Source organism: Pandoraea pnomenusa (genome assembly GCF_040391475.1).
Taxonomy (GTDB): Bacteria; Pseudomonadota; Gammaproteobacteria; order Burkholderiales; family Burkholderiaceae; genus Pandoraea; species Pandoraea pnomenusa_C.
Window position 1 is genome coordinate 1 of sequence record NZ_JBEBXS010000009.1, and the last position, 54,743, is coordinate 54,743.

A 54,743-nucleotide genomic window follows, 5' to 3' on the forward strand; every position below is an offset into this window, starting at 1 on the left:
GACGTAACGGCGCACGAATTCCGGTGCGTTCGGGTCTTGCGGGGCGAGGGCCATGTTGCGGTTGACTCCGGATGAAGATGCCGACGTCTGTCGTCGGCAAAGAGGGGGGCGGGTGCCTTTGGCGGCACCCGCTTTCGGTTTAGCGTGTCAGGGCCGCGTTGGCGGGGGCGGCTTCGGTGTCTTCGATGGACGCTGCGATCGGCTCGTAGGGCAGGGCGCCATCGAGCACTTTGTGCGCTCTGGCAAAGTCGACGTCTTTTTCCCATGCCGCGACGACGAGCGTCGCCACGCAGTTGCCCAGCAGGTTGGTGATGGCGCGGGCAATGCCCACGAACCAGTCGACCGGCAGGATCAGGACCAGTCCGATGACGGGGATGGCCGGAATGGCCGCCAGCGTCGCCGCCAGGATCACGATGGCCGAACCCGGAATACCGTGCGCACCCTTGGAGGTCAGCAGCGAGACGAGCACGACGAGTATCAGGTCGTGCATCGACAACGGTGTGTTGGTGGCCTGCGCAATGAAGATGACCGCCAGCGTCAGGTAGATGGAGAAGCCATCGAGGTTGAAGGAGTAGCCGGTCGGCACGACAAGGCCCACGGTGGACTTCTTGATGCCCATCCATTCGAGCTTGCGCATGATGGTCGGCAACACGGCATCGGACGACGCAGTGCCCAGCACGATGGACAACTCTTCACGGAAGTACTTGATGAACTTGAAGATGTTGAACCCGGCCAGTCGCAAGACGCCGCCCAGCACCACGGTGACGAAGACGAAGCAGCTCGCGTAGAACACGAGCACGAGCATGCCCAGTTGCTTGAGCGACGCGGCACCGTATTTGCCAGTGGTGAAAGCCACGGCACCCAGCACGCCCAGCGGTGCAAGGCGGATGATGAACGCCATCACGCGGAAGAAGACATGGCTGAGGTCTTCGATGAACCGGGCCACCGGACGCCCGCGCTCACCTAGGGCCGCCAGCGCGCACCCGAACATGACGGAGAAGACAAGGATCTGCAGGATGTCGCCCTTGGCAAAAGCGTCGGTGATGGTGTTGGGAATGATCTTCAGGAGAAAGCCCGCAGTGTCCTTGAGGCTCTTGGCGTTCTCGGTGTACGCCGCCATGGCGCTGGGATCGAGGCTGCGAATGTCGATGTTCATGCCTTCGCCCGGACGCGTCACCCACGCCAGCACGGCGCCGATGACGAGCGCGAAGGTGGTGATGATCTCGAAGTACACGACGGCCTTGACGCCCACGCGGCCGACTTTGCGCAGATCCCCCGCGCTCGCCATGCCACTGACCACGACGCAGAAGACGATCGGTCCGATCACCATCTTGATCAACTTCAGGAAACCGTCTCCCAACGGACGCAACGACTCTCCGAACTGCGGAAACCAGATGCCAAGTGCCACACCTACGATCAACGCAATGACAACTCGGCCAAACAACGAACGAAACACCTTGGGCATGGCTTGTCTCCTCTGCCTGCGCAATTGGCTTCGCACAACTGCGCGTGATTTCTACGTCTGACGGACTGCTCTCGGGGGCTGAATCTCTGTACGGCAACATCCACCCATCAGTGTATTCAAACAAGTCATACCGGTCTGACCAGTGGTGTTATGGCGAATATTAGAAATTCAATATAGTGAGGTCAAGGTGCGTCTTGTGAGGGGATTCCCTAGGGCGGGGGATACGGCCGGGGTGGGCGTCGCGCAGGGTAGTGATCCCCTCGAAATCTTCGGTTTTGGGGACGAATCCGGCCCCGATCGGGGTGAACTTCGCTTTCGCGCCAGCAGTCGCACGGTTATCTGGTGGGCTGTTCGGGCGTGGAATGCGACCCCCGGCAGCGTGCGCAGACCCCCAAACCTGCGAAGAAGGGAGGCGCCATGCGGATGAAGGACACGGTGGTTATGGTGACGGGCAGCGGGCAGGGCATCGGACGCGCGATCGCGATCCGGCTTGCCCAGGAGGGCGCCCGCATCGTGGTGGAAGACCGGCTGGACAATGCCATGGCCGAGCAGACGCTCGACTTCGTGCGCAACGCGGGCAGCGACGGCTGTGTGATCGCAGGCGACGTGGGCAAGGTGGACGACGATCAGGACGTGATCGCCCGCGCCGTGGCCCAAATGGGACGCATCGACGTGCTGGTCAACAACGCCGGGGTGGAGCGTCGCGCACCGTTCCTCGAGGTGACCGAGGCGGACTACGATCTGGTGATGAACGTGAACCTGAAGGGCGCGTTCTTCCTGACACAGGCATTTGTGCGTCACTTGCAGGCGACGAAACGCGGCGGGCGCATCGTCAATGTCAGCTCGGTACACGAGGAACTGCCGTTTCCGCACTTCACGAGCTACTGCGCCAGCAAGGGCGGCATGAAGATGATGATGCGCAATCTGGCCATCGAACTCGCCCCGCTCGGCATTACGGTGAATAACGTGGCGCCCGGCGCCGTCGCCACCCCGATCAACCGGCAACTGCTCGCCAACAAGGCGCAACTGGACGCGCTGGTCGCAAGTATTCCGCTCGGACGCCTCGCCGATCCGAGCGAAGTCGCCAACGCTGTCCTGTTCCTCGCTTCGCCCGACGCCAGCTATGTGACGGGCACTACGCTCTTCATCGACGGCGGTCTGCTCTGGAATTACTCGGAGCAATGACGATGACCGATACCGCACAACGCACGTTGGCCAAAGGCGGCATGACGCCGGACGTCGAACACTCGGCACCGGCCGACGTGCTGACCCCTGCCGACCGCTATCAGGAGCTGTTTGTCGCCGTTCAGACGCAACGCGTGTTTACGGACAGCAAGACGTTCGTCGACTGCGTGCCGACGCTGGCGCCGGAAGCCGTGATGCGCCGCTATCGCGAAGCGGCGCCCCAGCCGGGCTTCGACCTGTCTCGTTTCGTGGCGTCGCACTTCACCCTGGAGCGCACGCCGCCCAGCCACTATGTGTCGGACCCGGGGCAGGGACTCGTCGACCATATCGACGGGCTTTGGGAGGTGCTCACGCGGTTACCGGAGGCGCATCCGGCGTGCAGTTCGCTGTTGCCGCTGCCGCGTCCGTATGTCGTGCCCGGCGGTCGCTTTCACGAACTCTATTACTGGGACTCCTATTTCACGATGCTCGGGCTCGCCCGGAGCGGGCGTCAGGACCTGCTCGTGAGCATGGCCGACAATTTCTCGTTTCTCATCGACACCTACGGCCATATTCCGAACGGTAACCGCACGTACTATCTCAGCCGTTCGCAGCCGCCGATGTACGGCCTGATGGTCGAGCTCTTCGAGTCGCATGGCGTGGCGCACGCCCTGCGGTATCTGCCTCACCTGCGTCGCGAATATGAATACTGGATGGACGGCGAAGCGACGCTCGCGCCGGGCGACGCGCACCGTCACGTCGTGCGCCTGCCCGACGGTGCGCTCCTGAATCGCTATTGGGACGAGCGCGATACGCCCCGCGAGGAGGGCTATCTGGAGGATCTGGGCACCGCGCTGCATGCCCCGCGTCGTCCGGCGGGGGAGGTGTATCGCGATCTTCGTGCCGGCGCAGCCTCGGGCTGGGACTTCAGCTCGCGCTGGCTCGATGACGTCAACGATCTCTCGTCGATTCGCACGACCGCCATCCTGCCCGTCGACCTGAACAGTTTCCTTTTCGCCACGGAGCGCCACATCGCGCGGCTGTGCGATGCCGCCGGCGATACGCAGGCCGCCCAGGCTTTCGTCCAGCGCGCACAGGCCCGGCGCGATGCGATGACACGCTATCTGTGGAGCGACGCGCAGGGCGCGTTTCTCGATTACGACTGGCAACGTGGCGAGCAGCGCCCTTGTTTGTCGGCAGCGCTTGCCACGCCGCTCTTCGTGGGGCTGGCGACGCCCGATCAGGCGCATCGGAGCGCAAAGACGATGCTCGACCGGCTGGTGGCTGCGGGCGGGCTGCGCACGACGGAGACGTCGAGCCTCCAGCAATGGGACCCGCCGAATGGCTGGGCACCGCTGCAATGGATCGGTATCCACGGGCTTCGCAAGTACGGTGAGAACGGGCTGGCGAACGATATCGCCCGTCGCTGGCTCTCGACGGTCAGCGCGCTCTACGCGCGCGAGAGCAAGCTCGTCGAAAAGTATTCGCTGCATACGAGCGACGCGATGTGTGCCTGTGGCGGCGGCGGCGGGGAGTACCCGCTGCAGGACGGCTTCGGCTGGACGAATGGCGTGGTGCGCCGCCTGCTCGGCGATCATCCGGACCATCATGCCCACGAGGTGACGGCACAGGGTCGCCCGCCGCGGCAAATCTCCCGGTAGCGCCCGGCGGGGGGGCGGACGTTTCAATGGGCTGGCGGTTGCGGCTGTCATGCCGACGTCCGACGCAAGGTGTTGCTTCGCCGACGCGTCGGGGGCGCCGGCGGGTGAGGGGAGATTTGGCGTCGTACAATGCGCCATACGAATCCCCGCATTCCCAGTGAGGCCTCATGAAGCATTCGGCGCATGCCGTTACCGACGCCGCCGTCGCCACCATCCGAGAGCGTATCGAACGCCAGGTCTATCCCGCCGGCGCGATGCTTCCTTCGCAACGCCAACTCGCCGAGGAACTGGCCATCAGCCGCGCCTCGCTGCGCGAAGCCCTCTCCACGCTCGAAGCGCTCGGCATGGTCGCCATCCGTCCCGGAAAAGGGGTGTACGTGAACGACGCTTCCGCGCGGGTGGGCGTCGCCTGGCGATTCGCCGACCAGATCTCGCTGGCCGACACGTACCAGTTGCGCTACGCGCTGGAAGGCTTCTCGACCCGGCTCGCCGCCCACGCCGCCAGCGCCGACGAGATCGACTGGCTCACGGATAACGTCGAGACGATGAAGTCCGCGCTGATCGAGGGCGACGTGGATACGGCCGCCCAACTGGACTTCGCGTTTCACCTCCGGATCGTCGGGCTGGCCGGGAACGGCGCGATCGCCGACATTCTTCGCGGCAGCACCGAAATCGTGATGGAAAGCCAGCGCCTGCCGTTCTATCAGCGCGAACTGGTGCTTTCCACCTATCATGAACATCTGGAGATCCTCGACGCGCTGCGACGCCGCGACGGCGCCGCCGCAGGGGCCGCGATGGAGCGCCATATCGTGCTGGCGGCCCAGCGGGCGGGCATTCATTTCCCTATCCCCTCTGCGTATTCGTCCTCCGGCAGCGCAACCCCCAGGGAGAACGCAGAGCGTACTGGTGCGCCACACGTTCAGCTTTGAGAAGATTGGGATTTGCGCTATACTTTGAAGGTTTTAGTCATTTAACCCTCACCCTAGCGCCTACCCGCCTGACATCTCGTCCGCAGCCCGAGCATCCGCTGTGCGCATATTCCGCGCAATTCCGGTGCCCGCGCTGATGTCATCGCGAGCGGACGATGGGGCTGGCAGCCGGGGTGAACCCTTCAGGAGTTTCCCGTGCTGCCGTCATTCCCACCCGCCATTCTCGCGCTCGCTGACGGCACGGTCTTTCGTGGGTACGCCATCGGCGCTGCCGGTCACACCATCGGTGAAGTGGTCTTCAATACGGCCATTACCGGCTACCAGGAAATCCTCACCGACCCGAGCTATGCGCGCCAGATCGTCACGCTGACGTATCCGCACATCGGCAACACGGGCGTCAACGGTGAAGACGTCGAAGCCACGAAAGTCCATGCCGCCGGCCTGATCATCAAGGATCTGCCGATCCTCGACTCGAATTTCCGCGCCGACAAGACGCTGTCGCAATACCTGAAGGACGAAGGCGTCGTTGCCATCGCCGGCATCGACACGCGCCGTCTGACCCGAATCCTGCGTGACAAGGGCGCCCAGAACGGCTGCATCCTCGCCGGCGAAGAAGCCGACGAAGCCAAGGCCATCGCACTCGCCCAATCCTTCCCGGGCCTGGCCGGCATGGACCTCGCCAAGGTAGTCTCGACCACGGAGCAATACGCGTGGACGCAGACGGAGTGGACGCTCGGCGAAGGCTATGGTGAGCAGAAGGATCCGAAATTCCACGTGGTCGCGCTCGACTACGGCGTGAAGCGCAACATTCTGCGCATGCTCGCCGAGCGTGGCTGCAAGGTCACGGTACTGCCCGCCCAAAGCTCGGCCGACGACGTGTTCGCGCTGAACCCGGATGGCGTCTTCCTCTCGAACGGCCCCGGCGATCCCGAGCCGTGCGACTACGCCATTGCGGCCACGAAGACGTTCCTCGAGCGACGCATCCCGACCTTCGGCATCTGCCTCGGCCACCAGATCATGGGCCTGGCCGTCGGCGCCAAGACGCTCAAGATGAAGACCGGTCACCACGGTGCCAACCACCCGGTGAAGGATCTCGCGACCGGCCGCGTCGTCATCACGTCGCAAAACCACGGTTTCGCGGTGGACGCGAACAGCCTGCCCGCCAACGCACGCGTGTCGCACGTGTCGCTGTTCGACGGCACGCTGCAAGGCTTCGAGCTGACGGACCGCCCGGCATTCTGCTTCCAGGGTCACCCGGAAGCCTCGCCCGGCCCGCACGACATCGGCTATCTGTTCGACCGCTTCGTGCAGTCGATGGCCGACGCCAAGCAGCCGGCGTAAGCACAGGCGCGACGAGAAACGGATAAGGAAACACGCACCATGCTCGGAAACTCGATCGGCATCGTCAATCTCTGGACCTATCTGGCCGGAGTGGTGGTGATCATCCTGCTGCCGGGGCCGAACTCGCTTTATGTGCTGTCGGTGGCGGCGCAACGCGGCGTACGGCAGGGCTACGCGGGCGCGTGCGGCGTGTTTCTGGGCGACACGATCCTGATGACGCTGTCGGCCGCAGGCGTGGCCTCGCTGTTGCACGCCCAGCCGGCACTCTTCTTCGTGGTGAAGTACCTCGGCGCAGCCTATCTTTGCTGGATGGGCCTGAACATGCTTCGCGGCGCGCTTGCCAATGCGCGGGCCATCCGGGCCAATGCCGGGGCGGCCGTGGTTGCCGCGACGAAGCATGTCGACGCCGATCACCCGTTCAAGCGTGCGCTGTTCATCAGCCTGCTGAACCCGAAGGCGATCCTGTTCTGCGTGTCGTTTTTCATCCAGTTCGTCGATCCGGGCTACGCCCACCCCGCCGTGTCGTTTGCGGTGCTGGGCGTGATCGTGCAGACCTGCAGTTTCCTGTACCTGAGCACGCTGATCCTGGCCGGTTACCGCCTGGCCGAGCACTTCCGGCAACGTCGCCGGTTGAGCGCCGGGGCAACCGGCGGCGTGGGCGCGCTGTTCGTCAGCTTCGGTGTGAAGCTCGCGACCGCGACGCTGAGTTAAATTTTTGTTGAGAACGTTATGCCAAAGCGCACAGACATCAAGAGCATCCTCATCATCGGCGCCGGCCCGATCATCATCGGTCAGGCATGCGAATTCGATTATTCCGGCGCACAGGCCTGCAAGGCCCTGCGTGAGGAAGGCTACAAGGTCATCCTGATCAACAGCAACCCTGCGACGATCATGACCGACCCGGATACGGCCGATGTGACCTACATCGAGCCGATCACGTGGGAAGTCGTCGAGCGCATCATCGCCAAGGAGCGTCCGGACGCGATCCTGCCGACGATGGGCGGCCAGACCGCGCTGAACTGCGCGCTCGACCTGCATCGTCACGGCGTGCTCGACAAGTACAAGGTGGAGCTGATCGGCGCCTCGCCGGAAGCCATCGACAAGGCCGAAGACCGCCAGAAGTTCAAGGACGCGATGACCAAGATCGGTCTCGGTTCGGCCAAGTCGGGCATCGCGCACTCGATGGAAGAAGCGCTCACCGTGCAGGCCCAGATCATGGCCGAAATCGGCGGCAGCGGTTACCCGATGGTGATCCGCCCGTCGTTCACGCTCGGCGGCTCGGGCGGCGGTATCGCCTACAACCGCGAAGAATTCGAAGAGATCTGCAAGCGCGGTCTCGACCTCTCGCCCACGCGCGAACTGCTCATCGAAGAGTCGCTGCTCGGCTGGAAGGAATTCGAGATGGAAGTCGTGCGCGACCGCGCCGACAACTGCATCATCGTCTGCTCGATCGAAAACCTCGACCCGATGGGCGTGCACACCGGTGACTCGATCACCGTTGCCCCGGCCCAGACGCTCACGGACAAGGAATACCAGCTGCTGCGTAACGCGTCGCTGGCCGTGCTGCGCGAAATCGGCGTGGAGACGGGCGGCTCGAACGTCCAGTTCTCGATCAACCCGAAGGACGGCCGTATGGTCGTCATCGAAATGAACCCGCGCGTGTCGCGCTCGTCGGCACTCGCCTCGAAGGCTACCGGCTTCCCGATCGCCAAGGTCGCTGCCAAGCTGGCCGTGGGCTACACGCTCGACGAACTGCGCAACGAAATTACCGGCGGCGCCACGCCGGCATCGTTCGAGCCGACCATCGACTATGTCGTGACCAAGGTGCCGCGTTTCGCGTTCGAGAAGTTCCGCGAAGCCGATCCCCGCCTGACCACGCAGATGAAATCGGTCGGTGAAGTGATGGCGATGGGTCGCACGTTCCAGGAATCGTTCCAGAAGGCCATGCGTGGTCTGGAAGTCGGTGTGGACGGTCTGGACGAAAAGTCGACCGATCGCGACGAAATCGTGGCCGAGATCGGCGAACCGGGCCCGGACCGTATCTGGTACGTGGGCGACGCGTTCCGTCTGGGCATGAGCCTCGAAGAGGTCTACGCCGAGACGGCGATCGACCCGTGGTTCCTCGCCCAGCTCGAAGCCATCGTCAAGAAGGAAAAGGCGCTCGCCGGCCGCACGCTCGAAAGCCTGACGACCGAAGAACTGCGCTTCCTGAAGCAAAGCGGCTTCTCGGATCGCCGTCTGGCCAAGCTGCTCGGTACCGACCAGACCGCCGTGCGTCGTGCGCGTATCGCCCAGAAGGTGCGCCCGGTCTATAAGCGCGTCGACACCTGCGCTGCCGAATTCTCGACCAACACCGCCTACATGTACTCGACCTACGAGGAAGAGTGCGAAGCCCAACCGACCAACAAGAAGAAGGTCATGGTGCTCGGCGGCGGCCCGAACCGTATCGGCCAGGGTATCGAGTTCGACTACTGCTGCGTACACGCCGCGCTCGCCCTGCGAGAAGACGGTTACGAAACCATCATGGTCAACTGCAACCCGGAAACGGTGTCGACGGACTATGACACGTCGGATCGTCTGTACTTCGAGCCGGTGACGCTGGAAGACGTGCTGGAAATCGTCGACCTCGAAAAGCCGGTCGGTGTGATCGTCCAGTACGGCGGTCAGACCCCGCTGAAGCTCGCGCTCGATCTCGAGGCGAACGGCGTGCCGATCGTCGGCACCAGCCCGGACATGATCGACGCCGCCGAAGACCGCGAGCGCTTCCAGAAGCTGTTGCATGACCTGGGCCTGCGTCAGCCGCCGAACCGCACGGCGCGCGCCGAAGACGAAGCCCTGAAGCTGGCTTCGGAAATCGGCTATCCGCTGGTGGTGCGCCCGTCGTACGTGCTGGGTGGCCGCGCGATGGAAATCGTGCACGAGCCGCGTGACCTCGAGCGCTACATGCGTGAGGCCGTCAAGGTGAGCCACGACAGCCCGGTGCTGCTCGACCGCTTCCTCGACGACGCGATCGAGTGCGACGTCGATTGCATCTCGGACGGCACGGACGTCTACATCGGTGGCGTGATGGAACACATCGAACAGGCGGGCGTTCACTCGGGTGACTCGGCTTGCTCGCTGCCCCCGTACTCGCTGTCCGCACAGACGGTCGCCGAACTCAAGCGTCAGACGGCTGCGATGGCCAAGGCGCTCAACGTGGTCGGCCTGATGAACGTGCAGTTCGCGATTCAGCAGGGCAACGGTGTCGACACGATCTACGTGCTCGAAGTGAACCCGCGCGCCTCGCGTACGGTGCCGTACGTTTCGAAGGCAACGGGCCGCCAGTTGGCCAAGATCGCCGCTCGCGCAATGGTCGGTCAGTCGCTCAAGTCGCAAAAGGTGACGAGCGAAGTGGTGCCGCCGTACTTCAGCGTCAAGGAAGCCGTGTTCCCGTTCGTGAAGTTCCCGGGCGTCGACCCGGTGCTCGGACCGGAAATGCGCTCGACGGGCGAGGTGATGGGCGTGGGCCGTACGTTTGGCGAGGCGCTCTTCAAGTCGCAACTGGCAGCAGGCTCGCGCCTGCCGGCCTCGGGCACGGTGCTGCTCACGGTCAAGGACGCCGACAAGCCGCGCGCGGTCGAAGTCGCCCGCATGCTGCACGCGCTCGGCTACCCGATCGTGGCAACGCGCGGCACGGCGGCCGCCATCGAAGCCGCCGGTATTCCGGTGCGTGTGGTCAACAAGGTGAAGGACGGCCGTCCGCACATCGTCGACATGATCAAGAACGGCGAGATCGCGCTGGTGTTCACCACGGTGGACGAAACCCGCACGGCGATTGCCGATTCGCGCTCGATCCGTATGTCGGCGCAGGCGCACAAGGTTACGTATTACACGACGATCTCCGGCGCTCGCGCGGCCGTGGAAGGCCTGAAGTACCTGCAAAACCTCGAGGTCTACGATCTCCAGGGGCTGCACGCAACGCTGCCGGCCTGATCGACCAGGCGTCCGTAGTCTGAGGCAACATTGCCCGGTGGCGGTCTGCCGTACCGGGCAATGTCGCCAATAAGGGGCATTCGTCGGGAACCGATCCCGGTCGGATGCGCCAAACGATGTATTGGCAGTGCGACGCCGCGTGGCCGACCCTCGGGTTGGCAGCGTTGGCAAGTCTGCTACACTAGCATCACATAGGTGTCACAGCCGCGGTTGAGCGGCGTTCGCAACAAGTGCGAATGCGGCTTTGCTGCGGCAATTTTTTTGTCTTTCGGAACAACGCGCATGAGTACCATTCCTCTGACCAAGCGGGGCGCCGCGCTGCTCAAGGACGAGCTGCACCGCCTGAAGACCGTCGAACGTCCGAACGTGATCACTGCGATTGCTGAAGCCCGTGCGCAGGGTGACCTGTCGGAAAACGCGGAATACGACGCCGCAAAAGAAAAGCAAGGCTTCATCGAAGGTCGTATCGCCGATCTGGAGTCGAAACTCTCGGCTGCGCAGATCATCGATCCGTCCGCACTCGACGCCGAAGGCCGCGTGGTGTTTGCCGCGACGGTCGAACTCGAAGACCTCGAGAACGGCGGTACGGTGCTGTATCAGATTGTCGGCGACGATGAAGCCGACCTGGAGCACGGCAAGATTTCGGTGAGTTCGCCGATCGCCCGTGCGTTGATTGGCAAGTACGCAGGCGATGTGGCCGAAGTGCAGGCCCCGAGCGGCGTGCGTGAGTACGAGATCATCGATGTCCGCTACGTCTGAAGTGACGTCTGCCGGCGGCGCGCCGAAGCTGGAACGTCTGTTCCGTCTGATCGCGACCGTCTGGTGCGGTAGTCAGTGGGCGATTGGCTATATCGTCGCCCCCACGCTGTTTGCGGTGCTCGAATCACGCACCGTAGCCGGCACGGTCGCCGGCCGCCTGTTCCACACGCAAGCCTGGCTGAGCCTGGTGTGCGGTGTATTGCTGGTATGGCTTGCGACGGCACTCGTTGCCCGTACCGGTAGCGCCCAGGCGGCTCGGGCCTATCGCGCGCTGCGCTGGCTCGCGGTGGCCATGATGGTGTGTGTGCTGATTTCGTCGTTCGGCCTGCAGCCGTACATGGCGGATCTGCGAGCCCAGGCCGAGGCCTCGGGTGTCGAGATCGGTCAATCGGTCCTGGCTGCCAAGTTCGGCATGCTGCACGGCATTTCGAGCGGTATCTACCTGCTGCAGAGCTTGCTTGGCATTGTGCTGATCTGGCGTCAGCCGGTGCGCGGCTAAATGCCGCAGGGGTGTGTGAGGCGTTGTTGATCGGCGCCTTTCGCGCCCCATAAAAAAACGCGCCCGACAATGTCTGGGCGCGTTCTCTTGAGTGCTGGCGGATTGTGTGATCCGCCCGACTCGCAGGCGAATCAGTCGTTACGCTGGCGCTTGACGCTGGTTTGGCGCTTCTTGGCCTTTTTGACGATGCCACCGGCCGTCATGCGCTCGTTGCCGCGAACGGTCACTTTCTTGACCATCGGACGACGTCCCGCATTGGTGCTGTTCTTGACGACGGTGACGGTGCGCGGGGCACGGCCCTTGACGGTGGCGCCGGTGCCGCCGGATTTGGCGCGAACCGGGGCTTCCACCTCGTCGGCCGCCGGGCGGTACAGGACGAGCAGCTTGCCGATGTGTTGCACGGGCGCTGCACTCAACTGGTCGCAGATGGATTCGTAGATGGCCACGCGCGTATCGCGTTCGTCGCCGAACACACGCACCTTGATCAGTTCGTGGGCCTTCAGGGCGCCGTCGATTTCCTTGAGCACCGCCGGCGTCAAGCCGTCGGCGCCGATCAGAACGACGGGATTCAGCGCATGGGCGGCGGAGCGCAAGTCGGCGCGTTGCGCCGGGGTCAGGGTCAAAGCGGGCATAGAAGACAGACGAGACAAACAAGTTAGGATGCGCCCGCCAACGGCGACCGGGGCGTCTGCGCAGGCAGACCGGCTCGCGTATTTTGGGCGCGCAAGGGCGTATTATCCTGCAAATTGCAGCGTTTTCGAAGAATCATGGCAAAAAACCGTTTCAGCCACGCATGGCTGCACGATCACATCAACGATCCCTACGTCAAAATGGCGCAGCGCGAGGGCTATCGCGCCCGTGCTGCCTACAAACTCAAGGAAATCGACGAGCAGGACCGGCTGATCAAGCCCGGTCAGGTCATTGTCGACCTGGGTTCCACGCCCGGTAGCTGGAGCCAGTACGCGCGCAACAAGCTCGCCAAGGGCTCGCGCGTCGAGGGTGGCATCGACGGCACGATCATCGCGCTGGATATCCTGCCGATGGATCCGATCGCCGACGTTCACTTCCTCCAGGGGGATTTCCGCGAAGACAGTGTGCTCGCGCAGCTCGAAGAAATCGTTGCCGGACGCAAAGTCGACCTTGTAGTTTCGGATATGGCCCCCAACTTGTCCGGCGTGGCATCGGCCGATGCCGCGCGAATCGAGCATTTATGCGACCTGGCGCTCGATTTTGCGCAAAGGCACCTGAAACCGGAGGGAGCATTGCTGGTCAAATGTTTTCACGGTAGCGGGTATAGCCAGATCGTCGAGAAATTCAAGCAACAGTTCAAAACGGTGGCGCCGCGCAAGCCGAAGGCGTCTCGAGACAAATCTTCCGAAACGTTTATTCTCGGACGGGGTTTGAAAAAACCGGCTTGATGCCCGTCAAACCGGCGCATTGGCGCTATGGTGGCGGTAAAGAATCACTATGGCGGTGCGCCTGCGAGTGGATTAGAATGAATTCCTGGCGCGAAGCGATTTCATGAAGGAGCAACGCTTTGAACAATAATATGTTTTCCAAAGCGGCGGTGTGGTTGGTCATCGCGCTGGTCTTGTTTACTGTTTTCAAACAGTTCGACAAGCCGCACGTCCAGGAGGGCGTGACGTACTCCCAGTTCATGGACGATGCCAAGAACGGCAAGATCAAGAACGTGGTGGTGCAAGGGCGCAGCCTTCAGGTCACCCCTAGCGACGGCCAGAAGTACACCATCGTGTCGCCGGGCGACATCTGGATGGTGGGCGACCTCATGAAGTACGGTGTTCAGGTCTCGGGTAAGGCCGACGACGAACCGAACGTGCTCATGTCCGCGCTGTACTACCTCGGACCCACGCTGCTGATCATCGGCTTCTGGTTCTACATGATGCGACAGATGCAGGGCGGGGGTAAGGGCGGTGCCTTCTCCTTCGGCAAATCCCGTGCGCGCCTCATTGACGAGAATGCCAATCCGGTTACCTTTGCCGACGTCGCCGGCTGCGACGAAGCGAAGTACGAAGTGGGCGAACTCGTCGACTTCCTGAAAGATCCTCAGAAATTCCAGAAGCTGGGCGGACGTATTCCGCGCGGCGTGCTGCTGGTCGGCCCGCCGGGAACCGGTAAGACGTTGCTGGCCCGCGCTATCGCTGGCGAAGCCAAGGTGCCGTTCTTCAGCATCTCGGGTTCGGACTTCGTGGAAATGTTCGTTGGCGTGGGTGCTGCCCGCGTGCGCGACATGTTCGAAAACGCGAAGAAGCAGTCGCCGTGTATCGTGTTCATCGACGAAATCGACGCAGTCGGCCGTCATCGTGGCGCGGGCATGGGCGGCGGTAACGACGAACGCGAGCAGACGCTGAACCAGATGCTGGTCGAAATGGACGGCTTCGAGGCCAACTCGGGCGTGATCGTGATTGCCGCGACCAACCGTTCGGACGTGCTGGACAAGGCGCTGCTGCGTCCGGGCCGCTTCGACCGTCAGGTCTACGTCGGTCTGCCGGACATCCGTGGCCGCGAACAGATTCTGAAGGTCCACCTGCGCAAGGTGCCGATTGCGAACGACGTTGATGCGTCGGTCATCGCGCGCGGTACGCCGGGCATGTCGGGCGCCGATCTGGCCAACCTCGTGAACGAAGCGGCACTGTTTGCGGCGCGCCGTAACAAGCGCATCGTGGAAATGCTCGACTTCGAAGACGCGAAGGACAAGATCTTCATGGGTCCGGAGCGCAAGTCGGCGGTCATGCGCGACGAAGAGCGCCGCGCCACCGCTTATCACGAGTCGGGTCACGCGGTCGTCGCCATGCTGTTGCCGGGTGCCGATCCGGTGCACAAGGTCACGATCATTCCGCGTGGCTGGGCGCTGGGTCTGACGATGCAACTGCCGGAGCACGACAAGTATTCGGAGTACCGCGACACGATGCTCACGCAGATCGCCATTCTGTTCGGCGGTCGTGCAGCGGAAGAGGTCTTCATCAACAAGATGTCGACGGGTGCCTCGAACGACTTCGAACGTGCCACCAAGCTGGCTCGCGACATGGTGACCCGCTACGGTATGTCGGACGCCCTGGGCCCGATGGTCTACGTGGACACGGAGCAGGATTCGGTGTTTGGCCGGATGTCGGCCAAGTCGGTGTCGGAAGCCACGCAGCAGAAGGTCGATGGGGAAGTTCGCCGCATTCTGGACGAACAGTACGCACTGGCGAAGAAGCTGCTGGAAGACAACCGCGAGAAGGTCGAGTCGATGACCCAGGCCCTGATGGAATGGGAAACGATCGACGGCGAGCAGATCAACGACATCATGGATGGCCGTCCGCCGCGTCCGCCGAAGAACGGTCCGACGAATGGCGGCGCTTCGGGTGGCAACCCGCCGCTCAAGCCCAGCAATACCCCGGCAACCGTCTGATCGGTTGCCACCGACGGGAGCTTTCGTCCCGTTAATCGCAAAAAGGCCGGCATCTTGCCGGCCTTTTTGCGTTGTGGCGATACCGCCTGTGATGAGGCGAGCGCAGGCGACCGTGAAATTCGGTGTTACCGAGTGTTTCCGTAGTCGATACAAGAGGCGAATCCGGTAACATTACGGCCATAAACTGGCGTGCCGGGCACCCCGGGACGTACTTCTGTCCGCCTTGACGGCGCGGGCCGCCATACCGGTCTTACTGAGCTACGAGCGTCCGAATGTCCACTGAGCAGTCCCAATTTCCTCCTTCCGTACCGTCGGCCGCCGACGACATCGTGCTGGGCGCCGAGAGCGCAGAGGCACAGGCCAAGCCTGCCAATCTGGCATTTGGCCCGCGTTTCCGGTTGGATGCCGGGCGAGTCCACGTCATGGGCATTCTGAACGTCACGCCCGATTCGTTTTCCGACGGCGGCAAGTTTGTCGCGCGCGATGCCGCGTTGCGCCACGCCGAGCAATTGATTGCGGAGGGTGTCGATATTCTGGATATCGGCGGCGAGTCGACCCGTCCGGGGGCCGAAGCGCTGGCCGAAGACGCCGAACTCGAACGGGTGGTGCCGATCGTCGAAGCGTTGCGCGATTGCGGGGTGCCACTGTCCATCGACACCTACAAGCCGGGTGTGATGCGGGCCGTGCTGGCCGCGGGCGCCGACATGATCAACGACATCTGGGGTTTTCAGCAGCCCGGCGCCATCGAGGCCGTGCGCGACAGCGAAGCGGCGCTTTGCATCATGCACATGCTGCACGACCCGAAAACGATGCAGGATGCCCCGATTTACACCGATGTGGTGACGGAAGTCGCCGCCTTCCTGGATGGTCGTGTCGATAAGCTGCTGTCGTCAGGTGTTGCGCCGACGCGTCTATATCTGGATCCGGGGTTCGGCTTTGGCAAGAATCTCGCCCATAATCTCGCCTTGCTCAAGCACCTGCGGGTGCTCTCGCGCGACGGCCTGCCGTTGCTGGTGGGCATGTCGCGCAAGCGCATGCTCGGTGAGATCACCGGCCGCCAGACGCCCACGGAGCGTCGCGTGGCCAGCGTGGCCGCCGCGTTGTGTGCGGCGCAGCAGGGCGCTGCGATCGTGCGAGTGCACGACGTTGCCGAGACGGTCGATGCGCTCAAGGTCTGGCAGGCCGTGCGCGACGCCGAGTAAGCGGCACGGAACAGCGACGCAAACCCGTGCAATGGCAGCGCTTGAGCCTCACTGCCGGTGATCTCCGACGGGGACCGAGCGGGGACGCAGATCATGGAAAATGGCGGCGGCCACGCTGCACCGGCGAACGACAGCAATACCAAAAACGAAAGATGCGCATGCCTGGCACGTCAACGGGCACAGCGCAGCACCTGGGAACGAAGCAATGATGAAACGACGCTATTTTGGGACCGATGGAGTTCGCGGCACGGTAGGCGAGAGCCCCATCACACCGGAGTTTGTGCTGCGCCTCGGCTACGCTGCCGGTCGCGTGCTGGCCGGGAATCAGACATTGGGGCGCCCGACAGTGCTGATCGGCAAGGACACGCGCGTTTCGGGCTACATGCTCGAAGCCGCACTGGAGGCCGGCTTTGCGGCCGCTGGCGTTGACACCATGATGGCCGGCCCGATGCCCACGCCTGCCGTGGCATACCTCACCCGGGCGCTGCGCCTGGCGGCGGGCGTCGTCATCAGCGCGTCGCACAATCCGTACCACGACAACGGCATCAAGTTCTTCTCGGCAGACGGTAACAAGCTGCCGGACCAGACCGAACTGGCCATCGAGGCTGAGCTCGACAACCCGATGACCTGCGTGCGTTCCGAGCAACTCGGCAAGGCGCGCCGCCTGGAGGATGCCGCCGGGCGCTACATCGAGTTCTGCAAGAGCACGTTCCCGAACGACTTCGACCTGCGCGGCATGAAGATCGTGGTCGACTGCGCCAATGGCGCGGCCTACCACATCGCCCCGCACGTCTTCCACGAACTGGGTGCGGAAGTCATCGCCATCGGGAATCAGCCGAATGGCTTCAACATCAACGAAGACTGTGGCGCCACGTCGCCGGACGCGCTCATGCGCGCTGTCAGGGCGAACCATGCGGATATCGGCATAGCGCTCGACGGCGACGCCGACCGCCTGCAGATCGTGGACTCCGCCGGTCGTCTCTATAACGGCGACGAACTGCTGTATCTGCTCGTCAAGGACCGTCTGGACAATGGTGGCGTGGCGGGGGCCGTGGGCACCCTGATGACCAACATGGCTGTGGAAGTCGCACTAAAGGCGATGGGCGTGCCTTTCGTGCGTGCCAAGGTCGGCGATCGCTACGTGCTGGAGCAGCTCTACAAGCATGGCTGGCAGATCGGTGCCGAAGGCTCGGGCCATATCCTGTGTCTGGACAAGCACACCACCGGCGACGGCATCATCTCCGCGCTGCAGGTGCTGGCGGCCATTCGCCGGGCGGACAACAAGCCGCTCGCCAAGCTGCTCGACGGCGTGCGTCTGTTCCCGCAACACATGATCAACGTTCGCACCGCGGCTGGTTACGACTGGCAAAGCGACACGAAGCTGGCCGCCGAGCGCGAGGCCGTCGAGGCCACGCTGGGCGATACGGGCCGCGTGCTGATTCGCGCGTCGGGCACCGAGCCCGTGCTGCGGGTGATGGTCGAAGCCCGTGATGAGTCGCAAGCCACGTCATTTGCGCAACAGTTGGCCAACGTCGTCAAGGCAGCCGCCTGAGGCGATTCAAAATGAACCGGTCGCCGGTTCATCGCAGTAAAGCAGGGCCGTCACCCGTCGTGACGGCCCTTTTCATTTCCCTCCGCCCAATCCGGAGTCTGCGCCGCCACCGCATCGCAATGCGCTGACATTCACGTTCCAGCGATGGTAATTGCTGCGTTGAGGCAACCGCATTTGTGACAACTTTCGTGACGACTGTCGGCGTCTTTCCGACATCGATCCGTCACTGTCACAACCCTGACATCCCCCGGAAACACGCGGTATGGCGGCGAAAATGCGGCTAGGAATCGTCCGAAACCCGCGCCGCACAAGGGTTTTGCCAAAACCGTCCGAGGGCCGCTGAAACGCATGCAATGTGACGTTTCGATGGCGACTTCGTGACAGTCCGATGGTGAGGTTTCGAAAATGACACATTACTGTCACATTCAGAATCTATTCTTCGAGCCATCCACACGCTGTACCACACCAACTCGGAGAGATCCATGAAGCTGATGAAGACTGCGATTGCCGGCCTGGCTGGCGTTCTGTTCGCCGCGGGCGCGATTGCGGGCGAGATTACGGGTGCCGGCAGCACGTTTGCCGCGCCGATTTATTCGAAGTGGGCCGCCGCCTACCAGCAGTCGACCCAGAACAAGGTCAACTACCAGGGTATCGGTTCCTCGGGCGGCATCAAGCAGATCCAGGCCAAGACCGTGGATTTCGCCGGTTCGGACGCCCCGCTGACCGATGAAGACCTCGCCAAGCAAGGCCTGTTCCAGTTCCCGACGGTTGTCGGCGGCATTGTGCCGGTCGTCAATGTGCCGGGCGTGAAGCCGGGCGAGCTGGTCCTGTCGGGTGAAGTGCTGGGCGACATCTACCTGGGCAAGATCAAGAAGTGGAACGATCCGGCCATCGCCAAGCTGAACCCGAAGGTCAAGCTGCCGGACACCGACATCGCCGTGGTTCGCCGCGCCGACGGTTCGGGCACGAGCTTCGTGTTCACGAACTACCTGTCGAAGGTCAATCCGGAATGGAAGAGCAAGGTTGGCGAAGGCAGCACGGTCAACTGGCCGACGGGTACGGGCGGCAAGGGTAACGACGGTGTCGCCGCTTTCGTGCAGCGTCTGCCGGGCGCGATCGGCTACGTTGAGTCGGCCTACGCCAAGCAGAACAAGCTGACGCACACGGCCCTCGTGAATGCCGACGGCAAGACGGTCGAGCCGGATGCCAAGACGTTCGCCGCTGCTGCAGGCAAGGCCGAATGGACGAAGACGTATTACCAGATCCTGACGAACGAGAAGGGTGCTGATTCGTGGCCGATCGTGGCTGCCACGTTCGTGCTCGTGCATCAGAAGGCCGATGCCGGCAAGGAAGCCCAAGGCGCCGAGGTGCTCAAGTTCTTCGACTGGTCGTTCAAGAACGGCGTGGCTACGGCCAAGGAACTGGACTACATCCCGCTGCCGGAAAGTGTTGTGAAGCAGATCCGCGCTGACTGGAAGGCGAAGGTTGCCGAGTCGGCCAGCAAGGCCGGCATCTAAGCGCCTTGAAGGTATCGGGCAATGCGCCATCGCGTTGCCCGTGACCGAAAAAACGGCAATATCCGCGCCGCCTGTTCCGAAGCCCGAGCTCTGATCTGGCAACGGCTGGCGGCGCGCTCACGCTGAGACGACATCATGGCAGAAGCCACCAGCCCCCTCGCAACATCGGGCGCCCAACGCGCTCCGTCTTCCGTTGGCGACTTTCTCTTCGCGCTGCTCACCCGCGCCGCCGCACTCATTACGCTGCTCCTGCTCGGTGGCATTATCGTGTCGCTGATCGTCAGCGCGCTGCCGTCGATCGAGAAATTTGGCTTTGCCTTCCTGTGGACGAAGGACTGGGATCCTCCCGCAGATCAATTCGGCGCGCTCGTGCCGATCTACGGCACGATCGTCACCTCCGTGATCGCGCTCATCATCGCCGTGCCGGTCAGCTTCGGCATTGCCCTGTTTTTGACGGAACTCTCGCCCGTATGGCTGCGACGCCCGCTCGGCACGGCCATCGAGCTGCTTGCCGCCATCCCGAGTATCGTCTACGGGATGTGGGGCTTGCTGGTCTTCGCCCCGATCTTCAGCCAGTACTTCCAGAAGCCCCTGCAAATGCTGCTTGGCAACGTGCCGATCATTGGCGCGCTGTTCCAGGGCCCGCCGCTGGGCATCGGCATTCTGTCGGCCGGCGTGATCCTCGCGATCATGATCATTCCGTACATCGCCTCGGTCATGCGCGACGTGTTCGAAGTCACGCCGGTGCTGCTCAAGGAGTCGGCTTACGGCATTGGCTGCACGACCTGGGAAGTGATGTGGCGCGTCGTGCTGCCCTTCACGAAGACGGGTGTCATCGGCGGCGTCATGCTTGGCCTGGGCCGCGCGCTCGGCGAGACGATGGCGGTCACGTTCGTGATCGGCAACACGAACCTGCTCGACAACGTATCGCTGTTCTCGCCGGGTAACAGCATTACCTCGGCACTGGCCAACGAATTCGCCGAAGCCGGCCCGGGACTGCACACCGCAGCGCTCATGGAACTCGGCCTGATCCTCTTCTTCATCACCTTTGTGGTGCTGGCGCTGTCCAAGCTCATGCTGCTGCGCCTCGAGAAAAGCGAAGGTAAATAATGACCCAACAAGCGTTCGAACTGGAAACGCCTGCCGTGAAGCCCACCGACGCCTTTACCCGCGTGCGGCTGCAAGCCTACCGCCGCCGCAAGAACGTGTTCGCGATCGCCATGTCGCTCGCGGCGATGGCATTTGGCCTGACCTGGTTGCTGTGGATTCTCTACACCACGCTCTCGCTGGGCATCGGCGGCCTGTCGCTGTCGCTGTTCACCGAGATGACGCCGCCGCCGGGCACGGCAGGGGGCGGTCTGGCGAACGCCATCGTGGGCAGCGTCGTGATGGTGGGCGTCGCTACCTTCCTCGGTACGCCGCTGGGGATTCTGGCAGGTGTGTACCTGGCCGAGTACGGTCAGAAGTCGTGGCTTGCCAGCCTCACGCGCTTCATCAACGACATTCTGCTCTCGGCGCCGTCGATCGTGATCGGTCTGTTCGTGTATGCGCTGGTGGTGGCCCGCATGGGGCACTTCTCGGCCTGGGCCGGTATCGTGGCGCTCGCGCTGCTGCAGATTCCGATCGTGATCCGCACGACCGAGAACATGCTCCGGCTGGTGCCGAACAACCTGCGTGAAGCGGCCTTCGCGCTGGGCACGCCGAAGTGGCGCATCATCGTCAAGATCACGTTGAAGGCGTCGATTGCGGGCATCGTGACGGGCGTGCTGCTGGCTGTCGCACGTATCGCCGGCGAAACGGCGCCGCTGCTCTTCACTGCGCTGTCGAACCAGTTCTGGTCGCTGAACCTGAACCAGCCGATGGCCAACCTGCCGGTCACGATCTTCAAATTTGCGATGAGCCCGTTTGCGGAGTGGCAGGCCCTTGCCTGGGCGGGTGTGTTCATCATCACCCTCGGGGTGCTGTTCCTGAACATTCTGGCGCGCATGCTGTTTGCCAAGAAGTGATTGGCAAACAGACACGCGAAACGACACCACCCGACGACACCACGCACACATGACGGTTGAGACGAACATGACGAACCCGACCCAAGAAATCAAGTTGCCCTCGAAGATCGAAGTCAAGAACCTGAACTTCTTCTACGACAAGTATCACGCGCTCAAGAACATCAACCTGCGCATTCCCGACCGCAAGGTGACGGCCTTCATCGGCCCGTCGGGCTGCGGCAAGTCGACGCTGCTGCGCACGTTCAACAAGATGTACGCCCTGTATCCGGAGCAACGCGCCGAGGGCGAAATCAACATGGACGGCGAGAACCTGCTCACCAGCAAGCAGGACATCGCGCTGCTGCGCGCGAAGGTCGGCATGGTGTTCCAGAAGCCCACGCCGTTCCCGATGTCGATCTACGACAACATCGCGTTCGGTGTGCGCCTGTTCGAAAAGCTCTCGCGCTCGGAAATGGACGACCGCGTGGAGTGGGCACTGACCAAGGCCGCGCTGTGGAGCGAAGTCAAGGACAAGCTCCAGCAGTCGGGCTACGGCCTGTCGGGCGGTCAGCAACAGCGTCTGTGCATTGCTCGCGGCATTGCGATTCGTCCGGAAGTGCTGCTGCTCGACGAGCCGTGCTCGGCACTCGACCCGATCTCGACGGGGCGCATCGAAGAGCTGATCGCGGAATTGAAGGACGACTACACGGTCGTGATCGTGACGCACAACATGCAGCAGGCGGCACGTTGCTCGGACTTCACGGCTTACATGTATCTGGGCGAGCTGATCGAGTTCGGCGAGACCGAGAAGATCTTCATCAAGCCGGACCGTAAAGAGACCGAAGACTACATCACCGGCCGTTTCGGTTGATGCCCACGAGGAAATCAGCGACATGAACGACAAACACCTTTCCAGCCAGTTCGACTCCGACCTGAATCAGGTTAGCTCGCGCGTCCTCGAAATGGGCGGCCTGGTCGAATCGCAGATCGTCACGGCCATGCAGGCGCTCAACAACTTCGACCGTGCGCTGGTGGACGAAGTGATTGCCAACGAGCATCGCCTGAACACGATGGAAGTCGAGATCGACGAAGAGTGCAGCAAGATCATCGCTCGCCGCCAGCCGACCGCGCGCGACCTGCGCCTGCTGATCTCGATCTCCAAGACGATCACGAACCTCGAGCGCGCCGGCGACGAGGCCGAGAAGATCGCCAAGCGCACCCGTCACCTGCTCGAAGACGGTGCCGCACAGAGTGTCAATTTCGCCGAAATCAAGCTCTCGGGCGAGATGGCTGCACAACTGCTGCGCCGCACGCTCGACGCCTTCGCCCGCCTGGATGCGGTGGCTGCGGCGGAAATCGTGCGTGACGACAAGGCGATCGACAATGAATTCCGCGGCTTCGTGCGAAAATTGGTCACGTACATGATGGAAGACCCGCGTACCATTTCGGCCGGGCTGGATTTCCTGTTCATCGCGAAGGCGGTCGAGCGTATCGGCGACCATGCGAAGAACATTGCCGAGTTCATCATTTACATCGTCAAGGGCACCGACGTCCGGCACATTTCGCGCGAAGATCTGCAGCGCAAAGTGCAAGGCGAATGAAAGGCCAGACATTACTGAAGGTTTGAGAGGGAACCGATGCCCAGCAGCATTCTGATCGTGGAAGACGAGCCGGCGATTTCCGAGCTGATCTCCGTCAATCTTCAACACGCGGGTCATTATCCGATCCGGGCGTATAACGCCGAGCAGGCGCTGACGTTGATCAGTGACGTCCTGCCGGACCTCGTGCTGCTCGACTGGATGCTCCCCGGCAAGTCGGGCGTGACGTTCGCGCGTGAGCTGCGCGCGAACGAGCGCACCAAGCACGTGCCGATCATCATGCTCACCGCGCGCAGCGAAGAGCAGGACAAGGTGATGGGCCTCGAGATCGGTGCGGACGACTACGTCACCAAGCCTTTCTCGCCCAAGGAGCTGATGGCGCGTATCAAGGCCGTGCTGCGCCGTCGTGCGCCGCAGCTGACCGAAGACGTGGTGAGCGTGAACGGCCTGAAACTCGACCCGGCCACGCACCGTGTCACGAGCCACCAGAACAGCGGCGACAGCATCAAGCTGGATCTGGGGCCGACGGAGTTCCGTCTGCTGCACTTCTTCATGACGCATCCGGAGCGCGTGCACAGCCGCTCGCAGTTGCTCGATCAGGTGTGGGGCGATCACGTTTTCGTGGAAGAGCGCACCGTGGACGTCCACATCAAGCGGCTTCGCGCCGCGCTCAAGCCGGCAGGTCACGATGCTATGATCGAGACCGTACGCGGCAGCGGCTACCGTCTGACGAAGTCGGTCTGACGGCGCAAGGCGCCGCACCCAGCGCCCGGCGGCCAACGCCTGCCGGGCCAAGGCCGTGCTCGCCCGGTGGGCGGCGGGCGGCAAAATTCCTGTGCATCGTCTATGAATATCATCTGGGCCCGTGCGCTGGCGTTCCTGATCCTGCAAGCGGCCATCTCGGTGGCCGTGGGCTGGATTTTCGGCGCGAGTGCGGGGTATGTCACCGCCATTGTTCTGCTGGTGGTGCAGCTCCTGTTCAACGTCTACCACGCCCAGCGCCTCTGGCGCTTGCTCGACGCGCCGGTCTATGGCGAAGTCCCGAGCGCCATCGGACTCTGGGGCGAAATCTATTACCGTCTGCACAAGCTGGCCAAGCGCTGGCATAACCAGGTCAAGCAGGTGGAACAACAGCACGCACGCTTCATCCAGGCGATCCAGGCATCGCCCAACGGCGTGATCATGCTCGACGAACAGAATCAGATCGAGTGGTGCAACGCGATTGCCGAGGCGCATTTCGGTATCGACGCGAAGCGGGATCTTCGTCAGCAGATCACCCATCTTCTGCGCACGCCGGCGTTCGTTCACTACCTGTCGTCCGAGCGCTACGACGAGGCCCTGATCATGCAGCACATGGGCCAGAAGCGTAACAACGTGCTCTCGATGCAGGTGTTCCCGTACGGCGACAATCGCAAGCTCATCATCTCGCTCGACGTCACCGATCTGGAGCGCACCGACGCGATGCGGCGCGACTTCGTGGCCAACGTATCCCACGAACTCAAGACGCCGCTCACCGTGCTTTCGGGCTTCCTGGAGACGGTCGGCGAGTTGCCGCTCTCTGCCGAGGAGATTCAGCGCTACGTCGAGATCATGCGTCAGCAGGCCTCGCGCATGCAGAACATCGTGAACGATCTGCTCACGCTCGCGAAGCTCGAAGGTAGCGGCAAACCCCCGTCGGACGATCGCATCGACATGGGCGTGCAGATGCGTTCGTTACGCAGCGACGCGGAAGGGCTCTCGCAAGGCAGGCACGTGATCGAGGTCTCGGGCGTCGAAGGACTGGATCTGCGCGGTGCGGAAGGCGAGTTGCACAGTGCCTTCAGCAACCTCGTGAGCAATGCGGTGCGTTATACGCCGCAGGGCGGCAAGATCCGGATCGAATGGGGCGCAACGCCCGACGGCGGCGCTCGCTTCGCGGTGATCGACTCAGGGCTAGGAATTCCGGCCGAGCACATTCCGCGACTCACGGAGCGCTTCTATCGCATCGATCGCAGCCGTTCTCGCGACACCGGCGGTACCGGCCTCGGACTGGCGATCGTCAAGCACGTGCTCACGCGCCATCAGGCCGATCTGAAGGTGACGAGCGAGGAGGGGCATGGCAGCACGTTTGCCATTCACTTCCCGCCCACGCGTGTGGTGCATCGCGCACCGGTGGATGCCTCCGCCGCGTGACTGCCGGCGATGAGTGCGGTTTGCCTTTGATGAAAGGGCGTTCGACTTGCGGGTCGGACGCCTTTTTTTTGTGCCCGACGGCCGGCCGCTGAATGCAAAAAAGGGGGCGCTTGCCCCCTGAATTGCCTTTCCATCCGTTGAATGACGCTCGACGCGACGCCTGTCGCTCAGTTGCCGGTCTGCGGATGCTGAGCGATTTCCTGCATCAGCATCATCTGGCTGTTGAACGGTGTCTTGCCCGGCTTGCGTCGCACGTAATTGCCATCCGGACGCATGACCCACGAGGCCGTATTGTCGCGCAGATGCACCATCAGGCCCTCGCGAATCACGCGAGCCTTCAGGCGCTTCTCGCGCACCGGGAAGGCGACTTCCACACGCCGGAAGAAGTTGCGCTCCATCCAGTCGGCGCTCGAGAGCATGACCTGCTCATCACCGTTCGCATAGAAGTAGTAGATGCGATGATGTTCGAGGAAACGGCCGACGATCGAGCGTACGGTAATGTTCTCCGAGAGTCCCGGCACGCCCGCGCGCAGCGAGCATACGCCGCGCACGATCAGGTCGATCTTCACGCCCGCACGCGACGCCTTGTACAACTCGGCGATGATGGTCGGCTCCAGCAAGGCGTTCATCTTCGCGATGATGCGAGCCTTCTTGCCCGCCGCGGCGGCCTCTGTTTCCCGACGAATCGCTTCGAGCAGATGCGTGTGCATGGTGAAGGGCGATTGCCAAAGGCCATTCAACTGCGTCTGGCGGCCGATGCCCGTCAGTTGCTGGAAGACGACGTGGACGTCGGCGCAGAGCGCCTCGTCGGCCGTCATCAGCCCGAAGTCCGTGTACAGACGTGCCGTGCGCGGGTGGTAGTTGCCGGTGCCGAGGTGGACGTAGCGTTTGAGGAACGTCTTCTTGCCGTGACGCGTGCGGCGCACCACGAGCAGCATCTTGGCGTGACACTTGTGGCCGACGACACCGTAGACCACGTGCGCCCCCACGGCTTCGAGCCGGGCGGCCCAGTTGATGTTGGTCTCTTCGTCGAAGCGCGCCAGCAGCTCCACCACCACGGTGACTTCCTTGCCGTTGCGTGCGGCTTCCATGAGGGCGTCCATCAGCGCCGACTCGTTGCCGGTGCGGTAGATGGTCTGCTTGATGGCCACGACATCGGGGTCGCGGGCGGCTTGCAGCAGCAGTTCCAGCACCGGCTGGAAGCTGTCGTAGGGGTGATGCAGCAGCAGATCGCCCTGGTCGATCAGGTCGAACATGGCGGGCGAGGCGCTCATGCGCTTGGGCAGGGCGGGCACGAACGGCACGAACTTGAGGTCCGGGCGGTCGACCATCTCCGGCAGCGACATGAGGCGCACCAGGTTGACGGGGCCTTTCACGCGGTAGCAGTCGGAGTCGGTCAGTCCGCATTCGGTCTGCAGGCGGCGCACGAGGCGCGAGGGCGCGCCGGCGTCGACTTCGAGGCGTACGGCGTCGCCGAGGTGGCGTGCCGGCAGTTCGCCTTGCAGCGCGGTGCGCAGGTTCGTGATTTCGTCTTCGTCGACGAACAGGTCGCTGTTGCGGGTCACGCGGAACTGATGGCAGCCCTTGGCCGTGAGGCCCGGGAACAGTTCGCTGGCAAAGCGCAGCATGAGCGAGCTGAGCAGCACGAAGCTGTTGGGCAAGGGGGCCAGCTCGGCTGGCATCGGCACCAGCCGGGGCAGGGCGCGGGGCGCCTGCACGATGGCGAGCTCGGCGTCACGGCCGAAGGCGTCCTTGCCGTCGAGTTCGACGGCGAAGTTCAGGCTCTTGTTGAGCACGCGCGGGAACGGGTGCGCCGGATCGAGCCCGATGGGCGTGAGCACCGGCACGAGTTCGCGCAGGAAGTAGTCGCGGGCCCACTCGACCTGGGCGTCGTTCCATTGGCCCGACGGGTGGAAGGCGATGCCCTCGGCTTCGAGACGCGGCAGCAGGCTGTCGAACATGGCGTACTGCTTTTCCACGAGCGCCTGTGCCCGGGCACAGACTTGCGTGTAAACTTGCTGGAACGTCATGCCGTCGGGCGTGAGCATGCCCGGATTCTCGCGCATCTGCTCCTTCAGTCCGGCGACGCGGATCTCGAAGAATTCATCCAGATTGCTACTCACGATACAGACGAAGCGCAGGCGCTCGAGCAGTGGCGTTGCCGGATCGGCCGCCTGGGCAAGTACGCGTTCGTTGAACGCAAGGATGCCCAGCTCGCGATTGAGCAGCGGGTAATTCATATTGAACGTGCGAAAGACATGGGATTGGCGTGAATTCTTCATCCGTATTGTTACAGTTATATGACATTCACATTTGTCAACGACGTGTCATATTCGATTTGTAACGTATTCGTCATTTATTTGTCGAGAGCACGTCATGCTTTTACAGTGAAGCATCGTGTTATTCGACACTCTTCGCTCAGGCGCACCCCCACATGAGTACCCCATCGCCCTTGCTTGCGGCCGTCGATCTCGGTTCGAACAGCTTTCGCCTGATCATCGGACGTGTCGAGGAGACTTCCGCCGGCACGCAGATCTATCAGGTCGATGCCTTGCGCGAGCCGGTCAGACTGGCGGCCGGCCTGAATGCCGAAAAGTACCTCGACCATCCCTCGCAGCAGCGCGGGTGGGAGGTGCTCAAGCGCTTTGGCGAACGGCTGCGTGGGTTTCACCCCGATCAGGTAAGGGCGGTGGCGACCAATACCTTGCGGGTGGCCAAGAACGCACAGGACTTTCTGGGCGAGGCGCAGCGCGCCCTCGGGTTTCCCATCGAAGTCATTGCCGGACGGGAGGAGGCGCGTCTGATCTACGCAGGCGCGGCGCACTCGGTGCCCACCTGCCCCGGTAACCGGCTGGTCGTGGACATCGGTGGTGGCTCGACGGAATTCATCATCGGGCAGGACTACGAGCCGCTCATCATGGAGAGTCTGTATATCGGCTGCGTGAGTCACAGCCGGCAGTTCTTTCCCAGCGGCAACGTCGACGAGTATGCAATGAAGCAGGCCGAGCTTGCGGCGCGTCGTGAAATCCAGATCATTTCGGCGGCTTACCGGGAGGCCGGGTGGTCGCAGGCCATCGGTTCGTCGGGGACGGCACGCGCGCTTGCGGAGCTGCTCGAAGCCAACGGGTTCAACGACGGCGGCGTTCACGGGCTCACGCGCGGCGGCCTGGAGCGGCTCAAGCGGGCGCTCATCAAGGCCGAGAACGCCAACCGTCTCAAGCTGGCGGGCCTGAAGCAGGACCGTATTCCGGTGCTGCCGGGCGGTCTGTCGATCATGCTGTCCGTCTTCAACGAACTCGAAGTCGACCATATGGAGACGACCGACGCCGCGCTGCGTCTGGGCGTGATGTACGACTTGCTGGGTCGCACGCAGCATCAGGACATGCGCGCGGTGACCGTCGAGCAGTTCGTGCGCCGCTACGGCGTGGACAGGGCGCAGGCCGAGCGGGTGGGGCGTCTGGCGATCTCGCTGTACGGTCAGTTGCCGATCGACCTGCCCGAAGGCGACGAGGGCGACGAGGGCAGCGACACGCGCGAGGAAGACGAGGCACTACTGAACTGGGCGGCGTCGTTGCATGAGATGGGCCTGTCGATCTCGCACAGCGCCTATCACAAGCATTCGGCATACATCGGCAGCAACGCGGATATGCCGGGCTTCTCACGCCCCGATCAGGCGAAGCTTGCGGAATTGCTCCTCGGCCACGTCGGCAAGCTGGGCAAGCTGGCGTCGCAGGCGCAGCAGGTCGACTGGCAACTGTTGTTCTGCCTGCGCCTGGCGGTGCTGTTCTGCCGCCGCCGTACCGATGCGCTGCCGGACAGCATTGAGGTCGAGCGCCTGGACGACGGCTTTCAGGTGTCGGTGCCGCGCGTATGGATCGAGGCCAACCCGCTCACCGACTACAGCCTGCAACGTGAGGCACAGGAGTGGGAGAAGATCGGCATGCGTTACAAGGTGGTCTACGCCTGATCGCCGCGCGGTCAAAGCCCAAGCAAAAGCCCGGCATCTGCCGGGCTTTTTTGTCCTCGTCGGGACGAAATACTTTGGGGGGGGAGGTCGCCTGTCAGGCTTGTTGGAGTTTGCTGATGAGGTCCGGTCCGAGGAAGTGTCGCGCGTAGCGCGGGTTCATGTCGGCCAGACGGAACAACGTCAGGAAGTCGGCGGTATTGAAATCGGGATCCCAGGCCGGTGCGCCGCAGATGCGGGCGCCCAGGCGCAGGTAACCCTTGACCAGTGCGGGCGGCTCCACGTCGAGTGTCGATTGCAGTTCGTCGACGGGCAGGGCGATACGCGGCACGGCGTGGTACTCGGTAGGGGCCATCGCCGAGCCTTGGAGCTTGCGATAGAGGCTGGCGGCATAGTGACCGCCGTCGGCCATCGGCACGCTGGCGCAGCCGAGCATCGTCTCCAGACCGTTACGCAGCATGTACTCGGCGAGGCCGCTCCAGAGTGCCATGATGACGGCGCCATTGCGGTAGTCCGGATGGACGCACGAGCGGCCGGTTTCGAGCATCTTCGGGCGCAGATGATCGAGGCGGGAGAGGTCGAACTCCCCTTCGGAGTACAAACGTCCGAGGCGTTTGGCTTGTGCCGGGGGCAACACGCGGTAGGTGCCGACAACCTTGAGCGAATCCTGATCGCGCACGATCAGGTGGTCGCAATATTGGTCGTATTCGTCGACATCCAGGCCTGCCGGACCTTTGACCGATGCACCCATTTCTTCCGCGAAGACCTGATATCTCAGGCGCTGGGCTTCCCGAAGCTCGCTTTCGTCGCGTGCCCACGCCACGACCAGATTCTGTTTGACAGACGTTTCAGGGCGAGGAAGACGCCTCCGCGACGTGGGGGTCAGCGAAGAGAGCGGCATGGTGGGGTTCGGCAGGTCGCGCATAAAGGCCCTTTTTTTGACGGTCGCGTTGCGACGTACTTTAAAAAGCATCAATGTCGATTCCGTGAACGGTAGGCGACAATTCTATGACAAAAAGCGCAGTGTCATGAGTCAGGTCCCGTTCCTTCGGCGTTTCAAGCCGTTTTTTTGCCGCGCCTTCGTCGTGGGAATCGCGAATATGTTTCGGGTTTGCGACGGGGAGCGAGCATTGAGCCGTGGCTCGCACCGGCGGACGACGCGTGGTTCAGAGCAGGTCAGGATTGATGACGGCGCGCACCACGACCTGGCTCTCGTCTTCACGGCGGCGCGAGGCGAGCCACCAGATGCCTGACTTCTTGATGGTCCAGTAGGCTTCCTGGCCGCTCAGGAGCAGCGCGGCGAGCTGGCCGAGCGAGGGTTGGTGGCCGACCACCACGACGGTTTGGGCGGTGCTTGGCCAGTCGATGGCACCGAGCAGGGTCATGGCGTTGGCGCCGGGGGCGAGGTCGCGCACGATGCGCGGCGTGGGCGTCAGGGCCTGGGCGGTCTGGACGGCGCGCACGGCGGGGCTGGAGAGGATGATGGCGTCGTCCGGCAGGCGGGGGCGAAGCCACTGGGCGGCCTTTTCGGCCTGTTTGTGACCTCGGTTGGTGAGTTCGCGGGCGAGATCGGCTTGTGCGCTCAGGGCGAGGGCCGCTGGCAGGTTTTCGGCGTCGGCGTGACGCCAGAGAATCAGGTTCATCGACACGGGTTCGGACATGGTGAACCTCTCACTATGACGGGGTTTCGTGGCGGCGGCGTGACCGTCGTCGAGACAATCGCGAGCCCTTATTGTGCCAGTGACGCAGGGAAATTTGCCCGGACCATGTGCGCCCATTTGACGCGGCGGCCCGAACCCACTAGAATCTCACCTCTTTCGTCGGAGCGTAGCGCAGCCTGGTAGCGCATCTGATTTGGGATCAGAGGGTCGTAGGTTCGAATCCTATCGCTCCGACCAAAAAATCCTTGCAGTACAAGCAGTTACGGAGCGCCCCATAGGGGCGTTTTTCGTTTGTCTAATATCCTGTCTAACTGCGTCTAATATCCGGTGCTTGTACAGTGCTGTCGATCTGTCCAGCTTTTGGCAGATTCATGCGGATTACGCTCGTCGGCGTCAGCCGGGACTTGAGATAGATTTCGGTCGTCTTGACGTCGGAGTGAGCTGCCGCCACCCTCAGCTGTTCCATCGTGTATCCGGCTCTCTCGGCATCCGTCAGTGCCTTCGCACGGATGTCCTTGACGGTATAGACCGCCTCCCCAAGTCCAGCCCTCACGCAGGCGCGATCCCAGGCACTCCGAACCGCCGTAGCGCCGTATGGCTTCCCGCTGAGGGAGTGGATGACGTGCTTGCCCTTGACCTTCCCGAAGGTACGAGCCCTCTCCAGCACAGCGTCAATCTCCGGCGTGATCGGCCAATCGACGGCTGCGCCTGTTGAGTCTGCCGTTTTCGATGGCTGGAAGTGAATCACCTTCGCGTCGCGGTCGACATCGGCCCACTGAAGATTCCGCACATCGGTCGAACGCTGCATCGTCAGATAGCAGAGATCCACAAAGCACTGCATCATCTCTCCGCTTCGCACTTCCCTTCCGTTCGCCTCTCTCGCGAGAGCATCTCTGATCGCGATGAAATGTCCGTCGGTAATGTAGACATCCCGCGCTTTCGGTTTCTTGAGCTTCACCTCTCGGCATGGGTTGCTCGTCATGTGGCGCTTGAGAATGCACCAGGCGAAGAAGCCGGAAAGAAACGCGCGCATCACGCGCTGCATATGCAGCTTCCCGTCCCAATTGCCAGTTAAGAATTCAGCCACGTAAGCGGGGTCCACCTGATCAACGTCGACATCGCGGAACGAAGACTTAACGTATTCCGCATAGTGCGGCCACGCCTTCTCTTTGTGCTTCTTCTTGTGCAGGTCGACATAGTCGTCGACGAGGCCGGGAATGTTGCCCGACCCGGTTGCTGACTCGGCTTTCCGCTTCTCGTTGGCCAGGCGCTCAAGCATTGCCGGTTCGCCGTCGCTGACGCGGCACAACTTGACCCAACGATTAGTGCCAGGCTTGAACCAGTAGTAGCTACCGTGCTTCGCGTACACACGGTTTGGCAACCCGTCTGGAGCTTTTCGGCGACGCGCGTTCATGCTGCCCGCCTCACGGAGTGGAGTGCAGGCCGCACCGGCGGCGCTGACGACGGAAGCACACCGGCCTTCTTCGCGCTGAGCGCTTCGAACGTCGCCCACGTCATGATGATGTGACCATTGGCGCGCGTCACGACATCGATGCCGAATTGCTGCTTGAACCAAGCAACCTGCGTTGAGCAGCGTTTCTTGCCCGTGATCTCGACCAGATCCGCGTCACTGATCAATCGGCTGTTCATTTTTTACTCCCCGTTCGCCGGCGGCGCTCCGCAGGCAGTTTCCAAACGCAAGCGGGGACGCGCTAACAAGGGCGTCCCCGCTATCCATACGTGCGCCGGCGGCGCTTACGTCAAAATTCCCCAATCCCTCTCGGTGACCCGCAGAATCTCTTTCAGTGCTTCGGCCGTGGCCGACGCCGCTACGTTCAAACGGGCGTTTGGTTGTGACAGATTATTTGTCCGGATCATTTCGTTGACTAAACTCGTCTGACCGCAATGCACATACACGCCCCCGCGGCGTTGCGGATTCTGGGCTCATCCACTCGATGGGCCCTCTTTGTTGTGGCCGGGTGGGTGGTCATGCTGTTTCCAGTTGCAGGCCCGGCTGTCGCGTGCGATCGCGCTGCAGGGCGAAGTACTCAGGGTTTAGTTCGCAGCCGAGGTAATGCCGGCCGAGACGGCTGGCCACTTGCGCGACGGTACCGCTGCCCATGAACGGATCGAAGACGATATCGCCGGGCCGACTGCCCGCGAGCACGCATGGTTCGACGAGCGCCTCGGGGAAGGTTGCGAAGTGCGCGCCGTCGAATGACTGCGTCGGGATGGTCCAGACGCTGCGGCGATTGCGAGTGTCGACGAGATCCTTCACTGCCGCCGAGAACGACGCGTTCTGCTTCACGCGCGGCTTGGCCATCTTGTCGTACCCACGCCCGAAGCCGACTCCTGTGCCCGGGTATCGGCCGGTCAGGTTCCGATGGCCGCCCGGCGACGTGTCCCATCCGCTCGGCGCCGTCTTCGGGTTCACGCCCGCGCCGCGCGCATGAGCTCCACCGCTTACCGGTTCCTGCATAGCGCTGAAGTCGTAGAAATAGCGCTCGTTCTTCGTCATCAGGAACAGGTATTCGTGCGCTTTCGTGCAGCGATCGCGGATGCTCTCGGGCATCGGGTTCGGCTTGTGCCAGATGATGTCTTGGCGAAGCCACCAGCCGGCATCCTGTAGCGCGAATGCTAGGCGCCACGGCTGGCCGACCAGATCCTTAGGCTTCAATCCTTCGACGCGGAAGTCGTTGCGCGGGATGGGGGTGTCGTCTCGCCGGCGCGAAGCGGTCATTTTCAGCTTCGCCGCCTTCGCCGCGTTCTGGTTGTGGCGGCTTCCTTGCAGCGTGCTACCGGTGTCTGGCCCCGACCGACTGCCGGCATAGCTGTCGCCCATGTTCAGCCACAGCGTGCCGTCGTCGGTCAGCAGCTCGCGGCACAGCGCGAATACCTCGACCATGTTCGCGAGGAATTCGGGCAGCGTCGGTTCTAGGCCAAGCTGGCCAGCGACGCCATAGTCGCGCAGGCCCCAGTAGGGCGGGCTGGTGACGATGCACTGCACCTTCACGCCCTCGGCGATCAGCATGCGCATGCTGTCTCGGCAGTCGCCCAGAATGATCTCGTTCTGTCTCATGCTAGGATTCCCAGGAAAATCTTATGGGGTGCTGAATGCAGCAGGTAGATCGAAGTGTCCTTAATGACGGTCGTGCGATATTGCTCGTTGCTTTCGGCGCGGTGCTTGGCGTGGTCGTTGCGTACATATGGCCTTGGAAGACCAGTTTGTCGTCTGGTGGCAAAGACTGGGTGGATGTCGCAACGGCTATCGGGACTGTTGGCGCCGTCGCAGTAGCGGGGGCAATTGCGTTGAGAGACGCACGCTGGCGTCGCGAGACCAAGGAGTCCGAGGCAGTGATCGCATGGGGATTGGTGAACGACGAATTGCGGGTGAAGGCCGACGAGTTGCAGGAAGTGGTATCCGTATTCGCACGCGAACCGGACCGCATGAGACGTTCCGGAGAAGGCTATACGGTCGCGAAGCGGGTATCTGAACAACTTGAGCTGACTATTCCTCATGACATGTTGATCAAGCTTGCCAGTCTCCCGGGCGGCAGGGGTGGATACATTGCTGAAGCAGTGGGCCTTTTTCCTACCATCAGGCGACTGCTTGAGACCTACATAAGCACAGGCAGCCCGGACGCCGTTTACACTAGTAGAGCAATGGCCGTGACGAAAATTGAGCAAGCGCTTCGAAATATCGAAATCGCGTTCCGGGATGCGAGTGACAAACGAATGAAGTAGCATCACGCCCCCTTAGCGCCGTCGACGCGTGCTGCCTGCCAGTGCTTGCACGCGGGCGAGCGCAGCACAATGTCTGAGCCTGGGCCACTGGTCCAATGCGCTCGTAGCAGCTCGCACTTCCAGTACGTTCGGCCACCGCACCGGCCGTTACCGATTGAGTGCTCGCAGGACTTGCACGTTTCGCCCTGTGGCCCAGAGCCCGGCGTCGCGGCGTAACCCTTTGGCGCTGGCGTCTTCCGAAACTCGGACACGACGCGCTCGCCGAAAAGATCGATTGATTCGATGCGGATCACGATTTCCGCTCCTCCGCTGCCTGCGAGGCTACCGGGCACGAGTAGCAGACGTGCCAGCCCATGCCGAGGCAGCCAGCAACGTCTATTGCCGGTTCGCCGCACGGTGCCGTCATGTTCGGGATGATCTTCACGCTGGTTACTTGGCCCATGCTTGCACCTCGCGGATGAACTTGCGCAATTGGCCGCGACGTTGCCGAGCGTTGCCGGTGAGAAAGACGCCATTCCCCATGTCAACGAGGGTTTCGACGTATTCACGGGTGTTGCAGCAGGGACAGGCATCGTCGCCGCCGACATACAGGCCGCCGCCCGGCTCATCGCAGCTATCCAAGTCCCACAGGTAGCCGTCAATGCAGGTGGCGTCGGGGTAGTGCGCACCGAAGTGCGGCCCTTCGTATCCGCAGCTCATAGCGCCTCCCCCTTCGCCTTGGCGGCAATGGCGGCGATACGCTCGTCCTCCGGTGGCAAATGCTGGAAGTCGATGGTCGGCCGACGTAGCGGGTCGATCATGCTGCACGGCCACATCTTGTCGGTATCTCGCTTGCAGATGCGCTCGGCCTCGTCGCGCGTGTACTTGCCGGCCTCGTCCATTCGCGTCACGTAGCCCCGGAAGTCCTTACCCCACCACATCGGGCAGTTGCCAACGAACGAACGCGTGTCCTGCACGTAGTAGAGGTCGTCCGCCTCCCCGCCATCCGCCGACAGCGCGGCGCTCCATGCTTCCCAAGCGACACGCCCGATGTTCACCTTCAGGTGAAGCCGACTCCAACCTTCCGACAGGAACCACGCCTCGAAGCGCTCCCTCTCATCCCCGCCCACCTTCGCTTCCAGCAATTTCGTGAGCCGTTCAATCTCGGCGTTGCCCGCGAGGTGGTTCGCCTTCCAATACTTGGCGGTACGGCGAGCCTCATCACGCGCGGCACACAGCCGACGCAACTCGGCGCTATCGCGGGCGTGCTGCTCGATCAGGCCGTCCCCGCTCACCTTCGCGGGAGGCGAGAGGGCGGCGTGCTCCAGCACAGCGCGGCAGATCGCCTCTTTGTCAGCCTCGCCGATGGCGTCAGCGTCGAACCCCTCATCGCGCAACACCGATTCGAGGGCGTCGACCATATCCCCGCCCACCTGCGGCGCATCTGCGGCGCGCTTTGGTTCGGGCTCGGCGCGACGCGCGAACAGCGCAAACGGCCCGTCTTCGTGGTCATGGATGGACAGGATCGTCCAGCCGTCGCCGACGGGCACAGCGGGCGTCCAGAACGCGCAACCGGCGTCGGGGTTGCCGCTGTAGCGTTCGATGTCTCCAGCGTCACTGTCCTGCATGCTGACCCACGTTGCTTCGATTCCAAACGGCGCGAGAAAGTCAGCCGTGTCGATGTTCTCATCGAGCACCGGCAGAGCTGGGTGGCAGTACCACCCTTCGGCGTCGCGTGCCACCGCGCGCCCATCGAGCAGGGCAGTGCGTAGGCCCTCAAGGCTCGCGCTCTCGCTGCCATTCACGGGCGCGGCGTAGACGATGCGTCGGCGCGATTCATGCGTCCGTGCGAACTCCGCTTGGGTGACGTCATCCCATCCGCCCATGATGCGTTGCGTCTGATACACGGGCTCTTGCCCTGCGCTCTGTGCGGCTGGCGTGGGGGCAGCTCCAAGCATCAAATTCCAATCGATGCGCAGATTTTCGACTGTGTCGGGGTCGTCCTCGATTTCTTGGATTTCGTTGTACATCATGGCAGCGGCAAACATATCGTTCGTCGGCACCTTCGGCACCAATTGCCACTGGCTCGCATCAAACGCCACGGTCTTGAGGTCAGACATGCTGGTTCTCCTCGGACGGCTTGGTCGACTTGCCGCAGAACGGGCAGTAGCTGGCGATCATGTTGATTTCCTTGCCGCGCTGGTAGCCCTTGGCATTGCCCGTGAGCTTGAAGCGGGTGTTGATGCAGACGGCGAGCTCGTTGTCTCGCACGAGAAACCCGGTGCCCATGCATGTGGCCTTGATGTCGGCTCCAAGCTCTGCGGAGAACTTCTCCGCGATGCGCTTCTCGGTGACGCTGATGCAATCGCAGTTCATGCTTTCACCTCATTCGGATCTACGCGAGGCACGCGTGCGTTCTCGGGCCAGTAGTCGGTCCATTCGATTAAATCCTGGCTGCCGCTTGGTAACCGCGCCCAGAACTCCGCCATTTGCTCGTCTTCATCGTCATAGGCTTCCGAGCTCCACTGTTCTCCGTCCCACCAGCGCCATACGTCGAGAGACTGATACAAACTCGCATTCCACCAGCCCACGTGCGGCGGAGGTCCCTTATGCCAAGTTCGCGGTTTCAGCGTCTCCACCACCGACTTCGGCGCAGGCTCGGTATTCAGCCCTTCGGGGCGTGGGGCCATGTAGGTCATGATTTACTCCGATATGCTTTCGTGAGGGCGGCGCTTACCGAGTGGCCGCGCTTGCGGGCGATGTTGGCGATTTCCGCCCGGTGTTTATGGCTCGCTGGTGACTGCCGCAGCAGCCCGAAGTAGCTGTTCGTGGCCTGAAAGACGTCGGCGGCGGGGATATCCATCAGTCGGGCCGCCGCCTGGCGCCGCGTACGAGGCCGGATGGTCCGATTCCACGGCTTTAGGAAGTGGCCAACAAAGTCGATGCCGCGGTCGACCGGCTGCAGAATCGTCTTCGTCGGGTTCAGGCGGGCGTGGAGCCGCTCGGGCAGAAACTCGTTGATCCGGTCGTGAGCCTCGTTGAGCCACTGCGGCGATTCGTGCAGCAGCACGAAATCGTCGACGTAGCGCACATACCGCGGCGCGCGGATCTGGTGCTTCACAAACTGGTCGAGCGCGTCGAGATAGACGTTCGCGAAGAACTGGCTCGACAGGTTACCGATCGGCAACCCGAGGTGCGCCGGTTGTTCGGTCAGGCGCTTGTGCCTTGGCACTTTGGCGAGCAATTCGGGCTCGCATCGCATGTCGACGTTCTCGCGCGGGTCGTGCCAAAGCACCAGCTTCGTGAGAACCCGCCACCACTTCGACGGGATCCGCGCCATCAACTGCTTGTGCAGCACGCGCTTGTCGATGCTCACGAAAAAGTTGGCGAGGTCGCATTTCAGATAGAAAGCGGGTTTCGACCAGTTCTGCGTGCAACTTCGGACTTGGCTTTCCAAGCGCTTCGCCGCATACAAGGTGCCCCGGCCCGGAATGCAGGCACAGGAATCCGCAACAAACGAGGCGTAAAAGGGCGGCGAAATGCGGTTGTAGAGCAGGTGATGGACGATTCGATCCCGGAAAGCAGCCGCCCATACTTCGCGCGGTTTGGGCCTCGTAATCACGAAACAAATTGACCGTCCGGGCCGATACGAGCCGTCCATCAGTTCGTCGTACAGATCCCTTAGATTCCTCTCTAGATCGAGCTCGAAGGCGAGGGCGTTGCTCGAATTGCGCTTTGTTCGCCGGCAGTCGAAATATGCATCGACGAGCTCGGCAAACGTGAAGCGATCGTTTTCTACCGCATCCCAATCTGCGGACGGCCACCGCGCGCAACCGGTTGTTCTGGTTGTTGTAGTTCTGGTTACCATTGTTGAAGTTCTGATACCAGGCGAAGCCGTAGAAGTCGCGCTATCCACGTCGCCCGGCCGAAGGCGAACCGATCAGCCGGGAAACTGCGCCGGACCAGCCACGGCAGCCGCCGTCGGTATCCGTTGTGCGCCTGTCGGTGCCCTTGTGGGGCAGCGGCGCGACCAGATTGAAAGAGCACTCAGTCGTCGAAGCCTTAGCCTTGACGATGCAGGCGCTTTGCGGAGTTGCTTTTCCAGCCGTTGGCCTGTTTCCCGATACTGGTGGTGTGCTCGATCGCCGCGGCGTATCCCTTGCGGCTGATGTACCTCTTGTCCATGCAAAGCCGAAGGAGCAATTCGGCGACTTGGACGCGCTCGAGCAACTCGGTCAAATGGGGCGCTTTGTCGTCGGCCACATTGGCGCGGAATACCAGGATCGTGATATCGACGCATTCCTTTGCGATCTGGGCGCCGAAAAGCCGTTTTGGATCACGCGGCATGTTCCTGACCAGATCGTCCGCGATATCAAGCAGCGCGTACGCGGCTCGATAAATAGGAAGCTGTGTATGCTGGGCCACGGCTCAAATGGTTAAATGACTGAAGGAATAAATCTGCGGACGGCCACCGCGCGCAACCGGGTGTCCTGGTAGTAGTAGAGCTGGCGACCATTGATGAAGTCCTGACACCAGGCGAAGCCGCCATCACGCTCCTCACTGGACCAGTAATATTCGGCAGCGAACTCGCCCTTGAGGTTGGCGAAGAGCAGCGCCTGTTCCTGACGCGTCGGCAGTTCGCCGCCCCTGCTGGCCGCCCATTCGCGCGCGCCCGAGAAATCGACGTCCTCAACCTCGCCAGCGAGCTTGATCAGGTAGTGGCTCAGCGTCCCGTCTTCGCTCAGCACAGCCCCGGCAAAGCGCTCACCGGCCGCAAGCGGGATCATCGTTTCGTGGATGCGAATCTCGGTTCCCTTTGCCTGTTCCTTGAATCGCTCGATCAGTTGGCCGAGCTCGGTATGTTTGGCCTCGATGGCCTCAAGCGTGATCGTCATTGCGTGCTCCGTTCAAATGGTTGAATGACTCAATTTTTGAATCTGCGGACGGCCACCGCGCGCAACCGGCGGTGCTGGCTGGTGAAGTCCTGGTAACCATCGTAGAAGTACTGAAACCAGGCGAAGCCGTCGCCGGCATCCTCGTTGCTCCAGTAACCAGCCTCCTCGAAGCGGTCCTTGTGCTTCGCGAAGGCGATGGCCTGCTCGGTGCGCGTCATCAGGTCGGCGCCGAGGGACTTCGCCCACTCCATCTGTTCCTGCCATTCGCCGCGCTCGTTGTTGATTGCGACGATCGCGGTATGCTCGACGTCGCCGTTCGCATCGACGATGCCGCAGAGATAGATTTCGCCATCGTTGAGCGGCGGGATTGCAACCTGAGTCATGGATCTCTCCTGAGTGGAATTCGGCGATTGAATGGCTGCCGATAGCCGGAAGAAAAGACGGGCCCTGTGAGAGCGGCCCAAACTACGGGGGATCTATGATTGCGATTGCTCGCGATCCGGTTTCTCGATGTACTCGCGCCAAGGAACCCAGCGACGGGGCGTATGAAAGCCCCAGTTTCGCCGCCACGGCCCCATGATGAAGAGCGACCACGCTTCGCCGCCCACGGGAATCTCCAGGCGGTGCCGGTCGATGGCTCGGCGGAACACGATCGAGCCAGGGCCGCGCCAGACTCGGCGATAGCCGCGAAGTAGGGCGGTTTCGGGCTGAGAGTCGAGCCGCGCGGGCTGCTCCTGCTCCGTGGGCATGATTTCCCAGTAGCCGCCACGCAGCACGATAGAAATGTTCCACCAAGGGTGATCGTGGAGATCTCGGCCGGCGTCGCTCCGCACGGTCCGATGGACACGGGCACCCCAGTTGGTGTCGCGTCGGCCGTCTTCGGTGGCGCTGGCGTCGTGGCCCCGCGGCTTCTTGACCCACCAGCGCTGCATATAGCCCTTGAGGTCGAAGTAGGGCGTGCGCTGGGCACGGGAAATGATGGCGTCAACAATGAACGCCGGCACAGGAATTCGCACGATCAAGCCTCCTTCGGTGCTGCGCCCTTGGCGCTGATGTCGGTGTGTGCCGCGAGCAATTCGCGGAGGGCTATCGCACTGACCGACACTTGAAAGTCAGTTTCAGTCGTTGCGATTGCGGTGAGCTGCGCTTCGGGAAATGCCGAAACGAACGCGCCGACACGCTCGACGTACGCGCTGACAGCCTTGCGGGGATAGGACTTGCCATGGATTGAGCCGGCGGTGACCCTCTTCTTGCCACTCGCGGCCGCCTTTACGATTTCACCCGAGAGGAACGCGCCGGCTTGCTCGCCGTGTAGCTTTACGGCATCAGCTGCGACCGACGCCGCCACCATTCCCGAGAACACCAATCGGTGCACGTCAGAGTTCGCGCCGGCCAGCACGAGCATTTTTCCGACCCACTGAGGGGAGACGCTATCGGCTTCAGCGATGCGCGAATTGTCCCAAGAGAAGCGGGCAAGGCGTTGGTAGCCGAATGCCTTTTCGAGCGGATGCAACTGGCGATTCTTGTTGCTCGACAAGATCCGGACGGTTCGATCCGCATCGTTGCCATCGAAAGCTTCGATTCGCACCATCAACTCGCCAACCTTGTCGCGAAGCGGGGCGCCCGCAGCGTCAGCGCGGCCGATAGCGGCGTGCCGTCGATGCCCGTCGACAAGCCAGACGCCTCCCTCTGCGCGGGGCCGCACTTCGAGCGCCGGGTATTGGCCGCCCGCCATGATGTGGCGGAAGAGGCTTTCGTCATCCTCTTTCGCGGCTTCGAGCGCGTCACCTTCCAGAAGGTCGAGCGAGGCACGCAGGTTAAATCCGGGCTCGACGTGGATATCCTCGTAGCGGATCTTCATCGCGTCCGCTCGGCGGATTTCCTTGTCGAGGATCTTCTGTTTGAAGGACGGAGCAGCGGTCATTTCATTCCTCGTTCGCGGTCGACGGCGGTACGGATATGTTCTCGGAATCCCTTGGAAGGGTGTCCGCCGTATGGGTAGTGGGCTTCAATGTGTCGCCAGCGCGTAGCGTCTTCCTCGACGTCGTCGCGGCGTTGGGTGTCGGTCTTGATGTAGAAGGCGAGTGCAGCGATCACGACATGGGGCTGCGCGGCGAGCACTTCGAGAATCTCGTGCTTCGTCTCAACTTCTTCGTGATGCCGTGCAGAACCGGGGAGGGCGGGCCGAGTAGAGCGCGAGTTCAGCTTGTTGATGAGCGGGCGAAGTCTTTCCCAAAGTCGTTTTGCTGCTACCCGATTGGGGGTGTTGCTCATACGTTGTGCGCCCACCTCACATAGAGGCAGGAGACGAACGTCACGCCCCAAATCGTCCAGGCTGCTACCTTGTGCCTGCGAATCCACTGGTCGGCGCCGTTGACGGTCGAGATGAGGAAGCGATCAAGCATGGGCGCACCAGCGGGTAGCGTCGCTGTACCCGAGTCGGTACGCGAGGTCATCGGACTGCCTGAAGCGACCGCACTTGGCATCGTTCCAGCCCGCCTGGTATTGGCGAATCTGTGCTGCGAACATGTGTTCCTCCTCAGTCAAGGCGGATGGTTGCGGCTTTGGTCAAAAAGCCGGAGCAGACGGCGCCGGACACCGGCACGCCGGTCGGACCCTTAGCAGTGAAGGCGGTGGAGAAATCGTCGTTATCGCCACAGCCATAGAAGCTGTAGCCGTCGATGTGAACGTCGGTATAACCGGCACCTTTGAGTGCCCGCCGCGCCGTATCGGAATCAGTGCAGGCAGACAGAAGGGCGAGCAAAGCCGCGAGCGCGACGAGCCTCATGGGGAAACCTCGATAGGGAAGGAGAGGAAGCCCCGGCAGAACACCGGGGCTACGGCTTTAACCATGTCCGTCATGGGCCTGTGAGCGTTCAGGCTCGCTCTACTGCGTTGGGAGCCGAATCTCTGATATCCTCAATATCGCTTGGGCCATCCAGCCTATGCTTGCGGGAGGGACACCCGCTCAAGGTTTCGCTGAGAACGGACGCGTTGGGCCCGGTGGATGCCGGATAACTCAGGGCTATCTTGAATCAGGGATGCCGAACGACGCTCGCAAGCGGTGCTTGCGGTAATGTCGTGCTCCCAAGTCCTAGGTAGGGAGCTAGCGCCCGGCAAGGCGCGATACAAATCGCCAACCTTTAACAGTTGGCGGGCCCGCCAGCACAGACAGGGCGAATGCCATGTTTAAGCTGACGATAGAGCTGAAGATATCCATGAAACAACTCCAGACCTTGGTCTTGTGGTTGGCCATGATGTTCGGAAGCTAAGGGAACCCCGGGGCGCAAGCCCCGGGACTTCTCTATCTCATTGACCCATTCCGTCATTCACCCTCAAGAGAGCAGACCCGAGATCCTGATCAGATCGGGGAAGTGGGATACGGGCTTTATGACGACGCCGCGCCGCCGTCGGATCTGCTCACTTGAAGGTGCCCGCAAAAGCTGGCAAATAGTCACCAAGATTCCCGCGCAACGTAAAATTGGGAGGTTCTATCCGACCATTTCTACGTTGAGGAAATCTCTATGCCAGACGACGGCACCGCTCTGCCATGTGAACTTCTGTATGTTTCGCCGATGCTTCTTGGACCCGGAACAATTATTCCCCCGGGAAACTTCGGTAAGAACATCCTCAGCCACACGCCGTCTCAAGGCGCAAACGGTTGGGCTGTAGTTCGTGAATTGATTTTTGAGCAAGTGCGGTCCCGAGTGGCTCCGCATTTGCCAAGCCGTCTGAACTGCTGCTTTCTTTTCACGAGTGTCGCGGCTGCCCTTGAAGGCGGAAGAGAACTGAGCGAGCACGTCCACTCACCAGTCATCTACTGTGCAGAGATTGTCGACGCTAGTCAGCCTCAATGTCTGGGCGACTACGACACGATCAAAATGATTGACGCGAATCAGTATGTCGATAGTTCGCACCGGATAGCTATCGGGTATTGGTCTGCCGCCGTCACGGGAAAATTGCGGGAAGGGTGCCTTCCTGAGTTGTTGACGGCATCGCCAATTCGTATCGTCAGAGAGTACAACCCTCGTGTACCTAACCTACTTATTTTCCCCACCACCGCGTAAGCATCGAATTTCTTTTCGAGGTGCCGCACTCTGGCGGCCGTCACGCCTACGTCATAGGGGGCGTTCCCTCGCCGGGGAGGTATTCGGTCAGTCTTCTTCGTAGTCTTTCGGATCGCGGCCAGTCAGTTCGCATGCGAAGCCTCGCCAGAACGCTTTCTGAGCGTCGGTCTGGTCGCGCCACATTGGCGCCACGTTGCTTTCGATGACTTCGCCGCCCAACAGAGCGAACATGCCGCAGTTGCTGCCGATGTCTTCGTCGGCGTATTTCACGTCGATGCGGTCGGCCGGGAATTTCTTCGAGAGCCCGAGAAACACAGGCATCGGACATGACCACGCGGTCTCAAACGATGCTGTGCCGGCAACAACGTCAGCCGAAGAATCGCAGGCGTTCCATTTCGTGCCCCAGCGCTCTCGAGCGAAGTCCATTTGATGGAAGAATCGGCACTTACGGTGATTGCGTAGCATTTGAAGGAACTGCTCAAACGCCTCATCACCGAGATCCTCCAGGCGAGTCCGCGCCCGATTCGCAGCCTCTAAGCGAGCGATCATCGGGTTGTCGGACAGCGGCCTTCCAACGACGATTTCAGATAGCTGCTCGGCAGCGATGTTGACGTGATCCCAAGGGAATTCACCGGGGAACGGCTCAATGTTCGAAAAATCGACGCCGCTATCGACGTTCAGCATCGACTCAATGACGTGGCTCGGTGCGGTGACCTTGTTCGTTACCCAGTTCGGCACGGTTTCTCTCCTCATGTATATGGCGCGGCTCTCGGAAGAAAGCCGCCTCAGATACAGCAAATGGACGCAGCGTCCCGGACTACACCCGACGAAGTCGGCTCCCGGCGGCGCTGCATCTCTTCAATTCAAGCGGCGTTCTATAGCTGCACGAAGCAGCCAGGCGGCGCTTGGATAGCCTCTGGTCTTTGATCAGGGGTTGAGGGTTCCGCCCTGCGCCTAGCCGCGCCCGCACATGCTGCGAACGCCATCGGCGTGTTCTATCGGTAACTGAGTTTTTAAGGAGCGCCCAACCTGCGGGCGGGCAGCGATGTGTGCTGCGTTGATGTCAATAATCACATACGTGATTTATTTGTGTCAACACATTTGTGATTTTTGTGCGCGTCGGCGCACTTCTCCCTCGGAAATGCTAGTGAACGGTGCAAGTCGTCGAGCCGTACTTATCGGCCGATCAGTGTTCGATGGCCCGATAAGAGAAATGGCGAAATTAGGTTGAAATTTTCACGGGGGCGAGGATAAACTACTGTTTAAATATACAGTAGTCTTAACGAAAACTCTAAGAGGGCCTAGCTGTGACGAATAGTGGGTCGCCCCAACTGCGCTGCAAGCCAGGGGACTTGGCGCGGATTAACAAGGCGTGGAACGAGCTATTGGAGGGGAGGCTCGTGTTCATCCGCCGCGCCTACTCGGCGACGGAATGGCTCGTCTATCTCTTGGACGGCCCGGCGTTCTCAATGAGCGAGGACAGGTGCCACATGGTAGTCGCGCGCGCAATGATCGCCGACGACTGGGCGCTTGAACCTGTCGGAGGAACTCGTGAGGCAGTTTCGGACGACGTTACGGGTTCAGACGACCGATCGGTTCATCGTCCCCGGGGAGCATCCGAAGCATCAGATTGAAAGTATGTGCAGGTTCGCCAGCTTGGTCGGCACGAAGAATCGCTTCGATAAGCTGGCGCGCCGCGTCGCTTGCACCATGTAATGCAGCTTCCAAGTTACCTGCGCTTTTCCCGCTCGGCGTCTCCGGCCCCTTGCCTTCAGCAAGCCATAAGGCATTCACCCCAAGGACTTCTGCGATTTGCGGCAAACGCCTCGCAGTGTTCCGCGTCCCCGACTCGAGGTTCCCGATAGTCGATTGAGTGACGCCCGCCTTTGTCCCAAGTTGTTCTTGGGAGAGGCCGGCTTTCGTTCGTGCCCATCGGAGGCGTTCGGCTAGAGAGTACATATCACAATCGTAATGGAGTCGCCCATTTCATTTGTGTTGACTTGCATAAACACAAATGTGATACTTGGGCGCATGGACATTCAAAAAGCAGTCTCGGACCTATTGGGAACAGGGCTCACGCAAGCACAACTTGCGGGACAGATTCCCTGTTCGCAGTCGCTTGTTTCGGCGTTGCTATCCGGAAAGCGCGGTGAGCGGGTGTCTTATGTGATCGCAAGCAGGATTGCGGAGCTCTACGCTCAAAAAGTGCAGCCAGAGCTTCTGGGCGACAAATCCCGCCACCGATCGAGCGCCGACGCTGCAAGAGACAGCGAGGGCGCAAAGATTGAAGAGTGTGCGGGCGGCGCTTCTGGAGACGATGAATGAGTGAGAGCACCGCCCCCCATGGAGATTGGGCTGAGATCGTTAAGCAGAGGCTCGAGGAGTTACGCGCCATGCGAAGACTCGTTCGGCCGCGGCATCGAATCCGCGAAGGTACGCGTCTGAAGGCTGTGATGAGAAAAGTGCTTTGGCACTGGAAGCGTTGAGTCTGCTCTCGATCTGACTCATCACCTCGTCGTGATTGGGCAGCGATTGCACGACAGCCTTCAATGTAATAGCGAGCACGTCGGACCGAGCGCGCAAGAAGTCTGCTTCGACCTCGGCTTTCGCGATTGCTGCTGCGAATTCTTGTTCGTTCATGAGCACTCCTAGATTGGGGGAGCTGGTTGTGTGGAAACACCATTCTCGCATGACGGTGAGTGCTCATCTTTATCTCGCAGGGCGTGTTGAACATGCCTTGCATCGTAGGAAATCCGGCGTGCAACAGCACGCAACTTAGGTTGAGGGAGGTTGAACATGGCTGAACGGCCGAATATCGAGAAGGCCTTGCGTCTTCTCCTTGCAAGTGATGAGCGCAAAGCTGCGATGGAGGTTCTGAACTGGGACGCATCGCAGGTTTCGCGTTTTCTCTCTGGGCAGAATGGGATTCCCATCGACAAGATCGATCAGGTAATCGGCATCACTGGCTTTGTCATGGTGACACCGCGCTATTTGGAGGGACTGGCGTCGATGGCGGAGACCGGTGTTGGGTGCCGCTGTGCGCGAGAGGGCGGCGGTGAATGTGGGTTTGAACGCCGCGTGAAGGTTCCGTCTCGTTCGGTGTGAGGTGGTCATGAGAGAAGTCATGCGAAACCTCCGCATCCCCGCACCTTACGTTGCGGACGTATCTGAAACGCTTTCCGGAGCGCTTGGCAAGAGTTCGGAGCAACTCGCGCCGATGCCCGCAAGGACTCCGCTGGCAAACATGTGCATCTGCTGCGGTGCTAGGCGCTTATCCAACGGCGAGATGCCGTGCGAACACTGAGGAACCTCCAGTGAACGATCTCATCCGCCGCGACGCAGAGTTGACGATGTCGAGCCGCGAAATCGCGGATCTGGTTGAGTCTCGACATGACACGGTAAAGCTCTCGATCGAGCGGCTCGCGGAAAAGGGCTTAATCGCTTTTACGTCAGTGGCGGAAAAGTCCACTGGTGGCCGCCCGAGTACCGAATATCGAGTGAATGAGCGCGACAGCTATGTGGTTGTCGCTCAACTCTGTCCGGCGTTCACCGCGCGTCTCGTCGACCGTTGGCAGGAGCTCGAGGCCCAGATGTCTGCTCCGCAGGTACCACGTTCGTTCGCCGAAGCGCTTCGCCTGGCCGCCAATCAGGCTGAGCTGCTCGAGCAGCAGCGGCCGGCTGTCGAATTTGCCCACGCCGTGCGCAACACCGCTGACGCCATTGCCGTCGGCGATCTGGCCCGGGTGCTGGGGTACGGCCAGAACGTATTTTTCCGCATGCTTCGCGCCGACCATCTGCTGATGGAAGGTAACCGCCCGTACCAGACCTATATCGACCGCGGCTATTTCCGTGTGATCGAGGGCGTTTGGCGAGATTCGGACGGGGCGGCACATCTCACGTTCAAGACCCTAGTAACGGGCAAGGGGCAGGTCTTCCTGCAGCGCAAATACGGCAAGGAGGCCGCAGTCGCATGACGGCAGCTCAACCGGAGTACCAGGAAGCCGAGTTAGGCGCCCAGGTAATCCAGTTCCCGGAAATCCGCGCCCCTCAACTTGAGGATGGCTATATGCGTATTGCCAACGAGTTGCGGCGCGCGATTACGTGGGCCCGTCTGACGGCCTACCAGCGTTGCGTTCTGGACGTGGTAATGGGGCAGACCTACGGTTTCAACAAGCTTGCGGACGACATTGCACGCACTCAATTCGAAGACGAGACCGGAATCGATGCTTCTGACGTTCGTCGCACGATCAGGCAACTGGTCGAGATGAACATCATCACCCGCACGGATGGCCGGTACGCCCATTCATACAGCGTGAACAAGCGCCACAGCACGTGGATCTTGCCGGACGCACGAAAGTTGGTAAACAAACCGGGGTTTGAGGGGGGGATTCACCCCGCTTCAGGGGGGGAATCACCCCGGAATGAGGGGGGGATATCCCCCGGAACAGGGGGGGAATCACCCCCTACAAAAGACATCCCCAAAACACATAACCAAAAGACAACCTCAAAAGACACTCTTTCGCGCTCGCTTCGCGAACGCTTTGAGATTTTTTGGGCTGGGTATCCGAAGAAGAAATCGAAGAAGGCTGCGGAGAAGGCCTTCGCCAAGCTGAACCCCGACGAGCAGCTCTACAACGACCTGATGGCAGGTCTGGGGCGGGCCAAGACCTCGGGGCAGTGGGCGAATCCGCAGTTCATCCCGCATCCGGCTTCCTGGCTGAACGCAGGTGGTTGGATGGACGAGATCCAGAACGCATACAGCGATGCCGAAGTGGCCGTGATCCGGGCCTACAACGAGGCGCTCGGGGAGCAAGTCGGCAAGGTTGATGAAGGGATCTTCGTCGAAGAGCGGGCAGGAGCGATCCGCGCGTTCGTGGCTTTCGGTGTGGTGAAGCGCAATGACCCAGACATGTGGAAGCGCTATTTCCCGTGGGTTGCAGCGAACGTTGATGTGCCCCCCAACGCGGGTTTCGACTGGCTGATCAGCTTCAAGGGGTTCAGCAACGTGACCGGTGGCCAGCATAACAAGGCAGACAAACGATGAGCGACAACGATCTGCGACACATCGTCGAAGCGACCGAATCCGAGCAGTCGGTGCTAGGTGCGCTTCTGATCGACAACCAGGCGATCGATAGCATTACCGACCTCAAGCCGTCGCACTTCTTCCGTGGCGACCACGCGCTGATTTTCAAAGTCATCGCTGAAATGCTCGCCGCCAACGAGCCCGCGGACATTGTCACGGTAAATGAACGGCTGCAATCGGTCGGCAAGGGCGAGTATGCGGGGGGGCTCAAGTATCTGAACGACTTGGCCGCCAATACGCCGAGCAGCGCCAACATTGCGCGCTATGCCGGCATCGTCATCGACCGGAGCACCCGCCGCGCGCTGAGTGCTACCGGATCGAGGCTGCAGGCAATGGCGCTGAATCCGAATGGTGCCGCCGCTGTCGAGCTCGTTGACCGTGCGCAAGCGGAAATCGAGCGCCTCGCTGAAGGTCGCGCCGCATCCGCACCGGTGTTGGCTTCGGAGGGCTTGTCCCACTTCCTCGTGGGAATGGAGCGTCGCCTTGATGGCGAGATAGCTCCGGCTCGAACCGGTTACGACGCGCTCGACGACAAGATCTCGGGCGGCCTCAAGGACGGCGACCTGATTATCGTTGCGGCACGCCCGTCCATGGGTAAGACGGCATTCTCGCTGAACGTGGCGTCAAACGTCGCGGAGAGCAAGCCCACGTTGTTCCTGTCTATGGAGATGCCTTCCGAGCAGCTGCATGCCCGAATGATGGCGCGGCACGCCGGTGTCAATTACGGCCACTTGATCGAGCCGAAACGCTTGACCGACCTCGAGTGGGGGCAGCTTCCTGCTGGTATTTCTCGAATCGAGAACCTGTCGCTGTATTTCGACGACCAGCCGGCGCTTTCGCTCCTCGACATCCGCAGCAAGGCGCGCGGAATCAAACGCCGCCACGGGTTGGGGCTGATCGTGGTCGATTACCTCGGACTGATGTCGGGTGGGCAAGGGGACAACCGCACACAGGAAATCGGCAGCTACTCGCGAGGCCTGAAGGCCCTTGCGAAGGAATTGAGTGTGCCGATCATCGCGCTTGCACAGCTCAATCGCGGCCTTGAGACGCGTCCCAACAAGCGGCCGGTGATGTCGGACTTGCGCGACTCGGGTGAGATCGAGCAGGACGCAGACACGATCCTATTCCTGTATCGAGACGAGGTTTATTACCCCGATTCGCCCGATCGCGGCATCTGCGAAATAATCATCGGAAAGCAGCGTAATGGCCCGCTGGGGCACGTCGCGCTTGGCTTTCAAGGTGAATTTCAGCGTTTCACCTCGTTAGATGCCGGCGTGTCGTTCGGTCGACGGGAGGAGGGTGATCAACCGAAGAGCAGGGCGACGTTTTGACGCAGACCGAGTGCAGGCGGCGCTTCGAGGAAGCGGCGAGGGCGGCGCTGTCAGGTCACGGCAATGTGGCACGAGCGTTCGTCGCGGCCGTCCGGCGGCGCTGCGGTGACGAGGTTGCTGAGCGGCAGGAGAAGGAGTTGCGGGCGTACATCGAACACCTACGGAGGAAGAGCAAGTGAGTCGCAAGGGGCTGACGTTTCCTGAACACGCCGCGAGTGATGGCCGTGTGGGCACCGCGCGCATTCGCGAGCAGATCGGCGCCACGTCGGCAGCGCTTGCTATGACCGCACCGGTGCCATTGGAAAAGACGCTTGCGACGATGGTCGAGCCGAAGCGGAGCAAGTACAGCAATCGTAAGTGTGAAGTTGATGGGATCAAGTTCGACAGCCGCGCGGAAGCGAGACGCTGGACGCAGCTGCAGGCGATGCAGTCAGCGGGCGAGATCAACGACCTTGAGCGGCAGGTGGTGTACGTGCTTGCGGCCGGTGTCGTAATCGACGGCAGGAAGGTGCCCCCCCTGCGCTATGTCGCTGACTTCGTGTACGAGCGCGCGAATGTGACAGTCATCGAAGACGTGAAGGGCGTCATAACGCCCGAGTACCGAATCAAGCGTCACCTGATGGCGCTGAAGGGGCTAAGCATCGTGGAGATCAAATGAAGCGCGACATTCTGGAATCGATGGATCGGGGGATCTGGTACTGCGTCGAGACGCTTACTGCATTGGCTGGTCACACCAACCGTGAAACGCGAGAGGCTTGTCTGTTAATGGTCGGAGAGGGGCTGCTCGATATGGACACGATCAACGAGAAGCGTCGATTTCGCCTCGCGATGACCAAACGAGCGGCGCGCAGCCCTGACTACACGTGCGTACCGACAAAGGCGACGGGCCCGTACCGTCCGACTTGGAAGCCTATGCATACGTATGACCAATACGCTCGATCCCACCAACAACTCTGTGAGGAATTGCGATGAGCTTGGCGAGAAAGTCGCAGATGCAGCGCGGCGCGCCGCTCAAACGGTCTGCTTTCAAAAAGTCCAGCCGTCCACGAGCAAAGAAGGCCGAGCGTGAGCACATGGGGATTGTTGCCGGGCTCTCCTGCATCGTGTGCCGCAATCTTGGCTTCGGCGAAAGCCCAGCGGAAGTGCACCATGTCCGCTTCCTGGCTGGTGGTGCCCAGCGGTCGGGGCATACGAACACCATCCCGCTGTGCCCGCTTCATCATCGCATCGGCGGCTACGGGGTCGCGTTTCATGCGGGGCCCGCCGAGTTCCAGCGGCGGTATGGCACGGAAGAGCAGTTACTGGAGCAAACGCGTTGTGAGATGGCTCATCGGCTCTTCGCGGCGATTGCGCCGGAGGTGGCCTGATGAAGGTGAGGGCGGCCGAGACACGGAAGGGCGTCGAGGTGAGCGAGATTGGCGCGGAGAAGGGGTGTGAGGAATGCAGATTCAGGGCGAAGGTTTGGGGGCTGGAGTATTGCGTGCAGGGGCGATCGCAACCTGGGGCAAACAACATGCGGCGTTGCAATTTCTACAAGGGCGGGGATACGAAATGACCAGAGATCAGTCGGAGCAGATAGAGGAATTACTGCGGGATTGGTATCGCTGGCAGATTCGCCAGTCTCACGCCGAAACGCTGGCGCACTTCTATCGCCCCACTGACACGACGTGTCGTGCCTATGCCACGCCGCGGGGCGGCGATGACGAGAACGATGGATACCAGTGGGCGGACGATCGTGTCGCTGAGCAGGTGCAACTGTGCGTTGACGAACTGCCGATCGAGCAACGTGCAGCGATCTCGGTGAGCATGCGCAATAAGGAGTGCGGCGCACAGGTGTGGCGAAGTGGTCGTGCAGGCGAACAGCATGAAACCTACCAGGCAGCGAAGGTAGCGCTTCTGCCTATGCTAGTGTCGCGTCAACTATTGGAAATTCGGGTGAGCGCATGAATCTGAGCGAAGTTGTGCGAGGTAGCTATGCCGGTGCTGATGAGGTCTGGGAATGTTCTGTGACCCGCGATGGTGTGCAGGTTGCTTTTGCCACCGGCTTCCCCGACAGCGCCTCGGCTCGCCAAGCCGCCGAGTACCTGAAGTTCGGAATCATATCCGGATGGAGGGCGGAACCGTGCATGGAAACTGGGATGGTGCAGGCTGGCATGGATGCATTGAGTGAAGACCGAAGCGGGGTCAATGAGGAAGAACGTCCGTCGGCCGTGGTCCGAGACGTCTTTCGCGCGATGACCACGGTGTGGCTTTCGCGCATGACCGAAAAAATTTCTCGGTAGGGGCTTGCCGATCGCGTTTAGTTAGCCTATTATTCTTCGCAAGCCTCGCTCGTCCAGCGAAAATGAAAGCCCGCCACTGAGCGGGCTTTTTGCTTTTCTCAGTTGGGCAGACGTGGAGAACATCTGCACAGCGGGAGGCTTCATGGTCGGATTCTCGGTGAGCGTGTCGAAAGACCTAGCCAAAATCTCGAAGTCTCTGTCCAAATTGGAAACGAAGCAGTTGCCGTTCGCGACTGCACAGGCGCTCAACGCGGTCGCGGGGAACGTCAATGCAGCAGAACGCAAGGCGTTGCCCGAAGTGTTCGATCGGCCAACGCCGTTCACTGTCAACGCCGTTGCGGTGAAGCGAGCGAGAAAAACCAACCTCGAAGCGCTCGTCTACATCAAGGACATTGCTGCTTCGTACCTCGCGCCATATGAGTTCGGCGGCAATCATAAGCTCGTCGGCTCCGGCCGGACGTGGTTAAACCCCAAGGACAGCGCGCTTCTCAACCAGTACGGCAACTTGAGCCGTACCACATTGCGACGTCTTTCAGGTCGCCCCGATGTATTCATTGGGACCGTCAAGACCAAAGCAGGGCAATCGATCGGCGGCGTGTGGCAACGGCCGGCATCGTCGAAGCGTGGGGCCGATCTCCGCAAGCGTGGCGTTGCAATGCGCGGCGCGAACAAGACAGACCATCTTAAACTTCTCATTCGATTTGGCGATGCCAAGCCGGTGAGGCGCCGGCTCGAGTTCGGCGAGCGAGCTTTCGAAGTCGTCGATGAGACGTTCGAGGCCGAGTTTGAAAGATCGATGGCGGCGGCCATTGCCACTGCCCGTCTCGACTGAGGTGGAGGGCTCCCGGCCCGAGCGGAGCGGGTCCCTCCCGCCCTTCCGGCCACGCGGGCACTGCGCACGCGCGATATTCGTCTAGGCATAAAAGTTTGAAATTTGGGTAACAGGGTAACAACCTCCGCCATGAAACAAAGCGCATTCGCTGAACTCCACAGCGTCAGTCGCAAGACTGTCACGAAGTGGAAGGAGCGCGGCTGGCTTGTGTTTTCGGGCGATGAGGTTGATGTCGACGCCTCGAATGCGCTGCTGAAAAAGTATCGCCGCGATGGGATTCCGGCTGTTACCCAATCTGTTACCCAGCGCGCGCAGGGTAACAAGCGCAAATCTGTTACCGAGGCAGCGACTGACGCACCGCTCGGCTCTGGCGAAAGCGCCGATGCCGGCGCGGAACGAATCCTAAGCGGCAACGTCGAGCTGCTCGACTTCGACGCGGCTCGCTGCTTCAAAGAGAACTATCTGGGGCTCAAAGCCCAACTCGAATACGACCGGGATTCCGGCCAAGTTGTGGACGTCGCCGAGGTCGCGAAGGCCGTCGGCTCCGAATACGCCAAAGTCAGAACCCGCCTGTTGTCGATTCCTGCGGAGCAGGCTCCGCGCCTCCATCGATGCAAGACGCCCGCAGAACTGCAGGACATGTTGCAGGAGATCATCACCGAAGCACTCGAAGAGCTGACCCGTGACGGAGCTGGCAACCCAACATGACACGCGTAGATACGCCCTCGGCCATGACGCGCTTTATGCAGGTCTGGTCGCTGCACGTCGCGAGAATCTACTGCCACCTCCGAAGCTAACACTGAGTCAGTGGGCGGAACGCTATGCAGTGTTGTCGCGCGAGACGAGTGCCCAAACGGGGCGCTTTCGTGCTTTCGGCTACCAGCGGGGAATGCTCGATGCGGTGACCGATCCGGCGGTCGAGAAGATCAGCGTGATGAAGTCGGCGCGCGTCGGCTACACCAAGCTGATGGACCATGCGGTGGGCTATTTCATCCATCAGGACCCTTCGCCGATACTGGTCGTGCAGCCCCGCGTAGAGGACGCGGAGAGCTATTCCAAGACTGAAATCGCGCCGATGCTGCGCGACACTCCGGTCCTTGCATCCATCGCTGGCGACCAGAAGGCGAAGAACAGCGACCAGACGATTCTGGCGAAGACGTTCCGCAACGGATCGAGCCTGACGCTCGTGGGCGCCAACAGCCCGGCGGGCTTTCGGCGGATCACGTCACGTGTGGTGATGTTCGATGAGGTCGACGCCTATCCAGTGGACGGCGCGGGGAACGAAGGCGATCAGATCGCACTCGGTACCAAGCGCTCAGAGACGTTCTGGAATCGGAAGATCGTGCTGGGATCGACCCCGACAGTGAAGGGATACAGCCGCATTGAGAAGAGCTTCGGCGAGAGCGACCAGCGCTATTTCTTCGTCAAGTGTCCGCATTGCGGTGAGCATCAGGTGCTTGAGTGGGGCGGTCCTGACACTCCTCACGGCATGAAGTGGGACAAGGACGAGCAAGGCAATGGCCTGCCCGACACCGTCTATTACGTGTGCCGCCACAACGGTTGCATCATCCATGAGGTCGATAAGGCCGACATGGTGGCCGGCGGAGAGTGGCGTGCGACTAAGCCATTCAAGGGGCACGCAGGATTTCATATCTGGGCAGGCTACAGCCTGTTTCC

59 protein-coding genes and 1 tRNA gene (1 of these 60 running past the window's edge) are annotated in these 54,743 nt (G+C 61.6%); 37 read left to right on the forward strand and 23 right to left on the reverse strand.

What is annotated here, in order from left to right; translation table 11 throughout:
* Positions 1-139: 139 nt before the first annotated feature.
* Complete coding sequence (locus tag ABWO90_RS11400; protein ID WP_353191345.1) at positions 140-1,465, reverse strand: C4-dicarboxylate transporter DctA; 1,326 nt, start codon at positions 1,463-1,465, stop codon at positions 140-142.
* Positions 1,466-1,882: 417 nt separating this feature from the next.
* Here ABWO90_RS11400 and ABWO90_RS11405 point away from each other — a divergent pair, with 417 nt between their 5' ends.
* The 8 genes from ABWO90_RS11405 (at position 1,883) to ABWO90_RS11440 (ending at position 11,790) form a co-directional block, all read left to right on the forward strand.
* A complete protein-coding gene (locus ABWO90_RS11405; protein WP_353191346.1) occupies positions 1,883-2,650 on the forward strand; it encodes an SDR family NAD(P)-dependent oxidoreductase in 768 nt (255 codons plus the stop codon).
* On the forward strand, positions 2,647-4,290 hold the full coding sequence (treF, locus tag ABWO90_RS11410) for an alpha,alpha-trehalase TreF (protein WP_353191347.1): 1,644 nt from the start codon (positions 2,647-2,649) through the stop codon (positions 4,288-4,290). Before ABWO90_RS11405 ends, treF begins: the two co-directional genes overlap by 4 nt.
* A gap of 167 nt (positions 4,291-4,457) precedes the next feature.
* Positions 4,458-5,219: a FadR/GntR family transcriptional regulator gene (locus tag ABWO90_RS11415; RefSeq protein ID WP_353191348.1), complete on the forward strand. Its 762-nt coding sequence runs from the start codon at positions 4,458-4,460 to the stop codon at positions 5,217-5,219.
* 195 nt (positions 5,220-5,414) lie between these two features.
* On the forward strand, positions 5,415-6,560 hold the full coding sequence (gene carA / locus ABWO90_RS11420) for a glutamine-hydrolyzing carbamoyl-phosphate synthase small subunit (RefSeq protein WP_353191349.1): 1,146 nt from the start codon (positions 5,415-5,417) through the stop codon (positions 6,558-6,560).
* 39 nt (positions 6,561-6,599) lie between these two features.
* Positions 6,600-7,271, forward strand: coding sequence for a leucine efflux protein LeuE (leuE, locus tag ABWO90_RS11425; protein WP_353191350.1), 672 nt, complete (start codon positions 6,600-6,602; stop codon positions 7,269-7,271).
* Positions 7,272-7,289: 18 nt separating this feature from the next.
* Positions 7,290-10,532 carry a carbamoyl-phosphate synthase large subunit gene (carB, locus tag ABWO90_RS11430; RefSeq protein ID WP_353191351.1) on the forward strand — a complete coding sequence of 1,081 codons (3,243 nt, stop codon included), beginning with the start codon at positions 7,290-7,292 and terminating at the stop codon, positions 10,530-10,532.
* Positions 10,533-10,814: 282 nt separating this feature from the next.
* Positions 10,815-11,291, forward strand: coding sequence for a transcription elongation factor GreA (greA, locus tag ABWO90_RS11435; protein WP_353191352.1), 477 nt, complete (start codon positions 10,815-10,817; stop codon positions 11,289-11,291).
* On the forward strand, positions 11,275-11,790 hold the full coding sequence (locus tag ABWO90_RS11440) for a DUF4149 domain-containing protein (RefSeq protein WP_353191353.1): 516 nt from the start codon (positions 11,275-11,277) through the stop codon (positions 11,788-11,790). Before greA ends, ABWO90_RS11440 begins: the two co-directional genes overlap by 17 nt.
* A 131-nt stretch (positions 11,791-11,921) precedes the next feature.
* Here the strand turns inward: ABWO90_RS11440 and yhbY are convergent, their stop codons facing one another.
* Positions 11,922-12,422, reverse strand: coding sequence for a ribosome assembly RNA-binding protein YhbY (gene yhbY / locus ABWO90_RS11445; RefSeq protein WP_353191354.1), 501 nt, complete (start codon positions 12,420-12,422; stop codon positions 11,922-11,924).
* 135 nt (positions 12,423-12,557) lie between these two features.
* On the opposite strand from yhbY, the gene ABWO90_RS11450 reads away from it, so the two are divergent.
* From ABWO90_RS11450 to phoR, 11 genes are all read left to right on the forward strand, one after another.
* Entirely contained in the window at positions 12,558-13,208 is a 651-nt protein-coding gene (locus ABWO90_RS11450) for an RlmE family RNA methyltransferase (RefSeq protein WP_353191536.1), read from the forward strand.
* Between the two features lie 119 nt (positions 13,209-13,327).
* Positions 13,328-15,202, forward strand: a complete 1,875-nt coding sequence (gene ftsH, locus ABWO90_RS11455; RefSeq protein WP_353191355.1) for an ATP-dependent zinc metalloprotease FtsH — start codon at positions 13,328-13,330, stop codon at positions 15,200-15,202.
* A 272-nt stretch (positions 15,203-15,474) separates the two neighbouring features.
* A complete protein-coding gene (gene folP, locus ABWO90_RS11460; RefSeq protein ID WP_353191356.1) occupies positions 15,475-16,404 on the forward strand; it encodes a dihydropteroate synthase in 930 nt (309 codons plus the stop codon).
* A gap of 208 nt (positions 16,405-16,612) precedes the next feature.
* Positions 16,613-17,956, forward strand: coding sequence for a phosphoglucosamine mutase (gene glmM / locus ABWO90_RS11465; RefSeq protein ID WP_353191357.1), 1,344 nt, complete (start codon positions 16,613-16,615; stop codon positions 17,954-17,956).
* Positions 17,957-18,438: 482 nt separating this feature from the next.
* Positions 18,439-19,473, forward strand: coding sequence for a phosphate ABC transporter substrate-binding protein PstS (gene pstS, locus ABWO90_RS11470; protein WP_353191358.1), 1,035 nt, complete (start codon positions 18,439-18,441; stop codon positions 19,471-19,473).
* Positions 19,474-19,608: 135 nt separating this feature from the next.
* A complete protein-coding gene (gene pstC / locus ABWO90_RS11475; protein ID WP_353191359.1) occupies positions 19,609-20,583 on the forward strand; it encodes a phosphate ABC transporter permease PstC in 975 nt (324 codons plus the stop codon).
* Complete coding sequence (gene pstA, locus ABWO90_RS11480; protein WP_353191360.1) at positions 20,583-21,479, forward strand: phosphate ABC transporter permease PstA; 897 nt, start codon at positions 20,583-20,585, stop codon at positions 21,477-21,479. The genes pstC and pstA overlap by 1 nt, the downstream gene beginning before the upstream one ends.
* A gap of 67 nt (positions 21,480-21,546) precedes the next feature.
* Positions 21,547-22,329: a phosphate ABC transporter ATP-binding protein PstB gene (gene pstB / locus ABWO90_RS11485; RefSeq protein WP_023595192.1), complete on the forward strand. Its 783-nt coding sequence runs from the start codon at positions 21,547-21,549 to the stop codon at positions 22,327-22,329.
* Between the two features lie 22 nt (positions 22,330-22,351).
* A complete protein-coding gene (gene phoU, locus ABWO90_RS11490) occupies positions 22,352-23,059 on the forward strand; it encodes a phosphate signaling complex protein PhoU (RefSeq protein ID WP_353191361.1) in 708 nt (235 codons plus the stop codon).
* A 36-nt stretch (positions 23,060-23,095) separates the two neighbouring features.
* On the forward strand, positions 23,096-23,800 hold the full coding sequence (gene phoB / locus ABWO90_RS11495; protein ID WP_353191362.1) for a phosphate regulon transcriptional regulator PhoB: 705 nt from the start codon (positions 23,096-23,098) through the stop codon (positions 23,798-23,800).
* A 102-nt stretch (positions 23,801-23,902) separates the two neighbouring features.
* Positions 23,903-25,228, forward strand: coding sequence for a phosphate regulon sensor histidine kinase PhoR (gene phoR / locus ABWO90_RS11500; RefSeq protein WP_353191363.1), 1,326 nt, complete (start codon positions 23,903-23,905; stop codon positions 25,226-25,228).
* A gap of 167 nt (positions 25,229-25,395) precedes the next feature.
* On the opposite strand, the gene ppk1 is transcribed toward phoR, so the two are convergent.
* The gene (ppk1, locus tag ABWO90_RS11505; protein WP_353191364.1) at positions 25,396-27,510 is read right to left on the reverse strand and encodes a polyphosphate kinase 1; all 2,115 of its coding nucleotides are present in this window, start codon (positions 27,508-27,510) and stop codon (positions 25,396-25,398) included.
* Positions 27,511-27,662: 152 nt separating this feature from the next.
* Between ppk1 and ppx the strand changes: the two genes are divergently transcribed.
* Positions 27,663-29,195: an exopolyphosphatase gene (gene ppx, locus ABWO90_RS11510; RefSeq protein WP_353191365.1), complete on the forward strand. Its 1,533-nt coding sequence runs from the start codon at positions 27,663-27,665 to the stop codon at positions 29,193-29,195.
* Positions 29,196-29,289: 94 nt separating this feature from the next.
* Here ppx and ABWO90_RS11515 read toward each other — a convergent pair whose 3' ends face one another.
* Together ABWO90_RS11515 and ABWO90_RS11520 are read right to left on the reverse strand one after the other, a co-directional pair.
* On the reverse strand, positions 29,290-30,117 hold the full coding sequence (locus ABWO90_RS11515) for a GNAT family N-acetyltransferase (protein WP_353191366.1): 828 nt from the start codon (positions 30,115-30,117) through the stop codon (positions 29,290-29,292).
* A 241-nt stretch (positions 30,118-30,358) separates the two neighbouring features.
* A complete protein-coding gene (locus tag ABWO90_RS11520) occupies positions 30,359-30,835 on the reverse strand; it encodes a SixA phosphatase family protein (protein ID WP_353191537.1) in 477 nt (158 codons plus the stop codon).
* 178 nt (positions 30,836-31,013) lie between these two features.
* On the opposite strand from ABWO90_RS11520, the gene ABWO90_RS11525 reads away from it, so the two are divergent.
* Positions 31,014-31,090: transfer RNA gene (locus tag ABWO90_RS11525), tRNA-Pro, on the forward strand.
* Positions 31,091-31,160: 70 nt separating this feature from the next.
* On the opposite strand, the gene ABWO90_RS11530 is transcribed toward ABWO90_RS11525, so the two are convergent.
* The 3 genes from ABWO90_RS11530 to ABWO90_RS11540 form a co-directional block, all read right to left on the reverse strand.
* A complete protein-coding gene (locus ABWO90_RS11530) occupies positions 31,161-32,267 on the reverse strand; it encodes a tyrosine-type recombinase/integrase (RefSeq protein WP_353191367.1) in 1,107 nt (368 codons plus the stop codon).
* On the reverse strand, positions 32,264-32,503 hold the full coding sequence (locus ABWO90_RS11535) for a DUF4224 domain-containing protein (protein WP_353191368.1): 240 nt from the start codon (positions 32,501-32,503) through the stop codon (positions 32,264-32,266). Before ABWO90_RS11535 ends, ABWO90_RS11530 begins: the two co-directional genes overlap by 4 nt.
* Before the next feature lie 337 nt (positions 32,504-32,840).
* The gene (locus ABWO90_RS11540) at positions 32,841-33,932 is read right to left on the reverse strand and encodes a DNA-methyltransferase (protein WP_353191369.1); all 1,092 of its coding nucleotides are present in this window, start codon (positions 33,930-33,932) and stop codon (positions 32,841-32,843) included.
* A 35-nt stretch (positions 33,933-33,967) separates the two neighbouring features.
* Between ABWO90_RS11540 and ABWO90_RS11545 the strand changes: the two genes are divergently transcribed.
* Positions 33,968-34,597 (forward strand): hypothetical protein, encoded by a 630-nt coding sequence (locus ABWO90_RS11545; RefSeq protein ID WP_353191370.1) that lies wholly within the window; start codon positions 33,968-33,970, stop codon positions 34,595-34,597.
* A gap of 289 nt (positions 34,598-34,886) precedes the next feature.
* Here ABWO90_RS11545 and ABWO90_RS11550 read toward each other — a convergent pair whose 3' ends face one another.
* From ABWO90_RS11550 to ABWO90_RS11575, 6 genes are read right to left on the reverse strand one after another with little or no spacing between them, the layout of a single operon-like run.
* Entirely contained in the window at positions 34,887-35,039 is a 153-nt protein-coding gene (locus ABWO90_RS11550; protein ID WP_353191371.1) for a hypothetical protein, read from the reverse strand.
* A complete protein-coding gene (locus tag ABWO90_RS11555) occupies positions 35,027-35,296 on the reverse strand; it encodes a hypothetical protein (protein ID WP_353191372.1) in 270 nt (89 codons plus the stop codon). The genes ABWO90_RS11550 and ABWO90_RS11555 overlap by 13 nt, the downstream gene beginning before the upstream one ends.
* Positions 35,293-36,696, reverse strand: a complete 1,404-nt coding sequence (locus tag ABWO90_RS11560) for a hypothetical protein (RefSeq protein ID WP_353191373.1) — start codon at positions 36,694-36,696, stop codon at positions 35,293-35,295. Before ABWO90_RS11560 ends, ABWO90_RS11555 begins: the two co-directional genes overlap by 4 nt.
* Positions 36,689-36,952 carry a hypothetical protein gene (locus ABWO90_RS11565; protein WP_353191374.1) on the reverse strand — a complete coding sequence of 88 codons (264 nt, stop codon included), beginning with the start codon at positions 36,950-36,952 and terminating at the stop codon, positions 36,689-36,691. The genes ABWO90_RS11560 and ABWO90_RS11565 overlap by 8 nt, the downstream gene beginning before the upstream one ends.
* The gene (locus tag ABWO90_RS11570; RefSeq protein WP_353191375.1) at positions 36,949-37,275 is read right to left on the reverse strand and encodes a hypothetical protein; all 327 of its coding nucleotides are present in this window, start codon (positions 37,273-37,275) and stop codon (positions 36,949-36,951) included. The genes ABWO90_RS11565 and ABWO90_RS11570 overlap by 4 nt, the downstream gene beginning before the upstream one ends.
* The gene (locus ABWO90_RS11575) at positions 37,272-38,444 is read right to left on the reverse strand and encodes an RNA-directed DNA polymerase (RefSeq protein ID WP_353191376.1); all 1,173 of its coding nucleotides are present in this window, start codon (positions 38,442-38,444) and stop codon (positions 37,272-37,274) included. The genes ABWO90_RS11570 and ABWO90_RS11575 overlap by 4 nt, the downstream gene beginning before the upstream one ends.
* A 125-nt stretch (positions 38,445-38,569) precedes the next feature.
* Here ABWO90_RS11575 and ABWO90_RS11580 point away from each other — a divergent pair, with 125 nt between their 5' ends.
* The gene (locus ABWO90_RS11580; RefSeq protein ID WP_353191377.1) at positions 38,570-39,016 is read left to right on the forward strand and encodes a hypothetical protein; all 447 of its coding nucleotides are present in this window, start codon (positions 38,570-38,572) and stop codon (positions 39,014-39,016) included.
* Here ABWO90_RS11580 and ABWO90_RS11585 read toward each other — a convergent pair.
* The 6 genes from ABWO90_RS11585 to ABWO90_RS11610 all read right to left on the reverse strand — a co-directional run bounded on the left by ABWO90_RS11585 (position 39,013) and on the right by ABWO90_RS11610 (position 42,259).
* Positions 39,013-39,471, reverse strand: a complete 459-nt coding sequence (locus ABWO90_RS11585) for an Lcl C-terminal domain-containing protein (protein ID WP_353191378.1) — start codon at positions 39,469-39,471, stop codon at positions 39,013-39,015. The two genes, ABWO90_RS11580 and ABWO90_RS11585, sit on opposite strands and share 4 nt — an antisense overlap.
* Before the next feature lie 29 nt (positions 39,472-39,500).
* Positions 39,501-39,854: a DUF1566 domain-containing protein gene (locus tag ABWO90_RS11590; RefSeq protein WP_353191379.1), complete on the reverse strand. Its 354-nt coding sequence runs from the start codon at positions 39,852-39,854 to the stop codon at positions 39,501-39,503.
* A gap of 93 nt (positions 39,855-39,947) precedes the next feature.
* A complete protein-coding gene (locus tag ABWO90_RS11595; RefSeq protein WP_353191380.1) occupies positions 39,948-40,487 on the reverse strand; it encodes a hypothetical protein in 540 nt (179 codons plus the stop codon).
* Positions 40,488-40,489: 2 nt separating this feature from the next.
* A complete protein-coding gene (locus ABWO90_RS11600) occupies positions 40,490-41,395 on the reverse strand; it encodes a ParB/RepB/Spo0J family partition protein (RefSeq protein WP_353191381.1) in 906 nt (301 codons plus the stop codon).
* Positions 41,392-41,745 (reverse strand): hypothetical protein, encoded by a 354-nt coding sequence (locus tag ABWO90_RS11605; RefSeq protein ID WP_353191382.1) that lies wholly within the window; start codon positions 41,743-41,745, stop codon positions 41,392-41,394. Before ABWO90_RS11605 ends, ABWO90_RS11600 begins: the two co-directional genes overlap by 4 nt.
* A 265-nt stretch (positions 41,746-42,010) precedes the next feature.
* Positions 42,011-42,259, reverse strand: coding sequence for a hypothetical protein (locus tag ABWO90_RS11610; protein WP_353191383.1), 249 nt, complete (start codon positions 42,257-42,259; stop codon positions 42,011-42,013).
* A gap of 736 nt (positions 42,260-42,995) precedes the next feature.
* Here ABWO90_RS11610 and ABWO90_RS11615 point away from each other — a divergent pair.
* Positions 42,996-43,538, forward strand: coding sequence for a DUF2441 domain-containing protein (locus tag ABWO90_RS11615; protein WP_353191384.1), 543 nt, complete (start codon positions 42,996-42,998; stop codon positions 43,536-43,538).
* Positions 43,539-43,625: 87 nt separating this feature from the next.
* On the opposite strand, the gene ABWO90_RS11620 is transcribed toward ABWO90_RS11615, so the two are convergent.
* A complete protein-coding gene (locus ABWO90_RS11620) occupies positions 43,626-44,276 on the reverse strand; it encodes a DUF1281 family ferredoxin-like fold protein (protein WP_353191385.1) in 651 nt (216 codons plus the stop codon).
* 834 nt (positions 44,277-45,110) lie between these two features.
* Entirely contained in the window at positions 45,111-45,497 is a 387-nt protein-coding gene (locus ABWO90_RS11625; RefSeq protein WP_353191386.1) for a helix-turn-helix domain-containing protein, read from the reverse strand.
* 72 nt (positions 45,498-45,569) lie between these two features.
* Here ABWO90_RS11625 and ABWO90_RS11630 point away from each other — a divergent pair, with 72 nt between their 5' ends.
* Positions 45,570-45,863 carry a helix-turn-helix domain-containing protein gene (locus tag ABWO90_RS11630; RefSeq protein ID WP_353191387.1) on the forward strand — a complete coding sequence of 98 codons (294 nt, stop codon included), beginning with the start codon at positions 45,570-45,572 and terminating at the stop codon, positions 45,861-45,863.
* Positions 45,864-45,902: 39 nt separating this feature from the next.
* On the opposite strand, the gene ABWO90_RS11635 is transcribed toward ABWO90_RS11630, so the two are convergent.
* A complete protein-coding gene (locus ABWO90_RS11635) occupies positions 45,903-46,178 on the reverse strand; it encodes a hypothetical protein (protein WP_353191388.1) in 276 nt (91 codons plus the stop codon).
* Positions 46,179-46,334: 156 nt separating this feature from the next.
* On the opposite strand from ABWO90_RS11635, the gene ABWO90_RS11640 reads away from it, so the two are divergent.
* From ABWO90_RS11640 to ABWO90_RS11695, 12 genes are all read left to right on the forward strand, one after another.
* Positions 46,335-46,643: a DNA-binding protein gene (locus ABWO90_RS11640; RefSeq protein ID WP_353191389.1), complete on the forward strand. Its 309-nt coding sequence runs from the start codon at positions 46,335-46,337 to the stop codon at positions 46,641-46,643.
* A 209-nt stretch (positions 46,644-46,852) separates the two neighbouring features.
* Positions 46,853-47,512, forward strand: coding sequence for a phage antirepressor KilAC domain-containing protein (locus tag ABWO90_RS11645; RefSeq protein ID WP_353191390.1), 660 nt, complete (start codon positions 46,853-46,855; stop codon positions 47,510-47,512).
* Entirely contained in the window at positions 47,509-48,582 is a 1,074-nt protein-coding gene (locus ABWO90_RS11650; protein ID WP_353191391.1) for a replication protein, read from the forward strand. The genes ABWO90_RS11645 and ABWO90_RS11650 overlap by 4 nt, the downstream gene beginning before the upstream one ends.
* Positions 48,579-49,952 carry a replicative DNA helicase gene (dnaB, locus tag ABWO90_RS11655; RefSeq protein WP_353191392.1) on the forward strand — a complete coding sequence of 458 codons (1,374 nt, stop codon included), beginning with the start codon at positions 48,579-48,581 and terminating at the stop codon, positions 49,950-49,952. The genes ABWO90_RS11650 and dnaB overlap by 4 nt, the downstream gene beginning before the upstream one ends.
* Positions 49,953-50,127: 175 nt before the next feature.
* Positions 50,128-50,610 carry a DUF1064 domain-containing protein gene (locus ABWO90_RS11660; RefSeq protein WP_353191393.1) on the forward strand — a complete coding sequence of 161 codons (483 nt, stop codon included), beginning with the start codon at positions 50,128-50,130 and terminating at the stop codon, positions 50,608-50,610.
* Positions 50,607-50,924 carry a hypothetical protein gene (locus tag ABWO90_RS11665; RefSeq protein WP_353191394.1) on the forward strand — a complete coding sequence of 106 codons (318 nt, stop codon included), beginning with the start codon at positions 50,607-50,609 and terminating at the stop codon, positions 50,922-50,924. The genes ABWO90_RS11660 and ABWO90_RS11665 overlap by 4 nt, the downstream gene beginning before the upstream one ends.
* Complete coding sequence (locus ABWO90_RS11670) at positions 50,921-51,319, forward strand: Ref family recombination enhancement nuclease (RefSeq protein ID WP_353191395.1); 399 nt, start codon at positions 50,921-50,923, stop codon at positions 51,317-51,319. Before ABWO90_RS11665 ends, ABWO90_RS11670 begins: the two co-directional genes overlap by 4 nt.
* A 73-nt stretch (positions 51,320-51,392) precedes the next feature.
* Positions 51,393-51,899: a hypothetical protein gene (locus ABWO90_RS11675; RefSeq protein WP_353191396.1), complete on the forward strand. Its 507-nt coding sequence runs from the start codon at positions 51,393-51,395 to the stop codon at positions 51,897-51,899.
* On the forward strand, positions 51,896-52,234 hold the full coding sequence (locus ABWO90_RS11680; RefSeq protein ID WP_353191397.1) for a hypothetical protein: 339 nt from the start codon (positions 51,896-51,898) through the stop codon (positions 52,232-52,234). The genes ABWO90_RS11675 and ABWO90_RS11680 overlap by 4 nt, the downstream gene beginning before the upstream one ends.
* Positions 52,235-52,376: 142 nt before the next feature.
* Positions 52,377-53,066 (forward strand): hypothetical protein, encoded by a 690-nt coding sequence (locus ABWO90_RS11685; RefSeq protein ID WP_353191398.1) that lies wholly within the window; start codon positions 52,377-52,379, stop codon positions 53,064-53,066.
* 129 nt (positions 53,067-53,195) lie between these two features.
* Entirely contained in the window at positions 53,196-53,774 is a 579-nt protein-coding gene (locus ABWO90_RS11690) for a hypothetical protein (RefSeq protein ID WP_353191399.1), read from the forward strand.
* Positions 53,749-54,743, forward strand: partial view of a phage terminase large subunit family protein gene (locus tag ABWO90_RS11695; protein ID WP_353191400.1) — the 5' portion only. 1,024 nt of this gene lie beyond the right edge of the window; only the first 995 of its 2,019 coding nucleotides appear in the window; it begins with the start codon at positions 53,749-53,751; its stop codon lies beyond the right edge, outside the window. The genes ABWO90_RS11690 and ABWO90_RS11695 overlap by 26 nt, the downstream gene beginning before the upstream one ends.

What these genes read in the sequence shown, in the direction of transcription:
- ABWO90_RS11400 (WP_353191345.1), bottom strand. Translation starts at nt 1,465, where the DNA reads ATGCCCAAGGTGTTTCGTTCGTTGTTTGGCCGAGTTGTCATTGCGTTG.
- ABWO90_RS11405 (WP_353191346.1), top strand. Translation starts at nt 1,883, where the DNA reads ATGCGGATGAAGGACACGGTGGTTATGGTGACGGGCAGCGGGCAGGGC.
- treF (WP_353191347.1), top strand. Translation starts at nt 2,647, where the DNA reads ATGACGATGACCGATACCGCACAACGCACGTTGGCCAAAGGCGGCATG.
- ABWO90_RS11415 (WP_353191348.1), top strand. Translation starts at nt 4,458, where the DNA reads ATGAAGCATTCGGCGCATGCCGTTACCGACGCCGCCGTCGCCACCATC.
- leuE (WP_353191350.1), top strand. Translation starts at nt 6,600, where the DNA reads ATGCTCGGAAACTCGATCGGCATCGTCAATCTCTGGACCTATCTGGCC.
- carB (WP_353191351.1), top strand. Translation starts at nt 7,290, where the DNA reads ATGCCAAAGCGCACAGACATCAAGAGCATCCTCATCATCGGCGCCGGC.
- greA (WP_353191352.1), top strand. Translation starts at nt 10,815, where the DNA reads ATGAGTACCATTCCTCTGACCAAGCGGGGCGCCGCGCTGCTCAAGGAC.
- ABWO90_RS11440 (WP_353191353.1), top strand. Translation starts at nt 11,275, where the DNA reads ATGTCCGCTACGTCTGAAGTGACGTCTGCCGGCGGCGCGCCGAAGCTG.
- yhbY (WP_353191354.1), bottom strand. Translation starts at nt 12,422, where the DNA reads ATGCCCGCTTTGACCCTGACCCCGGCGCAACGCGCCGACTTGCGCTCC.
- ABWO90_RS11450 (WP_353191536.1), top strand. Translation starts at nt 12,558, where the DNA reads ATGGCAAAAAACCGTTTCAGCCACGCATGGCTGCACGATCACATCAAC.
- folP (WP_353191356.1), top strand. Translation starts at nt 15,475, where the DNA reads ATGTCCACTGAGCAGTCCCAATTTCCTCCTTCCGTACCGTCGGCCGCC.
- glmM (WP_353191357.1), top strand. Translation starts at nt 16,613, where the DNA reads ATGAAACGACGCTATTTTGGGACCGATGGAGTTCGCGGCACGGTAGGC.
- pstS (WP_353191358.1), top strand. Translation starts at nt 18,439, where the DNA reads ATGAAGCTGATGAAGACTGCGATTGCCGGCCTGGCTGGCGTTCTGTTC.
- pstC (WP_353191359.1), top strand. Translation starts at nt 19,609, where the DNA reads ATGGCAGAAGCCACCAGCCCCCTCGCAACATCGGGCGCCCAACGCGCT.
- pstA (WP_353191360.1), top strand. Translation starts at nt 20,583, where the DNA reads ATGACCCAACAAGCGTTCGAACTGGAAACGCCTGCCGTGAAGCCCACC.
- pstB (WP_023595192.1), top strand. Translation starts at nt 21,547, where the DNA reads ATGACGAACCCGACCCAAGAAATCAAGTTGCCCTCGAAGATCGAAGTC.
- phoU (WP_353191361.1), top strand. Translation starts at nt 22,352, where the DNA reads ATGAACGACAAACACCTTTCCAGCCAGTTCGACTCCGACCTGAATCAG.
- phoB (WP_353191362.1), top strand. Translation starts at nt 23,096, where the DNA reads ATGCCCAGCAGCATTCTGATCGTGGAAGACGAGCCGGCGATTTCCGAG.
- phoR (WP_353191363.1), top strand. Translation starts at nt 23,903, where the DNA reads ATGAATATCATCTGGGCCCGTGCGCTGGCGTTCCTGATCCTGCAAGCG.
- ppk1 (WP_353191364.1), bottom strand. Translation starts at nt 27,510, where the DNA reads ATGAAGAATTCACGCCAATCCCATGTCTTTCGCACGTTCAATATGAAT.
- ppx (WP_353191365.1), top strand. Translation starts at nt 27,663, where the DNA reads ATGAGTACCCCATCGCCCTTGCTTGCGGCCGTCGATCTCGGTTCGAAC.
- ABWO90_RS11515 (WP_353191366.1), bottom strand. Translation starts at nt 30,117, where the DNA reads ATGCGCGACCTGCCGAACCCCACCATGCCGCTCTCTTCGCTGACCCCC.
- ABWO90_RS11520 (WP_353191537.1), bottom strand. Translation starts at nt 30,835, where the DNA reads ATGAACCTGATTCTCTGGCGTCACGCCGACGCCGAAAACCTGCCAGCG.
- ABWO90_RS11530 (WP_353191367.1), bottom strand. Translation starts at nt 32,267, where the DNA reads ATGAACGCGCGTCGCCGAAAAGCTCCAGACGGGTTGCCAAACCGTGTG.
- ABWO90_RS11535 (WP_353191368.1), bottom strand. Translation starts at nt 32,503, where the DNA reads ATGAACAGCCGATTGATCAGTGACGCGGATCTGGTCGAGATCACGGGC.
- ABWO90_RS11540 (WP_353191369.1), bottom strand. Translation starts at nt 33,932, where the DNA reads ATGAGACAGAACGAGATCATTCTGGGCGACTGCCGAGACAGCATGCGC.
- ABWO90_RS11545 (WP_353191370.1), top strand. Translation starts at nt 33,968, where the DNA reads ATGCAGCAGGTAGATCGAAGTGTCCTTAATGACGGTCGTGCGATATTG.
- ABWO90_RS11550 (WP_353191371.1), bottom strand. Translation starts at nt 35,039, where the DNA reads ATGGGCCAAGTAACCAGCGTGAAGATCATCCCGAACATGACGGCACCG.
- ABWO90_RS11555 (WP_353191372.1), bottom strand. Translation starts at nt 35,296, where the DNA reads ATGAGCTGCGGATACGAAGGGCCGCACTTCGGTGCGCACTACCCCGAC.
- ABWO90_RS11560 (WP_353191373.1), bottom strand. Translation starts at nt 36,696, where the DNA reads ATGTCTGACCTCAAGACCGTGGCGTTTGATGCGAGCCAGTGGCAATTG.
- ABWO90_RS11565 (WP_353191374.1), bottom strand. Translation starts at nt 36,952, where the DNA reads ATGAACTGCGATTGCATCAGCGTCACCGAGAAGCGCATCGCGGAGAAG.
- ABWO90_RS11570 (WP_353191375.1), bottom strand. Translation starts at nt 37,275, where the DNA reads ATGACCTACATGGCCCCACGCCCCGAAGGGCTGAATACCGAGCCTGCG.
- ABWO90_RS11575 (WP_353191376.1), bottom strand. Translation starts at nt 38,444, where the DNA reads ATGGTAACCAGAACTACAACAACCAGAACAACCGGTTGCGCGCGGTGG.
- ABWO90_RS11585 (WP_353191378.1), bottom strand. Translation starts at nt 39,471, where the DNA reads ATGACGATCACGCTTGAGGCCATCGAGGCCAAACATACCGAGCTCGGC.
- ABWO90_RS11590 (WP_353191379.1), bottom strand. Translation starts at nt 39,854, where the DNA reads ATGACTCAGGTTGCAATCCCGCCGCTCAACGATGGCGAAATCTATCTC.
- ABWO90_RS11600 (WP_353191381.1), bottom strand. Translation starts at nt 41,395, where the DNA reads ATGACCGCTGCTCCGTCCTTCAAACAGAAGATCCTCGACAAGGAAATC.
- ABWO90_RS11605 (WP_353191382.1), bottom strand. Translation starts at nt 41,745, where the DNA reads ATGAGCAACACCCCCAATCGGGTAGCAGCAAAACGACTTTGGGAAAGA.
- ABWO90_RS11610 (WP_353191383.1), bottom strand. Translation starts at nt 42,259, where the DNA reads ATGAGGCTCGTCGCGCTCGCGGCTTTGCTCGCCCTTCTGTCTGCCTGC.
- ABWO90_RS11615 (WP_353191384.1), top strand. Translation starts at nt 42,996, where the DNA reads ATGCCAGACGACGGCACCGCTCTGCCATGTGAACTTCTGTATGTTTCG.
- ABWO90_RS11625 (WP_353191386.1), bottom strand. Translation starts at nt 45,497, where the DNA reads ATGTACTCTCTAGCCGAACGCCTCCGATGGGCACGAACGAAAGCCGGC.
- ABWO90_RS11630 (WP_353191387.1), top strand. Translation starts at nt 45,570, where the DNA reads ATGGACATTCAAAAAGCAGTCTCGGACCTATTGGGAACAGGGCTCACG.
- ABWO90_RS11635 (WP_353191388.1), bottom strand. Translation starts at nt 46,178, where the DNA reads ATGAACGAACAAGAATTCGCAGCAGCAATCGCGAAAGCCGAGGTCGAA.
- ABWO90_RS11640 (WP_353191389.1), top strand. Translation starts at nt 46,335, where the DNA reads ATGGCTGAACGGCCGAATATCGAGAAGGCCTTGCGTCTTCTCCTTGCA.
- ABWO90_RS11650 (WP_353191391.1), top strand. Translation starts at nt 47,509, where the DNA reads ATGACGGCAGCTCAACCGGAGTACCAGGAAGCCGAGTTAGGCGCCCAG.
- dnaB (WP_353191392.1), top strand. Translation starts at nt 48,579, where the DNA reads ATGAGCGACAACGATCTGCGACACATCGTCGAAGCGACCGAATCCGAG.
- ABWO90_RS11665 (WP_353191394.1), top strand. Translation starts at nt 50,607, where the DNA reads ATGAAGCGCGACATTCTGGAATCGATGGATCGGGGGATCTGGTACTGC.
- ABWO90_RS11670 (WP_353191395.1), top strand. Translation starts at nt 50,921, where the DNA reads ATGAGCTTGGCGAGAAAGTCGCAGATGCAGCGCGGCGCGCCGCTCAAA.
- ABWO90_RS11675 (WP_353191396.1), top strand. Translation starts at nt 51,393, where the DNA reads ATGCAGATTCAGGGCGAAGGTTTGGGGGCTGGAGTATTGCGTGCAGGG.
- ABWO90_RS11680 (WP_353191397.1), top strand. Translation starts at nt 51,896, where the DNA reads ATGAATCTGAGCGAAGTTGTGCGAGGTAGCTATGCCGGTGCTGATGAG.
- ABWO90_RS11685 (WP_353191398.1), top strand. Translation starts at nt 52,377, where the DNA reads ATGGTCGGATTCTCGGTGAGCGTGTCGAAAGACCTAGCCAAAATCTCG.
- ABWO90_RS11690 (WP_353191399.1), top strand. Translation starts at nt 53,196, where the DNA reads ATGAAACAAAGCGCATTCGCTGAACTCCACAGCGTCAGTCGCAAGACT.